The following is a 57,671-nucleotide window of genomic DNA, read 5'->3' as shown; positions in this document are numbered from 1 at the left end:
AAGTACAAATCGAACCCCTGTATAGCCAGGAGCAGTTTGACGTCGTAATGATGTAAATTCGTGCGCTCGTCGTCGGCGACGAAAGAAGGAGAAATTAGTGAGGCGACTGCCCGGAATACTTATCATCACGGGTGCCACTCTTGTCGTGATGGTAGCGCTGTTAGTCAGCGGCTTAAGACTGGTGCTGCCACAGCTCGATCACTTCCGGCCACAGCTGGTGGCCTGGGCGCAGTCTGCGGCCGGTGTTCCGTTAGAGATCGGCTCGATGACGGGGCGCTGGGAGTCCTTTGGCCCCACGCTAGAAATTGAAAAGCTTCGCACGTCCCTGCCGGAATCGGACTGGCAGGTTGACCGCATTACGCTGGCGTTGGATGTGTGGCAGTCGCTGTTGCACGGGCGCTGGCAGTTTCGCGATCTCACGTTTCACCAGTTAAAACTGGATATTAATAGCCAATTTACCGGGCAGCAGCAGGATAGCAAACTGATGGAGTCAGGAAAGGTCAGCGATCTTTTCCTGCGTCAGTTTGACCACTTTGACCTGCGTGATAGCCACGTTACCTTTCTTACCCCTTCCGGTTCCCGCGCGGAGCTGAGCATTCCGCAACTGACCTGGCTGAATTCCGAGAAGCGCCACCGAGCGGAAGGTTTGATTAGCTTGTCGAGTTTTAACGGCCAGCACGGTGTCGTGCAAATGAGTATGGATTTGCACGACGATCAGGGGCTACTCAGCAACGGCACGTTCTATCTGCAGGCTGACAATATCGATATGAAGCCTTGGCTCAGCCGCTGGATGAAAAACAATACCGGGCTGGAAAGCGCCGATTTTAGTCTGGCGGCGTGGCTCAACGTCCGTGATGGTGACATTCACAGTGGCGATGTGCTCCTTAATCAGGGTACGGCGAACTGGGGGGAAGGCAGCGATGCGCATCGTCTGAATGTGGATGATATAACGTTGCACGTCAGCCGTCAGGAAAATGGCTGGCAGGTGGATGTGCCTGAATTGAATCTGGCAACGGATGGTGTCGCCTGGCCGAAAGGTCGGCTCTCCGCGCTCTGGCTGCCAAAGAATGAACACATGTTAGGGCCAGATCGGCAGGAAGAGCTGCGCGTTCGAGCCAGCAACTTGGCATTGGCGCGAGTAAGCACGCTGCTTCCGCTGCTGTCCGGCACGACGCCAGAATTGAAAGCGCGCTGGGATGAACTGCAACCGACGGGCACCTTGAATACTGTTGCCGTCGATATCCCTCTGCAACAGCCGGAGCGAAGCCGCTTTCAGGCCGACTGGCAGGATGTGAGCTGGAAGCAGTGGAAATTGCTGCCGGGCGTCGATCATTTCTCCGGCTCTGCCCGCGGTAGTGCCGAACGCGGTCAGGTCAGCATCGCGTTAAAGCAGAGCACGCTGCCCTATGTCGATATGTTCCGTGCGCCGCTGGAAATCAAGCAGGCCAGCGGCACGATAGACTGGCGTAATGCTGCACAAGGCCTGTCGCTTTGGAGTCATGGGCTGGACGTGCAGGCGAAATCGCTATGGGCTAACGGTGATTTCCGCTATGAACAGCCCGCCAAGCAGGAACCGAAGCTGGATATTCTGGCTGGGATTCGACTGACCGACGCGGCTGATGCCTGGCGCTATTATCCCGAACTGTTTATGGGCACCGAGCTGGTGGACTATCTGAGCGGCGCGCTGAAGGGCGGTCGTGTTGATAACGCGACGCTGATCTTTGCTGGCAATCCGCAGCATTTCCCGTATACGCACAACGAAGGCCAGTTTGAAGTCTGGGTGCCGGTTAAAGAGGCCACCTTCGAATTTCAGCCGGGCTGGCCTGCGTTGACGCCGCTGGATATCAATCTGGACTTTGCTAACAACGGCCTGTGGATGTTTGCACCACAAACCTGGCTGGGCAAAGTGGAAGGCAAAAACATTAGTGCGGTCATTCCCGATTATGAAAAAGAGATGCTGTTCGTCGATGGCGAACTGGACGGTCCGGGGCCAGAGGTGGGGAACTACTTTCACCAGACGCCGCTGAAATCCTCGCTGGGCACGGCGCTGGACGAGCTGAAAATTGGCGGGCCGGTGAAAGGGACGCTGCATCTGGATATTCCGCTTGCCGGTGATGATGTCCGCGCCAGTGGCGACATTACGCTGAACAATAACAGCCTCTACATCAAGCCGCTGGATACCACGATTAAGAATCTCACCGGTAAGTTCCGCTATGAAAACGGTAACTTACGCAGTGAAACCCTTCAGGCGAATTGGCTGAATCAGCCGATGGCGGTCAATTTCACGACGGAAGAGCACGCGAAGGCTTTTCTGGTGAATGTTGGCTTGCAGGGCGACTGGCAGCCAGCGCTCTTGCCCGGTTTACCGGTATCGGCCAGCAAAGCCCTGTCCGGCACGGCAGGCTGGAAAAGTACGATTGCCGTCAACCTGCCGCATACTGGTAAAACAACTTATGATGTTGATGTACAGGCTGATTTAAATAAAGTAAGTAGTCACTTACCTAACCCGCTAAGTAAACCCGCTGGCGAGGGCCTGCCGCTGGAAGTGAAAGCCAGCGGTGACCTGAATGGTTTTGCCATGCAAGGGCGAGTGGGCAAAGATAACCGTTTCAATAGCCAATGGCTGCTGAAAGGCGACACCGTGACGCTGGCGCGGGCAAGCTGGCAGAACGGGGCTACGGCGGCGCCTGCATTGCCAGAAGATTCCGCTCTGGTGCTCGATCTCCCGCCGCTGGATGCTGAAAGCTGGCTGGGGCTTCTGCCTTCGCTGCGTGCTTCGACACCAGCCGAAGGGAAAAAGGCGCATAGTTCTCTTCGTTTTCCTGAAGCCGTGACGCTACGAACACCTGAGCTACAGTTGCTGGGGCAACAGTGGCACGATCTAGAAATCACGCGTAAAAATACGCTTTCTGGCAGTGAAGTGCAGGCAAAAGGGCGTGAAATTGACGGAATGGTTGAGATACCCAATCGCGGCACGTGGCGCAGCGACATCAATTATCTCTACTACAATCCTCAGTGGAAAGGGAATGAAGCGACCAACCCGGTGGCATTAGCAGAGAAAAAATCGCCGCTAAACGACCCGAGCATCAGCTTTGAGGACTGGCCGTCGCTGGCGGTTAACTGTCGCCAGTGCTGGATTCTCGGGCAGAATATGGGACGTATTCAGGGAACGCTGCTGCCAGAAAAGGAAAAATTAACGCTGGCAGACGGTATGATTGATACAGGCAAAGCTCGCCTGACGGTAAACGGTTCCTGGCAGGAAAACGCAGAAGGCGTGCGGACGGCGTTAAAAGGCCGTCTGACAGGTGATAGCCTGGAGCAGAATGCTAACTGGTTTGGCGTTGATTCACCGCTAAAAGCTGGTTCTTTCGATGTGGACTACGATCTGTACTGGCGCGGTACGCCTTGGGCACCGGATATTGCCAGCCTGAGCGGAATATTGCACACGCGCATCGGTAAGGGTGAGATTGCTGAAGTGGGGGCGGGTCAGGCTGGTCAATTGCTGCGTTTATTGAGCTTTGATGCGCTGATGCGTAAGCTGCGGTTCGATTTTAGTGATACGTTTGGCCGCGGATTTTACTTCGACTCGATTCGCAACACGGCATGGATTAAAGACGGCGTGTTGCATACTGATGATATGTTGGTCGACGGTTTGGAGGCCGATATCGCGATAAAAGGCGATCTCGATCTCGCTAAGCGACAGGTCAATATGGAAGCGGTTATCGCCCCAGAAATTTCCGCGACGGTGGGGGTGGCGACCGCATTTGCCGTTAACCCGGTTGTCGGGGCCGCGGTGTTTGCTGCCAGTAAAGTGCTGGCACCGCTATGGAACAAGATTTCGCTGATTCGCTACCAGATTTCCGGTAGCCTCGATCAGCCAAAGATTCAGGAAGTGCTGCGTGAGCCGAACAAGAAGAAAGGCGAATAATGCCGTTAGGGCAGCGCAGCGTACTCAGCCGATTATCTGATAAAGAGTGAAAAACTATGAGCCTTTCGTTTGTCAGTGAGCAGTTACTCACCGCCAAAAAATTGAATCTTGACGATCTCGCCGCTGTGCTGGGGTCGCTTAATGAGCGTCGACTGGACTATGCCGATCTCTATTTCCAGTCCAGCTACCATGAGTCCTGGGTACTGGAAGATCGCATCATTAAAGACGGTTCTTACAATATCGATCAGGGCGTGGGTATCCGTGCGATTGACGGTGAAAAGACTGGATTTGCTTATGCCGATCAGATCACGCTGAACGCATTGCACCAGAGCGCGCAGGCAGCACGCAGTATTGTGCGGGAACAGGGTACAGGCACGGCGCACACGTTGGGAGCGGTATCGCATCATGCGCTTTATCCAACGTTGAACCCGCTGGATAGCCTGACGCGTGAGGACAAAATTGCGCTGTTGCAGCGTGCTGACACGGTCGCGCGTGCCGCAGATGCGCGCGTGCAGGAAGTTTCAGCCAGCCTGACCGGCGTGTATGAGCTGGTGCTGGTGGCGGCGACGGACGGTACGCTGGCGGCAGATGTGCGGCCGTTAGTGCGTTTGTCGATCAGCGTGTTGGTTGAATCTGAGGGCAAACGTGAACGTGGTTCCAGCGGCGGCGGCCTGCGTGGCGGCTATGACTATTTCTGGGAAGTGGCTGACGGCGAAGCACGCGTCGATGCCTGGGCAAAAGAAGCCGTGCGTATGGCGCTGGTTAACCTGTCGGCTGTGGCCGCACCTGCGGGGCCAATGCCTGTGGTGCTGGGTGCTGGCTGGCCGGGCGTGTTGCTGCATGAAGCGGTAGGACACGGTCTGGAAGGCGATTTTAACCGTCGCGGTACGTCAGTGTTCAGCGGACAGATGGGGAAACTCGTTGCGTCAGAGCTGTGCACGGTGGTGGATGACGGCACGCTGACCGGACGTCGCGGTTCAGTTTCGATGGACGATGAAGGCGTTCCGGGGCAATACAATGTCCTGATCGAAAACGGGATTCTGAAAGGCTATATGCAGGACAAGATGAATGCTCGTCTGATGGGCGTTGCGCCAACGGGCAACGGTCGCCGCGAATCTTATGCGCACCTGCCGATGCCGCGTATGACGAACACCTACATGCTGGCCGGGAAATCCACGCCGGAAGAGATTATCTCCAGCGTTGAATACGGCCTGTATGCGCCAAACTTTGGCGGCGGTCAGGTCGATATCACCTCTGGCAAGTTCGTCTTCTCGACATCCGAAGCATACCTGATCGAAAAAGGCCGTATCACTACGCCAGTCAAAGGCGCAACGCTGATTGGTTCCGGCATTGAAGCGATGCAGCAGATCTCGATGGTCGGTAACGATCTGGCGCTGGATAACGGCGTCGGCGTGTGCGGAAAAGAAGGGCAAAGCCTGCCTGTCGGCGTGGGTCAGCCTACGCTGAAACTGGAAAGCCTAACCGTCGGCGGCACTGCGTAATTCGTGCTGATATCCCTAGATCCCTTTAAGACCGCGCTTTATTAGCGCGGTGAATCGTGGCAGTTTAGTCATTCAAAGGAAAAATTGTTTATAAGTGATTGAATTAAAGCTGTTTTATGTTGTTGATGGGTACGCTGCAAGTAAGTGATTGGGGTGAGCAAGGGCGGCCAACGCATAAGCAGCTTTAAGTATGAGAGGTATAGACGTTAATTAACTTGATCTTAGAGATTTTTAACGTAACTATAGTTACAAGTAAAATAACATCTTAAAAGGATTTTTATGGCAAATATAATTTACGCGACTGTTAATGGTAAAAAACAGGGGCTTATTTCTGCTGGATGTTCAACTTTTAGCTCTATTGGTAATAAGTATCAAAATGGCCATGAAGATCAAATAATGGTATTGGCTTTTGAACATGGAATAACAAGAGACCATAATGTTTCTCATGGGCCTATATCATTTGTCAAACCAATAGACAAGTCATCCCCACTATTTGGAATGACTATATCTGATAATGAATATCTAGACATTGATTTCTTTTTCTATAGAACCGCTTCTGGCGGTGGGCTGGAATTGTTTTATTCTGTGAAATTAATTGATGCCAATATAATTAGAGTGAATGTTGTATATCCTCATGCTATAAATCATTCCGACAATCAGCCAGAAGAAATTATTACATTTAGATATAAGTCTATTTCATGGTCACATGTTATAGCTGGAACATCTGGTTATAGCATATGGACTGAAATGGGTGTTTGATTTTGTTTTTATGGCAGGCGGATATTTAACGCCTGCCAGGTTATTTAGTTAAAACCAAAGACAGTTTCTGTATTTTACAATAAAAAACCAAATCCAAACAAATAAAAAAACCAACAGCATTATATTTATTGAAATTATTCTAAATTTGTTGAAGGCTCCATATATAACAACAGGTGTTATTAATGCTAATGTGGCAATAGCAACAGTCTCTCTGTAATCATCAACTACTATTGCTCTTAATACATCGCAAACATTTTTTATTTCATCTCCATCTATAAACCATTCTTCTTTAAATACCCCTCCCATCATGCAAGTAATAATAACAAAAAATGAATATATAACCATTATGATGTTAATTGTGGATTTAATAATATTATTATTATTCATTGTTCATCCCGATTATTTTATAAATTACATTCTTTCTTTTAATAATAGTCCTTCCGTAAGAAGAGTAATCCCTTGAGGGATCACCGTTGGGGGCTTTAATAGATGATATGAAATCATCTTTTTTCCTTTCTATCCCTCTATTGTATCTAGATGCGGCTATTATTAATTGCTCATCGCTTATGTTTAAAGTATCTTTTATGTTAGGGTTGTCAAAAATTATTAATGATTTAAGATGTTTGGCAACAATGTTAATGTTAAAGTCATCATCTAATAAGCAATTGGATAATTGAAGTTGTTGTGTTGTTGATAATTTAGATGGGTCAATCCCTAGTGTTTCTGCTGCTGCTCTTAATTGAATAGCTAAACTACCGACAGAAGTTCTATTCGATATGGTGTTTCCGCTATTATTGAAATAATCTCTAATCTGATAATATTGTAAAACCCCGTATGCTTTAAATCTTTCCGGTGTTCCTGCTACTTCAGAGACAGCAACTCCAGCCAATAGTAACACTGGTATTTTTTCACGATGAGCATGGCTAATTATCTTATCCTTATTATACTGAAGATATGCGGCTTTATATGCCCACAACCTAGGATTACCAGTGACATATCTTTCATCATCAGGAAGTAAATACCATAATCCAGCATCAATAAAATTCCATTTTGGGAATGTTGATGTTGAGTTTATATCGCAAAACATATTTTTCATTCAACTATCCTTGTTTATGTGTACAGGGAATATTTATTATGCCACGAAGTGATCGAAAAACAATCTTGATATACCCGTAGTCATTAAGGGCAAAGCTTGCCTGTTGGCGGCACTGCGTAATTCGTGCTGATATCCCTAGATCCCTTTAAGACCGCGCTTTATTAGCGCGGTTTTTTTTCCTCGCTATGATTCTGTCGATAGCCCTGATACGTCAGGGCGACGTTTTTGAAGTATTCCGTCATGTAGTTAATGCAGACTTGTACTTTTAGCGGCAGGTTGTCTTTGCGGGTGTAGAGCGCGTAGACCGGGCGCGGGTCGGAGTGGTAGCGGTTGAACAGGATCTCAATTTCGCCGCGATTGATTTCGTCCACGATCCACATGAGCGGCACGTACGCGATGCCCGCCCCAGCCTTGAGCCAGCGCACCAGCGTTTGCGGGTCGTTAGTGACAAAACGCCCTTGTGGTGTGACGCGGGTCGAAATGCCTTCCGGGGCGATCAGCTCGAATTCGCTGTCGGGCCGTACGCTGTATTCCAGCCAGGAAAAATTCACCATATCTGCCGGTTTATCCGGCGTGCCGTGCTGTGCCAGATAGCTTTTTGCGGCACAGACGACCATCGGCATCGAGCCTAATCGTTTCGAGAACAGGCTGGAATCCTGTAGTGCACCGACGCGGATAACGATATCCAGCCCGTCGGCAATCAGATCGGGAGCGGGAATCCCAGTGACCAGATTGACAGATAGACCGGGATATTCCTTCAGCATCGCCGCAGTCATGGTGGACAACACATTCTGCGCCATCGTGGAAGAACTGCCGATGCGCAGCGTGCCGATCGGCGTGTTGTTGAAAGCATAGAGCTGCTCATGGACCTCATGCGCTTCATGCAGCATGCGGCGACAGCCGTGGTAGTAAATTTTCCCCGCTTCCGTCAAACCAATGCTGCGCGTACTGCGATTAAGCAGCTTAATCTGTAGTTCATCTTCAAGCTTGGTGACGGTCTGGCTGACGGCGGATACGCTCATCTGCAATTGACGGGCAGCGGCGGTAAAAGAACCAAATTCCACCACGCGGGCAAACACCGACATACTCTTTAGTCTTTCCATTATTCACTCTGGCTTAAAAGTGATTTAGATCACACTATGTAGATAAGGTGATAATAAGCATCCATAATATAGCCTATCCGGTGGTTCTGGGCAGAATAGAGCCATTCAATGATTGTGTTTATTTACCCAATTAGAGTAATACGCTGATTTCCCATCGTTAGTCAGCCCCTGCTGACATCGCTATTCATCAGTTTAACGTTATCCCATCCGTTGGCTGCCCGCCTGCGGCATGAGGCTCTGTTGTCGGTGCTGAAAGGCCGCGCCAGACGACATAATTTACCACCCGGTAGCACACTTGCTCGCTACCGTTACCTATTAGAAAAAGGAAAAGAGGATGAGTTCACTCCCGGTTATGGTGCTGTTCGGGCTGTCATTTCCCCCGGTATTTTTTGTCTTGCTGGTATCGCTGACCCTATTTTTTGTCGTGAACCGCCTGCTGCAACCGACGGGTATCTATGACTTCGTCTGGCATCCTGCGCTGTTTAACAGCGCACTGTTCTGCTGTCTGTTTTATTTACTGTTCCGCTACGGTCTGTGAGGTGTCTGTGAAAGCTTTCTTTTTACCCTTGTTTAGACAGCAGGCCGTGCTGATCAAAAAACTGAGCCGCGTGGTCATCACGCTGGTGATTGTGCTGTGTGCGATTGTGGCAATCTTCCGTGTCTGGGCGTTCTATACCGAATCGCCCTGGACGCGTGATGCCAAATTTACGGCGGATGTCGTGGCGATCGCGCCAGATGTCAGCGGGTTATTGACCGATGTTCGCGTCACTGACAATCAGCTGGTAAACAAAGGTGATGTGCTGTTTGTCATCGACCAGCCGCGCTACCATCAGGCCGTGGCGCAGGCGGAAGCGGATGTTGCCTACTATCAGGCGCTGGTGACGGAAAAACGCCGGGAATCCGGTCGTCGGGCGCGGCTGGGCATCAGTGCGATGTCACAGGAAAATATCGATCAGTCCAGTAATGCATTGGAAACCGCCACGCACCAGCTTGCTAAAGCACAGGCGGTATTATCGCTGGCGAAACTGGAGCTGGAGCGCACCGTGGTACGCGCCCCTGCCGACGGCTGGGTCACTAACCTTCATGTGCAAAGCGGTGAGTTTATCGAACGCGGTAATACGGCGGTGGCGCTGGTGAAAAAGGATTCGTTTTACCTGCTGGCGTACATGGAAGAGACCAAACTTGAAGGCGTTCGCCGTGGCTATCGTGCGGAAATTACGCCGCTTGGTAGCGAAAAGATATTCTACGGCACGGTGGATAGCGTGGCGGCTGGGGTCAATAACAGCAGCAACAGTGCGAACACGAAAGGCTTGGCTAACGTGGACTCCAATCTGGAATGGGTGCGTTTGGCGCAGCGCGTGCCGGTAAAAATCCGTCTCGATCGACAAATGGGCGATCTCTATCCGGCTGGCACGACGGCGACCGTGGTGATTACCGGCGAGCAGGTCAACAACGACAAAAAACCGTCGCCACTCATTCGCCTGCTTTATCGCCTGCGTGAGTTTGGCTAAGTGAGGCGATGATGAAAACCCCGTCGTTGACAGTATCCAGATTCTATACCACACCGAAGTTTGCGCGTTTTCGCTTTGCCTTCAAGCTGAGCTTTGCGATTGTGCTATCCCTATTTCTGGGTTTCCACCTCCAGTTGGAAACGCCGCGCTGGTCTGTGCTGACGGCGGCGATTGTCGCCGCTGGCCCGGCGTTCGCTGCGGGCGGTGAACCGTTTTCTGGTGCGATCCGCCATCGTGGTATTCTGCGCATCATCGGTACGTTTATCGGCTGTATCGGTGCACTTATCATCATTATCGCCACCGTTCGCGCGCCCGTCGTGATGTTGATGCTGTGCTGTATTTGGGCAGGCCTCTGCACCTGGGTTTCCTCGCTGGTTAAAGTCGAAAATGCCTATATCTTCGGGCTGGCGGGTTATACCGCGCTGATTATTATTGTATCAACACAGGGAACGCCGTTGCTGACGCCGCAGTTTGCCGTGGAGCGCTGTAGCGAGATTGTGCTGGGCATCGTCTGTGCCATTCTGGCGGATTTACTGTTTTCGCCACGTTCGATCAAGCAGGATGTTGACCGCAGTATCGGTGAACTGCTGGTGGATCAGTATCGGCTACTGCAACTCAGCATGAGCGGGGCGGAGAAAGAAGCGATAGACGCGGCATGGCACGCGTTGGTGCGTAAAACGACCGCGCTAAACGGCATGCACAGCAGCCTGATGCTGGAGTCTTCACGCTGGCAGAACAGCAATCGCCGCTTAACATCGTTGCATACGCAATCGCTCACGATGATCACACAGGCGTGTGAAACCTATCTGATGTTGCAGGATGTCCCGAACCCAGTAAAAAGCAGCCTGAAATTGGTGTTGGAGCAGCCTGTTGAATCGCTCCGCGATGTGCATTGCCGTGTGAAAGCATTACGTCACTTGATTGCGGCGGATAGCCGCGATGTGCCTCCTACGTTGGTCAGTTGGGTTGGCGCGGCAACGCGCTATCTGCTGCTGGCGAAGGGCGTACAGACCAACGGACGCATTAATACGATAGAAGCTGATGTGCTGAACAGCGAGGTGGAAATTAAAGCGCCTTCGGCTGAAACTCATCATGCCATGATCAACGGTTTACGCACCGGAGTGGCGACGGCGCTGGGCTGCTTGTTCTGGCTAAGCACTGGCTGGACTTCCGGCAGTGTGTGTATGGTGATGATTGCGGTGGTGACGTCGCTTGCCATGCGTTTGCCGAATCCACAGATGATGGCGAAGGATTTTCTTTTTGGGACGATCTACGCGCTGCCGCTGGGCGCATTGATGTTCATGTTTATCATGCCGTCAACGCAGCAAAGCATGTTGCTGCTGTGTCTGAGTCTGGGGGCGATGGCTTTCTTCCTCGGGCTTGAGGTACAAAAGCGTCGGTTGGGCTCGCTGGGCGCATTAGCCAGTACGATCAATATCCTTGTGCTGGATAACCCGATGACGTTCAACATTAGCCAGTTCCTGGACAGCGCGATCGGCCAGATCATCGGCTGTTTTCTGGCGCTGATGGTGATCCTGCTGATCCGGGATAACACCAAGGCACATACGGGGAGAACGCTGTTGAATCGCTTTGTGTATGGTGCTGTTTCGGCACTGACGACCAACACCGCGCGGCGAAAAGAAAATCACCTGCCAGCGCTGTATCAACAACTGTTCCTGCTGCTGAGCCGCTTCCCTGACGACATTGCCAAATATCGCCTTGCGCTATGGCTGATCATCATGCACCAACGTTTGAGAACGCTGAATATTCCGCAAAACGCGGCGCTGTCTGCCTTTCATCGTCAGATTCGTGCAACCGCGGAGCAGGTGATTTCAGCTCGGCGCGATACTACGCGCAGCCGCTATTTCACGCAGCTGTTGGACGAGCTTGAACGTTATCAGCAGATGCTGACAGAACAGCAACTTCCCCCGAGCGTGACGGCGTCTGTAGGACGATTAACCGGGATTCTGCGTGATTATCAGCATGCGCTAAGCAGCTAACCTCAGTGGGCGAGACGGTGCGATAACACTAACGATTAATCCGAGAGTGCCGCAGGCCGCGCCCATCACTTCTATACTGAATTATCCATAGCTTCCCTCATAACGTCATGGAATATGACCCTTTTCAGGAGGTAACACGATGTCAGGACAAAATTTGCAGAATCATGAACTGTTTAAAACCGGCTACTTTGCTGCGGGGAAATGGCAGCAGAGCGGAGCCACCTTCGAGGTTGTGAATCCGGCGACGGGCGAGTCGATTGCCAGCGTGGCGAAAGCGGGAAAGAAAGAGACGCAGGCGGCGATTGACGCCGCCTATGCCGCCTTTCCTGCCTGGAAGCGTAAAACCGCGAAGGAACGGTCTGAAATTCTGTATCGCTGGTACGAACTGATTCTGGAAAATAAACGCTATCTGGCGGAGTTGATGACCGCCGAGCAGGGCAAGCCAGTACAGGAAGCCGAAGGTGAAGTCGTCTATGCGGCGAATTTTATTCAGTGGTTTGCTGAGCAGGGAAAACGGGCTAACGGTGAGATCATTCCGCCTGCGAAACCCGGATCGAAGATTTACGCCACGCGTGAACCCGTTGGGGTTGTTGTCGCTATTACACCGTGGAATTTCCCGCTGGCGATGCTGACGCGTAAGCTGGGGCCGGCGCTGGCTGCGGGATGTACTGGCGTCATCAAACCCGCGAACAATACGCCGCTGTCTGCGTTTGCGCTGCTGGCGTTGGCACAGCAGGCGGGTGTGCCGGATGGCGTACTCAACGGTGTGGCGGGCGACACGCAGGCGATTAGCGATACCGTCATGGCGAGCGATAAAGTGCGCAAAATTTCCTTCACTGGTTCGACAGAAGTAGGGAAAACGTTGGTGCGCAACGCCGCAGATACGATGAAGAAAGTGTCGATGGAGTTGGGTGGCAACGCACCTTATATCGTGTTTGATGATGCAGATATTCAGGCCGCGGTAAAAGGCGCGATTGCCAACCGCTTCCGCAATGCGGGTCAGGTTTGCGTCAGTGCCAACCGATTTTATATTCAGGATGGCGTCTACGATGAGTTCGTCTCTCTGCTTGCGGAAGAAGTGAAAAAGCTGAAGGTCGGCAACGGTATGGATGACGGCGTCGTGCTCGGTCCGCTGATTGACGATGCTGCCGTTGAGAAGGTGGAAAAGCACGTCAATGACGCGGTGGAAAAGGGAGGCAAGGCGCTTGTCGGTGGTAAACGGCACAAGCTGGGCCACAGCTTCTTTGAGCCGACGGTGATTGTTGATGCCAACGAAGCGATGCTGCTGGCGCAGGAAGAAACGTTTGGTCCGGTTGCTCCCTGTTTCCGTTTCAAAACGGAAGAAGAGGTGATTCAGCGCGCCAACAATACGCCATTTGGTCTGGCGGCTTACTTCTACAGCCAGAATTTGCAGCGTGTGTTCCGCGTGGCAGAAGCGTTGGAGAGTGGCATGATTGGCATTAACGAATGCGCGGTTTCAACCGAGTTAGCACCCTTCGGCGGTGTGAAAGAGTCAGGATTAGGCCGCGAAGGCTCTGTTTTGGGGCTGGACGAGTTTCTGGAAGTAAAAACCTGGCATTTGGGCGGATTGTAATCTGGGATGCTGTTGCGATCTTAATTAATCGTGAGCTCAACGAGCTACCGATAATACATGGGATGAGTGAGGCATCCTCCTCATCCCATGATCGCCGTTAGTCTGTGGTCTCAGCCAGTTCGCGCAGATACTGGAAGATCTGGCGGGCGGATTTCGGCGGCTTATTCGTCGCTTTCTCTTTCTGCGCATTACGCACCAGAGAGCGCAACTGCTGACGGTCAGCGTGGGGATATAGCGCCAGAATATCGGGGACCACATCGTCACCTTCTTCAATCAGACGGTCACGCAGCTGTTCCAGTTTGTGGAATAACGCCACCTGCTGATTATGGCGGTTGTTCAGCTTATCCAGTGCGGTTTGGATCGGCTCTGGATCGCGGGCGCGCAGCATTTTACCAATCAGCTGTAGCTGACGGCGGCGGCCTTCTTTCTTGATCCGCTGTGCCAGTTCCACCGCTGCACGCAGATCGTCGTCCAACGGGATCTTCTCCAGGGCGTTTTTACCCAGCTCGACCAGTTCTGCGCCGAGATCTTTCAGCGCTTCGGCATCGCGCTTTATTTCACTTTTGCTGACCCAGATAATTTCATCATCTTCGTCGTCTTCTTGGTTCTCTGGGACGTCATTCAGCCAGTCTTCGTACTTTTGCTTCATGGTTGGCTCCTAAAAAGTGTCCAGGAGCAATTCGTAACGCTACGCGTAGCGGCTCCGGGATGGTGAACAGCGTGCCCACCAGCAAAAAAGAGGCTGATACTAACAGGTTTGGGCTTTGTGCGAAATTGTCCGTAGATCCTGTTAGACTAGAAAGCATTATGCTACACCATTTTATGCTCGTCATACTTCACGTTACCTGTGTGTTGGCTGCGCGAAGTATATAGAGTATACGCCCCTTTTGTGCTCGTTGCGGGGATGATGATGGTGAGCTTTCTTCCACTCATTATGGCAGAACAATGACGATAACTACTCAGGTTGCAGAGCAGCGTAAAGCGCTGGAGCTCGCGGTTGCTCAGGCGCTGGAACTGGCGCGTGCCGGTTCTGATGCGGCAGAAGTCGCGGTGTCAAAAACGACGGGCATTAGCGTCAGTACCCGTTATGGTGAGGTTGAAAATGTTGAATTCAACAGCGATGGCGCGTTGGGCATCACGGTTTATCACCAACAGCGTAAAGGCAGCGCATCGTCTACCGATCTCAGCCCGGATGCGATAGCCCGTACGGTACAGGCCGCGCTGGATATTGCGCGTTATACCTCTGTCGATCCTTTTGCTGGTCCGGCGGATCGGGATCTTCTGGCGTTTGACGCGCCGGATCTGGATCTGTTCCATCCGACCGAGCTGGATGCGGATCGCGGCATTGAATTAGCCGCTCGCGCAGAGCAGGCGGCGTTACAGGCTGACAAGCGCATCACTAACACCGAAGGCGGCAGTTTTAACAGCCATTACGGCGTGAAGGTGTTCGGCAATAGCCACGGCCTGCTGAAAAGTTACTGCTCTAGCCGTCATTCCATGTCCAGCTGTGTGATTGCTGAAGTGAATGGCGATATGGAGCGAGATTATGCCTACACCGTTGGCCGTGCGCTGGATGATTTACTCAGCCCGGAATGGGTGGGCGAAGAGTGCGCACGCCGCACGTTATCCCGCTTGTCACCGCGTAAACTGCCCACCATGCAGGCACCGGTGATGTTTTCTGCGGAGGTGGCGACGGGCCTGTTTGGCCATTTGGTTGGCGCCATCAGCGGCGGCAACGTTTATCGTAAATCCACTTTCCTGCTGGATAAGCTGGGTCAGCAGATTCTGCCAGAGTGGCTGACGATTGAGGAGCAACCGCATTTGCTGAGAGGGCTGGCCTCTACGCCGTTCGACAGTGAAGGTGTGCGGACGCAGGCGCGTGAGATTGTGAAGGCTGGCGTGTTGCAGACCTGGCTCATGACAAGCTACTCCGCGCGTAAGCTGGGCATGCAGAGCACTGGCCATGCGGGGGGAATTCATAACTGGCGGATTGCCGGACAGGGTCTGGATTTCAACGGTATGTTGAAACAGATGGGCAAAGGCCTGCTGGTGACTGAACTGATGGGGCAAGGTGTGAGCGGTGTGACGGGGGATTATTCCCGTGGCGCATCCGGCTTCTGGGTCGAGAACGGCGAAATTCAATATCCGGTTAGCGAGATTACGATCGCGGGTAACCTGAAAGACATGCTGCGTAATATTGTGACGGCGGGGAATGATATCGAAACCCGAAGCAATATCCAGTGTGGTTCCGTTCTGCTGCCAGAGATGAAGATCGCAGGGGAATAAACCTGCTCTGTGTGAGTAACCGTCGCCGTCGGCAGTGTCCGACGGCTGTTACTCTATGCCTTGTTAGCACGTATCTTGTATCAGAATTGTACCTTGCTGGTTTAGCGGTGGTACTCGCCTGCGGCTTCTGGCTGATAGAGTAGTTCTAGTACTTCAATTCGCGTTTCTTCACCGTTTGGCAACTGCCAAGCGATAGAATTTCCCACATGCATTCCCAATAGTGCCGCACCCAGCGGAGCCATCACCGACAGCGGTTCTTTGCTGTCCTTCACTGCGGCTGGATAAACCAGCGTGCGGATGTGCTCTTCGTTGGTATTCAGATCGCGGAAACGCACCCGACTATTCATGGTGACGACATGTGAGGGAACCGATGCCGAAGGCAAAATTTCCGCCCGATCCAGCTCCTCATTCAACGCCTGTGCGATATCGCTGTCCGCAAAGGCGGGCTGCTCCAATAACATATCCAGACGTTCTGCATCCAATTCACTGATTGTCAGGTTAGGTTTCGTCATACTCCTCTCCAGTTGGTATTTTCAGATGATATAAAAATAACCCCCCGCGCCCAAAGGAGCAGGGGGTATAAGAAAATATTATGATTTATATAGGTAGATAGTAGGAGGTTCGGGGAGGAAAGTGAAGCGATCCTTGTCACGAAGGCTGGCAGATACCCGTCATACTTCAAGCTGCTTGTGCGTTGGTAATACTCGGCTCATCTCTGAGCCTCACCCTGAGGGGCCGCCGCAAGCGGCGTTCAAATTGGCTAAACCAATTTGTCCTTACTCACCCCAGTCACTTACTTGTGTAAGCTCCTAGGGATTCGCGCGATTGCCGCGTTACAAGGCCATAAATGGGCCTTGCCCCAAAGGGTCAACGCAGAGCGTTGTTCAAAACGCTAACGTTTTGTCACGCAACTCGAATTATTTAGGGTATAGCCTGCTAAGGAAATCGCTAGTATTCGTCGAACCCAGCTTCAAACAGCTCGATGACGGCGGCAAGCGCCTGCGCTTCATCTGGGCCAGTCGCTTCTACCTCGATGACACGCCCTTTGGCCGAGTCTAGCATCAGCATGGCAATCACGCTGCTGGCTTCGGCTTCGGTGCCGCTGTCGTTACGCAGTATCACTTCTGCATCAAAGCTCTGCACTAGCTCGAACAGCTTCATCGCTGGGCGAGCATGCATACCCAGCTCATTTTTGATTTCAACCGTTTGCCGGACTGCCATGGTTTACCTGACTATACTGGTTTGCTATTACGCGGGTTTACGTTTTTCCAGCGTACGGTGGCGTGACTGCACATTCTTACCGCGTGAGCGGAAGTAGTCTGCCAGTTGCTCGGCGACGTACACCGAACGGTGTTTACCGCCAGTACAGCCAATCGCGACAGTCAGATAGCTACGGTTATTGGTTTCCAGCATCGGTAGCCACAGTTCCAGATAGCTGCGAGTCTGATAAATGAAATTGTGAACTTCGGTGTGCCTGTCAAGGAAAGACGCAACGGGCTTATCCAGACCGGTCATCGGGCGCAGCTTCGGATCCCAGTGCGGGTTCGGCAGAAAGCGCACGTCAAAGACGTAATCTGCATCAATGGGAATACCATGCTTAAAGCCGAATGATTCGAACACCATCGTGAGTTCGCGTTCTCGCTTGCCGAGCAGCCGCGTACGCAGCATTTCGGCCAGTTCGTGCACTGACATCTCTGAGGTATCAATAATCAGGTCAGCACGTGAACGCAGTGGTTCCAGCAGGTCACTTTCTTCATCAATCGCGCTTTCCAGCGACAGATTTTTGCTGGACAGTGGGTGCAGACGACGGGTATCGCTGTAGCGACGGATCAGTGTATTGCGATCGGCATCCAGAAACAGCAGTTGAGGCGAGAAGCTGGGTGGCAGTTGCTCCATGGCATGTTCAAATATCTCCGGCGATTCTGGCATATTGCGCACATCAATGCTGACCGCTGCGGAAATATTACGTGCCGCAAGCGTATTAGCCAGTTCTGGCAGTAGAACCACTGGTAGATTATCTACGCAGTAGAACCCCATATCTTCCAATGCGCGCAGGGCGACAGATTTCCCTGAACCTGAGCGACCGCTGACAATCATCAGCACCATCTGACGACTCCCCTCTGGCAACGTGATGGCGAATTCTCATTGCCACTGTTTTTATAAAGTAATCTATAGCTAAAAAAATGACGGCTTAGCGCACGGATTGCAAGCATTCTCTGACTCTACCGCGAATTGCCCGTCATCGTGAATATGACGATTAACCGGCTTCCGTCATAATCTGGTACAGCTCTTCATCGCTTTGCGCCGCTCGCAGGCGTCGGCAAACTGTTTTATCCGCCAGCTGCTTAGCAACAAGCGACAGGGTGTGCAAATGGGTTTTACATTGTTCCGCCGGAACCAGCAAGGCAAAAAGCAGATCAACGGCCTGATTATCAATGGCATCAAAAGCGATCGGTTGCTCTAACTGGATGAAAACACCGATGGCGCCCAGCGCATTATCGCCTTCCAGCTTACCGTGAGGAATGGCAATGCCGCCGCCGATTCCCGTACTGCCCATGCGTTCCCGGGTGAGGATGGCATCAAAAATAATCTGTGAAGGAATGTTAAGCTGTCTGGCGGCCAGCTCACTGATAATTTCCAATGCCCGTTTCTTACTCTGGCAGTGGACGGTACTTCGGGTGCACTCAGGGCGTAATACGGTGCTGAGTTGCAATACGGGATCGTGGCTCATTTTATTTTCACTTAACGACGCTTTCACTTCTGGTGATCCTGCCCCATCTGTTGGATGGGGCAGGTTTGTTCCTTTGCCAAACAGCAAAGGAGAAAATTAGTGCTGCTTGAGTTTATCCTTATGCTTATTGAGCTGTCTCGCCAGCTTATCAATCAATAAATCTATCGCGGCGTACATATCTGCCGCTTCTGAAGTTGCATGCAGCTCCCCACCATTAACATGGAGTGTGGCCTCGGCAATTTGCTGAACTTTTTCCACTCTTAATACCACATTGACCTGATTAATCCGGTCAAAATACTGCTCTAATTTGGCAAATTTTCCATTAACAAAATCACGCAGTGGTTCAGTGATCTCAATGTGGTGTCCGGTAATATTGAGCTGCATAGCGTCTTCCTTCTCTGTTGAGATCAAATCAGTTGTTTACGCTGATTTGATGGTGGGATAGATAAAGACTCTCGGTATTTTGCGACGGTACGGCGCGCCACGATGATGCCCTGATCGGAGAGCAGTGCCGTCAGCTTGCTATCGCTTAATGGCTTCACGGGGTTTTCCGCGGCAATAAGCTTCTTCACCAGCGCGCGGATTGCCGTTGACGAGGCTTCTCCACCGCTATCGGTATTAACGTGGCTGGAGAAGAAATATTTTAGCTCAAAAATGCCGCGCGGACTGTGCAGGAACTTCTGTGTCGTCACGCGTGAAATGGTGGATTCATGCATATCCACCGCCTGCGCGATATCTGCCAGTACCATGGGCTTCATGAATTCTTCACCCCGATCGAAGAAATCCTGCTGTTGTTCGACGATGCAGCGGGTCACTTTCAGCAGTGTGTCATTTCGACTTTCCAGGCTTTTGATGAGCCAGCGCGCCTCTTGCAGGTTGCTACGGATAAATTGCCCGTCGCTGTCATTGCGTACACTGTTACCCAGTGCCGCATATTGCTGATTAATCTGCAAGCGGGGAACGCTGTCGGTGTTCAGTTCAACGGACCAAATTCCCTGAACTTTACGTACCAGCACATCAGGGATGACGTATTCGGATTCACCAGTGTTGATCGATTGCCCTGGACGGGGATCGAGCGATTGGATCAGCGCCAGTGCTTCTTTCAGCACCTCTTCTTTTAGGCGCGTGATGCGGATCAGGCTGCGGAAATCATGATTGGCTAACAGATCGAGATGATCGCTGACGATCAGGCGAGCTTCGGTCAGGCGTGGCGTGTCGTCGGCGAACTGAGAAAGCTGCACCAGCAGACAATCGCGCAGGTCGCGGGCGGCGACGCCAACGGGATCGAAGCGCTGCACGCGTTTGAGTACGGCTTCAACTTCTTCCAGCGTCACGTCGTCGTCACCGATGCTCTCAAGAATGTCTTGTAGCGGTACGGTCAGGTAACCGGTGTTGTCCACCGCATCGACGATAGAGGTAGCGATAGCCGCGTCGGTGTCGGAAAACGGCGTCAGCTCAACCTGCCACATCAGGTAATCCTGAAGCGTTTGCGTGGTTTCGCCTTGATAAATCGGCAGTTCTTCATCGCGATAGTCGGTGCCGGTGCCCGACGGCGTGCCTGCGGAGTAGATTTCATCCCAGGTGGCATCAAGCGGCAATTCTTCCGGCATATCCCTTTGTTCAAGGGCTTCACCGGTATCCAGTGAATCGCTGTCTGCCTTTTCAAATGACTCGATTTCGTCGTGCTGATCCGTTTGTTCGAGCAACGGATTACTTTCTAACGCCAGTTGAATCTCCTGTTGCAATTCAAGCGTGGACAGTTGCAACAGGCGGATCGCCTGTTGGAGCTGTGGAGTCATGGCCAGTTGCTGGCTAAGCCTGAGTTGCAAACCTTGCTTCATAAATCGCGCTAACGTCCCATAAGTACTGCAAAGATAAAATATTACCCTATCAGAGTCGGAAGCCTTCGCCCAGATACACGCGTTTTACCTGTTCATCGGCCAGAATATCGGTCGGTGAACCGTGGGCGATCAGGTTACCCTGACTCACGATGTAGGCTCGTTCACAGACATCAAGCGTTTCGCGGACGTTATGATCGGTAATCAACACGCCAAGCCCGCTGTCACGCAGATGCTCAATGATTTTTTTAATATCCAGTACGGAGATCGGGTCTACGCCCGCAAACGGTTCATCCAGCAGGATGAACTTCGGATTCGCTGCCAGCGCACGCGCAATCTCTACGCGGCGTCTTTCTCCACCGGACAGCGATTGTCCCAGACTATCGCGCAAATGAATAATATGGAATTCTTCCATTAGCTCATTGGCACGATCTTCCTGCTGTTCGGTCGTCAGATCTTTACGGATCTGTAACACCGCCATCAGATTGTCATAAACGCTTAAGCGGCGGAATATAGAGGCTTCCTGCGGGAGATAGCCGATGCCGCGCAGCGCACGTTCGTGCAAAGGAAGCAGGCTGATGTCATCGTCGTCAATGACGATGCGTCCTTCATCACGCGGAACGATGCCTACGACCATGTAGAACGTTGTCGTTTTGCCGGCACCGTTCGGCCCGAGCAGGCCGACAATTTCACCGGAATTAACGGTGAGGCTGACGTTTTCCACGACTTTACGGCCTTTGTATGCCTTGGCCAGATTTTCTGCGGTTAATGTTGCCATAACTTATTCAGTGACCCGTGGTTGCGGTTGTTGAGAACGAGAAGGTTGATTCTTGTTCTCTTTCTCCTGAAGCTGAGAGGGGACTAACACCGTCGTCACGCGTTTTCCTTTGTCGCTGGTGGCTTCCATCTGCTGCTGTTTCACCAGATAGGTGATGCGATCGCCTTTTACATTGCTGTCCTGCTGTTCCAGATAGGCATTGCCTGTCAGCACCAGAAAGTCTTTGGCCAGCTCGTAGCGGATTTTCTGTGCGTGACCTTTTACTGGCTTGCCGTTGTCCTGCATCTGGTAGAACGTCACGGGGTTGCCGTAACCTTCCACCACTTCACTGCCTTGCGTGCCCTGTGGACGCGTCACGACGACCTTGTCGGCTTTCACTTCAATCGTCCCTTGCTTCACGACAACATTACCAGTGAACGTCACCGTGTTGCCCTGCATGTCCAGAGATTGCTGTGCTGAATCTATGTGAATAGGTTGGTTGCTGTCGCCGGTAACGGCAAAGGCGGAAATGCTGACGGCGAACAGCGAGCTGGCGATCAGGGTGTTACGCATGAGATTATTGGTTTTGGATTTCATAAGAGGTTTTTACCTTTTCGATCAACTCGGCCGTTTTGTTACGCAGATTCCCACGCATTTTCATTCCGCTTGAGGTAAAGCTGGCACCATACAGGGTGACTTCATCATCGGAAGAGACGTCCTGTGTGACCAGATTCACCTGGGCATTATTCGTTGTGATGCGCTGAAGCTGTGCGTCTTTCGTCAGGCTATTCACCTCGACGTTGCCGTACAGATAGAGCATCTTGTCTTTTGTCAGCTTGGCGCGATCGGCGCGTACTGACCAGGTTGCCGTACCCTGTTCATTGAACAGCGTGGCAACGGGAGTCGTAAACCAGCTCAACTGCTCGTCGTTGAAATACTCCGCTTTTTCCGAAATCAGTCTGTAGCTCAGCTTACCGGCGGGGCTGTATACCTGCGTGTTGGTCTTTTCGCTGGTATAAACCGGCACGGCGGGGTCGTTTGCATCCGGTGCTGTTACCGTGTCCTCATCCGCAATATTCCAGCCGATGAGGATAAGCACCAACAGAGTCAGAAAAGCGGTGAGCCAACGCTTGGTTTTACTCATATTGACAACCCTTTGGCATGCTCCAGCTTGTCCTGCGAGAACAGAATCAAATCACACAGCTCACGTACTGCGCCACGGCCTCCCGCAATACGGGTGACATAATCTGCGCGCGGCAATAACAGCGGATGGGCATCAGCCACGGCAACGCTCAGCCCGACCTGTGCCATTACTGGCCAGTCGATCATATCGTCGCCGATATACGCGACCTGATTTGCCGTTACTGACAGTTTATCCAACAGATCGTTGAAGGCCAAAACCTTATCCGATTGCCCCTGATAAAGATGGTTAATGCCCAGTGTTTTACACCGATCTTCCAGCAATTTTGCTGAACGCCCAGTAATGATGGCAACCTCAATATCAGACGTCAGCAAGCAGCGAATACCATAGCCGTCGCGGACGTTAAAGGCTTTCAGCTCCTCGCCGTGGTTGCCCATGTAAATCAGACCATCGGACATCACGCCGTCAACGTCGCAGATTAACAGGCGAACCTCACGGGCTTTATCCAGTACCTGTTGATCGACAGGCCCATAGCAGGTATCGGTTTGCGCCCTGACTTCACTCATTCACTACCATCCTTTCTTTTTAAACCACGCCAGCCCGCAGCATATCGTGCATATGGACGATCCCGACCAAACGATCGTTTTCTGCCACCAGCACTGAGGTGATATGGCGCGACTGCATCAGGTTAAGTGCATCCACCGCCAGCGTTTGCGGTGCGACCCGGATGCCGCCCGCGGTCATCACATCAGCAATGCGCGCGCTGTTCAAGTCAATATTCATGTCGAAGATGCGGCGCAGGTCACCATCAGTAAAGATGCCCTGAATTTTCATATCCGCTTCGCAGATTACCGTCATACCCAGATTTTTGCGCGTAATTTCCACCAAGGCATCACGCAATGAGGCATCGTGTGGGACATGGGGAATCTCATCGCCTGAATGCATGATATCGCTGACGCGCAGTAAAAGTTTGCGGCCGAGTGCGCCACCGGGGTGAGAAAGGGCGAAATCTTCTGCGGTAAAGCCGCGTGCCTGTAACAAGGCTACGGCCAGCGCGTCTCCCATGACCAGCGTCGCGGTAGTGCTGGAGGTGGGCGCCAGGCCGAGCGGGCAGGCTTCCTGTGGGACATGAACACACAGATGAATATCCGCCGTTTTCCCCATCGTACTTTCCGGTGCGCTGGTCATGCAGATCAGGAACACTTTCTGGCGTTTCAGAACGGGAATTAGCGACAGAATTTCATGGGACTCGCCAGAGTTGGAAATAGCGATCACGATATCGTGCGGCGTCACCATGCCGAGGTCACCGTGGCTGGCTTCACCGGGATGAACAAAAAAAGCAGGCGTACCGGTGCTGGCGAAGGTCGCGGCAATCTTGCAGCCGATATGGCCAGATTTGCCCATCCCCATCACCACCACTTTGCCCTCGCAGTGAAATATCTTTTTGCAGGCGAGGGTAAAATTGTCATCAATGTACTGGTCTAATTGCGCAAGCCCATCGCGTTCGATACTCAGTACCTGCTTGCCCGCCTGCTGGAAATCGAAATCTGCTGGTAGTTCATGAGCCTTTTGTCGCGTGTGATCGGCTTGTGGTGCATGATCGGATAGTGCACGGTCAGACTGCTGTTTTAGGTGAGCATGTTGTTCAAACTGTGACATACCAATAGTCCTGATTATGATGAAAAACTGAGCGTCTTATGAAAAATAAAATAGGGCCGTCAGATAGGCGATGAATGCGCAGCATAATAATGCGCCTGCACCTTGTCCTATACGGCGTTTTTTGCTGAGGCACAGTGCGGTTAACAGCACACTTGCCGCCAGCATGACCCAATAGTCGCGCTGAAAAATCTGAGGATTCAGTGCGCCCGGTGAGAGCAACGCAGGTACGCCCAGAACAATCGCGATATTAAAAATGTTCGAGCCAATCAGGTTACCCAGCGCAATATCATCTTCTTTCTTCAGCGTCCCGACGATGGCAGTAGCAAGCTCAGGCAGGCTGGTGCCGATCGCCAATATAGTCAGCCCGATCGTCAACTCGCTGATATCGAAGTAGCGTGCAATGACAGTGGCATTATCCACCACCATACGGGCGGCCATGGGTAAAATAATCATGCCGAGAATCAACCACAGTACGGCGACCATTTGGTTACTGTCATCCTGCGGGAGTTCTGCTAGCTGTTCGCGAGTCAGGCTATCGCCGCCTTCCCGCTGCGCCTGTTGTGACATGCGAAGTATCAACACCAGACACAGAATGGCGGCAGAGAGCAGCATTATGCCGTCGGTGCGGCTCAGGTAGCTATCATGCAGTAAAACGCCACACAATAAAGTGACGGACAGCATGAGCGGCAATTCCCGGCGCAGAATGGCCGAATGTACTGTTAGCGGGCGAATGAGTGCCGCGCTGCCGAGAATGAGTAAAATATTGGTGATATTGGAACCCAGAACATTACCGACGGCCATGTCGTTCTGATCGTTTAGGGCAGCGGTAACCGAAACAATCAACTCCGGTAGCGAGGTGCCGAAGCCGACAATGGTGATGCCGATAACGAAAGGAGGTAAGCCAAGAGAACGCGCAAGCACGGCGGCGCCATAGACAAGACGATCGGCGCCGTAAACCAGTAATAGCAAACCAATGAACAAGAGTAGTGTTGCAAAAAGCATGCAGCGTCCTTTAATAGGATATATACCCGTCATACTTCAAGCTGCATGTGCGTTGGCTTCTCTCTCACCCCCCAGTTACTTACTGATGTAAGCTCCTGGGGATGAATGAGAAACATATTGTCTCTCACCAGAGGTCAGCCTTTGGCTGCTCAAATTCGTCTTTGACGAGTTTGTCGCTGCGTCGCCGCCTTCCTGCAACTCGAATTATTTAGTGTATAATCACCGGCCTGTTGTCGAATAAATCAGTATTTTTGGACGATTTTCGCACAAAAAGCGTTTTTCTGTGATGAGTGCTAATTCTGACGGTGCTTGGCGAAAAAGTAAAACCTGTCGCGATAAGTAAAACCCAGTAACGGTTTATGCCGCCATTTTGGACAAGAACTTACGGTAAGTTTTTGTAAAACTCGCACCTTGATGAAAGCCAGCCGTTAGGCTGGAGTGAAAAGACCTCTTTATGAGCGTACTGATGGGTAAGGAATGGAAATAATGAACCATGAGGCAACTAATCTGGTCGAGATCCGTGGTCTTAGCTTTCGGCGCGGAGAGCGAGAGATTTTTACAGACATCACGTTGAATGTGCCTAAAGGCAAGGTCACTGCGATCATGGGGCCTTCTGGTATCGGTAAAACCACATTGCTGCGCCTGATTGGCGGGCAGTTACCGCCGGACAGCGGTGAAATCTGGTTTGATGGCGAGAATATCCCGACGCTGTCGCGCAGTGAACTGTACGACGCGCGCAAGAAAATGAGCATGTTGTTTCAGTCCGGCGCGTTATTTACCGATTTGAACGTGTTTGATAATGTCGCCTGGCCGCTGCGTGAACATACCCGACTGCCAGAACCCCTGCTGCGTAGCATCGTCATGATGAAGCTGGAAGCCGTGGGGTTACGTGGAGCCGCCGAGCTGATGCCAGCGGAGCTTTCCGGCGGCATGGCGCGGCGTGCCGCGCTGGCGAGAGCCATCGCGCTCGACCCGCAGTTGATTATGTTTGATGAGCCTTTTGTCGGGCAGGACCCGATCACGTTGGGGACGCTGGTGAAGCTCATCGACGAGCTGAACCATGCGTTGGGCGTGACCTGCATTGTGGTTTCTCACGATGTGCCAGAGGTGATGAGCATCGCCGATTACGCCTATATCGTGGCCGAAAAGCAGGTGGTGGCTGAAGGAACGGCGGATGAACTGAGGGCGAACAATGACCCGCAGGTTCGTCAGTTCCTAGATGGTATTGTCGACGGGCCAGTGCCTTTCCGTTTTCCTGCGGGTGACTATAAAATGTCGCTGCTAGGTTCAGGGGGTTAACGCAGTCATGTTATTACGGACATTGGCGTCGTTGGGGCGTCAGGGAATCTCCACTAGTGCCTCGTTTGGGCGCGCCGGGCTGATGCTATTTAATACGCTGGTGGGTAAACCCGAATTCAGAAAACAGTGGCCGCTGTTAGTGAAACAGCTTTATAGCGTTGGCGTGCAGTCGCTGCTGATCATCATGGTTTCCGGTCTGTTCATCGGCATGGTGCTGGGGTTACAGGGTTATCTCATCCTGACGACTTACAGCGCCGAGGCCAGTCTGGGCATGATGGTGGCGCTGTCGCTGCTGCGTGAACTTGGTCCGGTGGTGACGGCACTGCTGTTCGCCGGGCGTGCGGGTTCCGCGCTGACGGCGGAAATTGGCCTGATGAAGGCAACAGAACAGCTCTCCAGCATGGAGATGATGGCGGTTGACCCGCTGCGCCGCGTTGTCGCACCGCGCTTCTGGGCGGGGTTAATCAGCATGCCGCTGCTGGCGGTGATTTTTGTCGCCGTAGGGATTTGGGGAGGCGCGTTGGTCGGTGTGGACTGGAAAGGCATCGACAGCGGGTTCTTCTGGTCTGCCATGCAGGGCGCGGTTGACTGGCGTCAGGATGTCTTGAACTGCGTGATTAAAAGTATCGTATTTGCGATTACCGTGACCTGGATTGCACTGTTTAACGGCTATGACGCGATCCCGACGTCTGAGGGGATCAGCCGTGCAACGACCCGAACCGTCGTGCACTCGTCGTTAGCAGTACTGGGATTGGATTTTGTGCTGACAGCACTGATGTTTGGGAACTGAGTCGATGCAAACAAAGAAAACTGAAGTCTGGGTTGGTGTGTTTATGTTGATCGCGCTGGCTGCCATCCTCTTTTTATGCCTGAAAGTAGCCGATCTCAAATCGATCGGTAGCGAGCCGACGTACCGCCTGTATGCGACGTTTGACAACATTGGCGGGTTAAAATCGCGTTCTCCGATCAGAATTGGCGGCGTGGTGGTTGGCCGCGTAGCGGATATTTCGCTGGACGAGAAAACGTACCTGCCGCGCGTGGCGATGGATATTCAGCAGCGCTACGATCATATTCCTGATACCAGCTCTCTGGCCATTCGTACCTCCGGTTTGCTGGGCGAACAGTATCTGGCGCTGAACATTGGGTTTGAAGATGAAGAAATGGGCACTGCGATCCTGAAAGACGGTGGTGTGATTCAGGACACCAAGTCAGCGATGGTGCTTGAAGACCTCATCGGCCAATTCCTATATAAGAGCGGTAGCAATAGCGAAGATAATGCCGGTCAATCGGGTACGGAGCCGGGTGCCAATCCTGCGGCAACGCCTGAGCACAACAACGAACCTGTTCCTTCACATCCATAATAAGAGGATATCTGCATGTTTAAACGTTTACTGATGGTGGCTTTACTGGTGGTCGCGCCATTAGCCAACGCGGCGGACCAAACGAATCCCTACAGTCTAATGAATGAAGCGGCGGAAAAAACGTTTAGCCGCTTGAAGAACGAACAGCCAAAGATCAAACAAAATCCTGACTATCTGCGTACGGTCGTACGCGAAGAGCTGCTGCCGTATGTTCAGGTGCGATACGCTGGTGCGTTGGTGCTGGGGCGTTACTATAAAGACGCGACACCAGCACAGCGTGATGCCTATTTCAAAGCGTTTGAAGCCTATTTGGAACAGGCCTACGGGCAGGCTTTGGCGATGTATAACGGGCAAACCTATCAGATTGTGTCGGGACAGCCGCTGGGCAATACTGATATCGTTTCCATTCGCGTGAACATCGTTGATAACGGCAGCCGCCCTCCGGTACGTTTGGACTTCCAATGGCGTAAGAACAGCAAAACCGGTAACTGGCAGGCGTTCGACATGATTGCCGAGGGTGTCAGTATGATCACCACTAAACAGAACGAGTGGGCGGCAGTACTGCGTCAGAAAGGCGTTGATGGCCTGACTCAACAGTTGGAATCCTCGGCGAAGCAGGCCATCACGTTGGATCAGAAAAAGTAATTTGGGTGTGAACATGGCGAATGCATTGAACTGGCAGGCACAGGACTCCACGCTGGCGTTAACGGGCGATCTGGATCGTGAAACTCTGTTACCGTTCTGGCAGCAGCGTGAATCGTTACTGGCGGATAAAACCACGCTGGATGTATCTGGATTAAGTCGCGTTGATTCTGCTGGGTTAGCATTGCTGATGCACGTTTATCAGCAGCCGTCTTCAGGCGGAGAGATAGCGATTGTCGGTGCCAGCGATCGGCTAAAAACGCTCATTGCGCTCTATAACCTGAATGAAATCATTCTTGTGTCTTAAACGGTAACGCGGGTTACCAGATTCGCCCCTTTAGGCCTTGTCTATACCTTAAATAATTCGAGTTGCAGGCAGGCGGCAACCGCGCGAATCCCCAGAAGCTTACTCAGGTAAGTGACTGGGGTGAGTGAGGGAAGCCAACGCGCATGCGGCTTGAAGTATGACGGGTATAAAGGGGCGCATTCTTTGTTTAAGATAGCGCCATATTCATCTAAGATACCCCCCTGTAAATCATCTCCCCCTGACATAGAAATCGAGAGCGATGGAAAATAACGAAATTAAAGACGTGCTGATGAACGCATTGGCACTGGAAGAAGCCCATGTTTCTGGTGATGGCAGCCATTTTCAAGTCATCGTAGTGGGCGGACTTTTTGCTGGAATGAGCCGAGTAAAAAAACAGCAGGCTGTTTATGCGCCGCTGATGGAGTACATCGCGGATAACCGTATTCATGCACTGTCGATCAAGGCCTATACGCCGGAAGAGTGGCAGCGCGACCGTAAACTGAACGGCTTCTAAGTCTCCCCGTGCGAGTGGGAATAAACTGCCAGTATCAGTGTGACGACATATTGAATTAAGACATCGAGATACAAAGACTATGGATAAATTTCGTGTTCAGGGCCCAACCCGTTTAGCGGGGGAAGTGACCATTTCCGGCGCCAAGAATGCTGCGTTGCCGATCCTGTTCGCTGCGTTGCTCGCAGAAGAACCGGTAGAAATTCAGAACGTACCGAAACTGCGCGATATTGATACCACCATGAAGCTGCTGGGTCAGTTGGGTGCGCGCGTTGAGCGTAACGGTTCCGTCCATGTGGATGCCAGCGATGTAAACGTGTTTTGTGCGCCGTACGATCTGGTGAAAACCATGCGCGCCTCTATTTGGGCTTTAGGGCCGCTGGTGGCGCGTTTTGGTCAAGGTCAGGTTTCGCTGCCCGGCGGCTGTGCGATTGGCGCGCGCCCGGTAGATTTGCACATTTACGGCCTTGAGCAGCTCGGTGCGCAGATCGTACTGGAAGAAGGCTATGTCAAAGCGACGGTTGATGGCCGCCTGAAAGGTGCGCACATCGTGATGGACAAAGTGAGCGTGGGTGCCACGGTGACCATCATGAGCGCGGCGACGCTGGCGGAAGGCACCACGATTATTGAGAACGCGGCACGTGAACCAGAGATTGTCGATACGGCAAACTTCCTGAATACGCTGGGTGCGAAAATCAGCGGTGCAGGCACGGATAAAATCACCATTGAAGGTGTTGCGCGTCTGGGCGGCGGTGTCTACCGCGTGGTGCCTGACCGTATTGAAACCGGGACATTCCTGGTCGCGGCTGCGGTATCTCGCGGTCAGATTATCTGCCGCAATACTCGTCCTGATACGTTGGATGCGGTATTGGCGAAGCTGCGCGAAGCGGGTGCGGAAATCGAAATCGGCGAAGACTGGATCAGTCTGGATATGCACGGTAAGCGTCCGAAAGCGGTTACCGTTCGTACGTCGCCGCATCCTGGATTCCCGACCGATATGCAGGCGCAGTTCAGCTTGCTGAACCTGGTCGCAGAAGGGACAGGCGTGATTACCGAAACCATCTTCGAAAACCGCTTCATGCATGTACCTGAGCTTATTCGTATGGGCGCACAGGCAGAAATTGAGAGCAATACGGTGATTTGCCACGGCGTTGATAAGCTGTCTGGTGCGCAGGTGATGGCGACCGACTTACGTGCATCAGCCAGTCTGGTATTAGCCGGTTGTATCGCAGAAGGTGTGACGATAGTGGATCGTATTTATCATATCGATCGTGGCTATGACCGCATCGAAGATAAGCTGCGTGCGTTAGGTGCGAATATCGAGCGCGTTAAAGAGCACGAGTAAGCGTTTCAGCGGTTTGTCTTTACCATCATGTTTGTCAGCCGGGTGGGTTCCCACCCGGTTTCTTGTTTACCTGCTGATATGTTTTATCAACTAGCCTTGAATGTCGCTATAGAGTGGGGAATTCCTGAATAGCCATTTGTAGCGTGATTTGCTTGTTAGCGCGCTCAATCGTGACCGGAATAACGGTTCCGGGACGTATTTCCGAAACTTGCTCCATGGTCTCTATAATCGAGCGTGCAGGCTTATTGTTCACGCTAACGATGACGTCTTCGATGCGAATACCTGCTTTATCCGCTGGGCCGCCGGGATCGATAGTTTGGACGAGAATGCCGGTTAATCGACCCTGTGCATCACGATTGTTAGTCAACGTGCTGTTCTCAATGTTTTCTAGCTGTACGCCGTTGATGCCAATATAGCCACGAACCACACGACCATCGCGAATCAGCTTGCCCATCACCTTAGTCGCTAGCGCCACGGGAATCGCGAAGCTAATACCTTCTGGCGTTTCGCCATTACTGCTTTTATCAAAAGAGAGCGTATTAATACCGACCAGCTCACCCAGCGTGTTGACCAGTGCACCGCCGGAGTTCCCGTGGTTAATCGACGCATCGGTTTGTAACAGATTTTGGCGTCCGACCTGGCTTCTTTGCTGGCCGTAAGTGCTGAGGCTGACGCGGCCAGTGGCGCTGATGACGCCCTGTGTAACGGTTTGTCCCAGATTATAGGGGTTACCGATCGCCATTACGACATCGCCGACGTGCGGTATACGATCTGGATTCATGGGAATGACGGGCAGGTTGATGCCATCAATTTGCAACACAGCCAGGTCGGTCAGGGTATCTGAACCGATCACGCGGGCTTCGTACAGCCTGCCGTCTGAGAGCTCGATCTGGATTTGCTGCACGTTATTAATCACATGCTTGTTGGTTAAAATATACCCTTTTTCATTCATGATGACGCCAGAACCCAGAGGATGAATGGCGACTTCACTGGGCTTTTCCGTGTTGGCAACCCGATTATAAATGTTAACCACAGCAGGCGTCGCACGGTTGACTCCCTGATGATAGCTTATGGGCGAGCTGTCAGTATTTCTGTCATTGCTTTTCAGAAATGACGTACTCGATCCAACAAAGGGGAGTACGGCCAGAATAATACCGGCAACGAGGGCACCAAATAGTGCTGAACGTAATAACTTAGCAAGCATGGCCGTGATTTACTGTGGAAAGAGGGAGATAAGGGGAGGATATCACGAGAAGTTCGGACACCGCATGGCTCGGTGTCCGATTTTTTAACATCAGTTATTTTCTGACCGGTTACTCTGTCGTAAAAGACGACAAGCGATTAACGTAGCAGCAGATAGATCGTTTCTTCGCCCCTGACGATATTCAGTGCCAGAACAGAAGGTTTTGCTTCCAGCAGTTTGCGCAGTTGCGTGATGTTTTCAATACGCTCGCGGTTTACGCCGATGATGATATCGCCTTTTTGCAGACCAACCTGCGCGGCAGGTGTGTCCTTAGCGACGTTATCAATTTGCACACCTTTGCTGCCGTCTTTCAATTGGCCATTGGTCAGAGAAGCACCCTGCAATGACGGCGAGAGCGTTTCGGCGCTAGTTGATGCCGATGAGCTGTTATCCAACACGACGGACACTTCCTGCGGTTTGCCATCACGCAGCAGACCGATTTTCACGGTCTTGCCCGGTGCGGTGGTGCCGACTTTGGCCCGCAGTTCTGCAAAGCTGCTGATCGGTTTACCATCCAGCGTTGTCAATACGTCGCCTGCCTTGATACCGGCTTTGGATGCGGCAGACTTCGGTAAGACTTCGCTGACGAAGGCACCGCGCTGTGCGTCAACATTGAAGGCTTTCGCCATCTCAGACGTCATCTCGCTGCCTTTAATACCCAGCAGTCCGCGTTTCACTTCGCCAAATTCAACCAACTGCTGCGCCAGATTCTGGGCCATGTTGCTGGGGATAGCGAAGCCGATACCGATGTTTCCGCCGCCCGGAGCCAGGATCGCCGTGTTGATACCGATCAGCTCACCGTTGAGGTTCACCAGTGCACCGCCGGAGTTACCGCGGTTGATGGAAGCATCGGTCTGGATGAAATTTTCTAACCCTTCAAGATTCAGGCCGCTACGTCCCAGCGCAGAGATAATGCCGGACGTTGCAGTCTGACCGAGACCGAATGGGTTACCCACGGCAACGGCGAAGTCACCGACGCGCAGTTGATCGGAATCGGCCATTTTTACAGAGACCAAATTCTTGGCGTCATTCAGCTGTAGCAGGGCGATATCGGTCTGCTCATCACGCCCAATCAATTTCGCCTCATATTCACGTCCATCATTAAGTTGAACGCGGATCTTGTCGGCGTTATTGATCACGTGATTGTTGGTGAGCACGTAACCTTTTGCAGCATCAATAATGACGCCAGAGCCCAATCCCTCAAACGGGCGAGAATTTTGTTTGTCCGTCGGGAAGTTAGGACCAAAGAAGAATTTGAATTCTTCCGGTACGCGCTGACGCTGTACCTGTGTACCTTCAACATGCACGCTGACGACGGCTGGCAAGACTTTCTCCAGCATCGGGGCCAGACTTGGCGTCTGTTGCCCTTGAACCACGGCAGGCAGCGCAGCATTTGCTACGGGAAGCGTGGACAGGGTCAAACCTATACTCATTGCCAATGCACTAAATAAGAATGATGTTTTTTTCATTGTTATGAACTCTCTCACGGCCTGCGGATGAATAAAACGATGATATATAAACTTAAAGAAACGGTGAAGAGTCAGACTGGCGATCAATGTGTAAAGTTCACTGCTGTTTCGTCAGCAGATTGTAACTATCGCTTTTATACAGTGAGTTACCTAGCGGTGATAGCCTGCGGCGCGAATCTTAATAAACGTAGAACAAGGGAAGGAAAGCGTGAGGCCAGAAAGCCCCACGTTATACCCGTCATACTTCAAGCTGGCTGCACTACTCAGCTCACTCGCGTGGACCTCGCCCTTTTGGGGCCGCTGCAAGCAGCGTTCAAACCTGCCTCCGGCAGAGTTGTCACTCACCCGAATCACTGACTTGGGTAAGCTCATCGGGATGGAATGAGAAACGTCCTGTCTCTCACCGAAGGCCAGCCGCTGGCTGGTCAAATTCGCTCCCGACAAATTTGTCCCTTTCTTGCCGCATTACAAGGCCATAAATGAGCCTTGCCCTAAAGGGTCAACGCAGAGCGTTGTTCAAAACGCTAACGTTTTGTCATGCAACTCGAATTATTTAGGATATAATTAGCTGATATTATTTGCGAATCGGGCGTTCGCCCCGTAGCAAACCGGACGCGCTATCGGAATAATCGCGCGGTGGCATGTTTACCGGTGCCTGATCGTTATCTGCTTCTGACTCGGTCAGACGGTATTTAAACGGATTATCCTGACCGGGAACGTGAGGTAACAGATTATTGGAGCTTTTCGCCATGTGCTGATAAAGCTGACGATAGTCATCTGCCATGTTATCCAACAGCTCCGCACTGCGGGCGAAGTGTCCGACCAATTCCTGACGATAGTCTTCCAGTTCAGTTTTGCTTTTCTCCAGCTCATTTTGCAATACCTGCTGTTGCCGCAGCTTACGGTTACCAAAGCGCATGGCTACAGCACCAATAATAATACCGACAACTAAACCTATCAGCGCATACTCCCAAGTCATAATAGCTCCTATTTTGACGTCGTTGTCCCGTAGGGTTTTTCACTTAATAATAGTCACTATAACCGTTAACCTTGCCTGAGTGGAATCCTGATGCTCGATGACTGAGAGGAATGTTGACCCACCGCAAACATCAAGGTTGTTAACTGCGACGATTACGGCTTAAATCGACGGCAACATACAGCAAAACACGACTAACTTTTTTCTCAGGGATTGCGATGGCTACTCCACAGACAACACCGCAGCAAACGACACCCTTGGCGCTTTACCAACAGGCACTTTCCGCTGGTGAGTATCAACCAGACGAGGTGCAGCGGAAAACCGTTGTGTGTCTGGAAGCGATACATCGGGCGCTATGCGAACGTGCTGCTGATGACGAGGCTGGGGCATCCGGCCGCGTGGGGAAATGGCGTAGCTGGCTGGGGCGGCGTAATAAACGTGAATCTGCGCCGGTTCAAGGGTTGTATATGTGGGGCGGCGTTGGACGTGGTAAAACCTGGCTGATGGATATGTTTTTCCACAGCCTGCCCGCCGAACGTAAGATGCGCCTGCATTTCCATCGCTTTATGCTGCGTGTACATGAAGAGCTGAACCAGTTTCAGGGGCAGGAAAATCCGCTGGAGAAAGTGGCCGACGGCTTCAAAGCTGAAACTGATGTGCTGTGCTTCGATGAGTTTTTTGTCTCTGATATTACTGATGCGATGCTGCTGGCTGAACTGTTGCGTGCGCTGTTTGCTCGCGGCATTGCGTTGGTGGCGACGTCGAATATTCCGCCGGATGATCTTTACCGTAATGGATTACAACGCGCGCGTTTCCTTCCTGCGATTGAGCTGATTAAGCAGCATTGTGAAGTACGGAATGTCGATGCAGGTATCGATTATCGTCTGCGCACGCTGACACAGGCACACCTTTATCTCTCGCCGCTGAATGAAGAGACGGATGCTGCGATGCAGCAGATGTTTACCCGTCTGACTGGGAAGCAGTGGCAGACGCCAGGGCCGGTGCTGGAGATCAATCACCGTCCGTTATCGACATTTGGCGTGAGCGACGGCGTATTGGCGGTCGATTTCCACACGCTGTGTACTGAAGCACGTAGCCAGAATGATTACATCGCACTGTCGCGCCTCTACCACACAATGCTGTTGCACAATGTGACGGTGATGGAAACGAAGGAAGAGAACACCGCCCGCCGTTTTCTGGCGCTGGTGGACGAGTGCTACGATCGCCGTATCAAATTGATTATTTCTGCGCAGGCATCGATGTTTGAAATCTATCAGGGAGAACACCTGAAATTTGAATATCAGCGTTGTTTATCCCGTTTGCAGGAAATGCAAAGCGAAGAGTACTTGCGTCAACCCCATTTGGCGTAACGCAGACGATGGCTTTTCGTCATTTTCGAGTGAAAAAGGGTCGATTTTTAAGAATGACTTCTCTATAATCTTGCGACCCCACGTTACAACAAAGTTTTTTTCCCAAAAACTTTATAGTGCCGGCAATGGCTATTCGAAGGGGTAGGTTTGCTGGACTTGATGGTCGTGTGAGCCTCAACTGTTTTCGAGCGTTCGGGTGTTCACCAACGTGTAACTAATTATTGGGTAAGCTTTTAATGAAAACTTTTACAGCTAAACCAGAGACCGTAAAACGTGACTGGTACGTTGTTGATGCGAACGGTAAAACTTTAGGCCGTCTCGCTACTGAACTGGCTCGTCGTCTGCGCGGCAAGCATAAAGCGGAATATACCCCGCACGTTGATACGGGTGATTACATCATCGTTCTGAACGCTGACAAAGTTGCTGTAACTGGCAACAAGCGTACTGACAAGATTTATTATCATCACACCGGTCACATCGGTGGTATTAAACAAGCGACCTTTGAAGAGATGATTGCCCGCCGTCCTGAGCGTGTGATTGAAATCGCGGTTAAAGGCATGCTGCCGAAGGGCCCGTTGGGTCGTGCTATGTTCCGTAAACTGAAAGTTTATGCGGGCACCGAGCACAATCACGCGGCACAGCAACCGCAAGTTCTGGACATTTAATCGGGATTATAGGCAATGGCTGAAAATCAATACTACGGCACTGGTCGCCGCAAAAGCTCCGCCGCTCGCGTGTTCATCAAACCGGGCAACGGTAACATCGTTATCAACCAGCGTAGTCTGGAACAGTACTTCGGTCGCGAAACTGCCCGCATGGTAGTTCGTCAGCCGCTTGAACTGGTCGACATGGTTGGTAAATTTGATCTGTACATCACTGTTAAAGGTGGTGGTATCTCTGGTCAGGCTGGTGCGATCCGTCACGGTATCACCCGTGCTCTGATGGAGTATGATGAGTCTCTGCGTGGCGAACTGCGTAAAGCAGGTTTTGTTACTCGTGATGCTCGTCAGGTTGAACGTAAGAAAGTCGGCCTGCGTAAAGCACGTCGTCGTCCTCAGTTCTCCAAGCGTTAATTTCTGGCTGTTTGCCACGAAATCAATGCGAAAAACCCGGTGCTGGTCACCGGGTTTTTTATGCCTAAAAATAAATTTCCTCGAAATATACGCTTTGCTTTCCGTATGTTAGCGATGAAGTTGCGCTTATATCCCCACAAAACGAACAAAATCTGATAAGCTGTTAGCCGATTTTATGCCCTTGTGCCAGCTGTAGTCGTTGTTTAAAACGACGTTTTTTCAGGTGATGTTTACACATTGGCGAGCAAAATTTCGAATAGCGGTTTGCAGATGACTCACTGCACGGTATTCGCCGTATTTTCTCGATAAACTTGGAGGTTTTCATGGCTGTCGCTGCCAACAAACGTTCGGTAATGACGCTGTTTTCTGGTCAATCCGACATTTTTAGCCATCAGGTCCGCATTGTACTGGCGGAAAAAGGTGTGAGTGTCGAGATTGAGCAGGTAGACATGGATAATCTGCCTCAGGATCTTATTGACCTCAATCCTTACGGTTCCGTACCAACTTTGGTCGATCGCGAACTGACGCTCTATGAATCACGTATCATCATGGAGTATCTGGATGAACGTTTTCCTCATCCGCCGTTAATGCCCGTCTACCCGGTTGCGCGCGGTAACAGCCGCCTGATGATGCATCGCATTGAGAGCGATTGGTATTCTTTGCTGAAAAAAATTACGCACGGCAGCACTCAGGAAGCAGATGCGGCGCGTAAGCAATTACGTGAAGAGCTGCTGGCCATTGCTCCGGTGTTCAATGAAGCGCCTTATTTCATGAGTGAAGAGTTCAGTCTGGTGGATTGCTATCTGGCTCCGCTGCTGTGGCGTTTGCCGCAGTTAGGCATTGAACTGAGTGGTTCGGGTGCAAAAGAACTGAAAGGCTACATGACTCGCGTCTTTGAGCGTGATGCGTTCCTAGCTTCCCTGACGGAAGTGGAACGTGAAATGCGTTTGCAAACCCGAGGTTAAACCGTATGGCGTTGTCTCAACTGTCTCCGCGTCGTCCGTATTTATTACGGGCTTTTTATGATTGGTTGTTGGATAACCAATTAACGCCTCATCTGGTGGTAGACATCACTCTGCCGGATGTTATGGTGCCGATGGAGTTCGCCCGTGACGGCCAGATCGTGCTGAATATCGCACCGCGTGCTGTTGGCGGCCTTGAGTTAGCTGATGACAGCGTTCGTTTCAATGCCCGTTTTGGCGGCGTGCCGCGCCAAGTTTATGTGCCGATGGCAGCCGTAATGGCGATCTATGCACGTGAGAACGGGGCTGGAACGATGTTTGAGTCCGAACCTGCTTACGAATCCGCAGGTGAATATGAAGATTTTCAGGAAGGTGCACCCTCTTCAGGGACGGTTGTGTCGATTGTCGATAGCTCACCTGATTCTGAAGCACCTGACGATGGCTCTGGTTCTGATGATGAACCACCGCAGCCGCCTAAAGGTGGCAGACCATCGCTACGGGTCGTGAAGTAATTTGTTTCCAAGGGCACCACTGCGGTGCCCTTTCTTATTTCGTATCGTTAGCCAAATATGCGGTTAACTGAACACCATTCCTCCATCAATCAATAACGACTGTCCTGTCATATAGTCGGAGTCATGGCTGGCTAGATAGGACACGCAGGCGGCGACATCTTCTGGTTCGGACAGACGGCCCAGCGTGATGCGTTTGGCGAATTCTTCCGTCGCATAGCCACGTGGTTTTCCTGCGGATTCAGAGATCTTCCGATCAATTTCATCCCACATTGGCGTTTTTACGATACCCGGACAGTAGCCATTGACCGTGATACCCAGCGGCGCTAAATCGCGTGCGGCAGTTTGTGTTAACCCACGAACCGCGAATTTACTTGAGCTGTAGACGGCGAGTTCGGGGTTGCCCACATGCCCAGCCTGCGAACAGGCGTTGATAATTTTGCCGCCGTGACCCAGGGATTTGAAGGCATCGAGCGCAGCCTGAATCCCCCAGATAACACCTTTGACGTTGATGTTATAAACGCGATCGACAACGTCTGGCGTGATGTCTTCAATCAGAGTTGAAGGGGCAATACCGGCGTTATTGACGATGACGTTAAAGTCACCAAAGCGCTCTTTGGTTGCGGCGACAGCAGCGAAAACGGCCTCACGATCCGCGACGTCAGCCTGTAGTGCGATGGCCTGCCCACCGGATTTTTCGATTTCCTGCGCCACACTGCGCGCGGTTTCTTGGTTATAGTCCACGATGGCGACGGCAAAACCGTCTGCCGCCAGTCTGAGAGCAATAGCGCGGCCAATACCTTGACCGGCTCCTGTTACAAGAGCCACTTCGACTGTCATATTTCCTCCTTAATGAAATCCAATCTCAATAAAGACAAATTAATGCCGGAGGTAAGTGTAGGTCTTTAACGTGATATTGCAGGGTTTATTACGAAAGGTTCTTTAGAACCCAGTGGAAAGATGAAGTTTTTATTAGATTGTCTGGTGTGATATTCCGCAGGGGGGAATATAGAGCTGATTACTATCGGCCGCTAACCGAAATTTCAGATCACGACGAAAAAAGAAAAGGGCAGCCAGCGCTGCCCTCAAGAGATGGGATGTGTTTCTACACTTCCAGATAGTTCATGATGCCGTCAGCGGCCTTACGACCTTCTGCGATAGCCGTAACCACCAGATCGGAACCGCGTACTGCATCGCCACCCGCAAAAATTTTCGGGTTGCTGGTCTGGAATGCGTTATCGCAACTTTCTGGTGCGACAATGCGACCTTGATCGTCCAGCTTGACGTCATGTTCTGCCAGCCACGCCATTTTGTGCGGACGGAAGCCAAACGCCATGATGACCGCATCGGCTTCCAGTACGTGCTCGGAACCTTCTACGATTTCAGGACGACGACGCCCGTTGGCATCCGGTGCGCCCAGTGCCGTACGCGCCATTTTCACGCCACACACTTTGCCCGCGCCATTGATCTCGACGCTTAACGGTTGCAGGTTGAATTTGAACTCGACGCCTTCTTCACGCGCGTTTTTCACTTCGCGCTTGGAGCCCGGCATGTTCTCTTCATCACGACGATAGGCACAGGTAACGTGCGTTGCGCCTTGACGAATCGAGGTACGCACGCAGTCCATCGCGGTGTCACCACCGCCCAGCACGACAACGCGTTTACCCTGCATGCTGATGTAAGGCTCGTCAACGGCGGCTTCAAAGCCCATCAGCTGCTTGGTGTTGGCAATCAGGAACGGCAGAGCATCGTAGACGCCCTGAGCATCTTCATTGTCCAATCCGCCACGCATAGACTGATAGGTGCCGACGCCGAGGAATACCGCATCGTACTCGTCCAGCAGCGCTTTCATCTGCACGTCTTTGCCGACTTCGATATTCAGACGGAATTCGATGCCCATCTCGGTGAAGATCTCACGACGTTTCACCATCACTTCTTTTTCCAGCTTGAAAGAAGGGATACCGAAGGTCAGCAGGCCACCGATCTCAGGATGACGATCGAAGACGACAGCTTGTACGCCACTGCGTGCCAGCACGTCGGCACACGCCAGTCCTGCCGGGCCCGCACCAATGATGGCGACGCGTTTGCCAGTCGGTTTGACGTTGGCAACGCTTGGCTTCCAGCCCATCTCTATCGCTTTATCATTGATATAGCGTTCGATGTTGCCGATGGTGACCGCGCCGAATTCATCATTCAGCGTACAAGACCCTTCACACAGACGGTCTTGCGGGCATACACGACCGCAGACTTCCGGCAGGCTGTTGGTCTGGTGCGATAACTCAGCCGCTTCGATAATGCGGCCTTCGTTCGCCAGCTTCAGCCAGTTCGGGATGTAGTTATGTACCGGACATTTCCACTCACAGTAAGGGTTGCCGCACGCCAGGCAGCGATCTGCCTGCGCTTTGGACTGGCTTTCTGAGAACGGCTCGTAGATCTCAACAAATTCAATTTTACGAATCTTCAGCGGTTTCTTGGGCGGATCAACGCGCTGTAAGTCGATAAACTGGTAAACATTCTGACTCATGATGACCTCTTACTGCGCCTGAACCCGCAGCTCGGCTGCGGAACGACTACGGTGACCCAACAATGCCTTCACATCACTTGACTTCGGTTTCACCAGAGCAAATTTCGGTGCCCAGGTCGGCCAGTTAGCGAGGATCTCTTCTCCGCGGTGTGAACCGGTATTCTGCACGTGCTCGGTGATCAGGCCACGAAGATGTTCTTCATGAATAGCCAGTTCTTCGACATCCAGCACTTCCACCAGTTCCGGGTTAACGCGTTTGCGGAATTCACCGTCTTCATCCAGCACGTAGGCGAATCCACCGGTCATCCCTGCGCCAAAGTTCACGCCAGTGCGACCCAGCACGCAGACGATACCGCCCGTCATGTATTCACAGCCGTTATCACCGATGCCTTCTACCACGGTGATACAGCCGGAGTTACGTACGGCGAAACGTTCACCAGCACGGCCTGCGGCAAACAGCTTACCGCCGGTAGCGCCGTAGAGGCAGGTGTTACCGATGATGCTGGCTTCGTGGCTGCGGAAGGCTGAACCCACCGGAGGACGTACGGAGATGCTGCCGCCCGCCATGCCTTTGCCCACGTAGTCGTTGGCATCGCCGGTTAATTTCAGCTCCAGTCCGCCTGCGTTCCAGACACCAAAGCTCTGTCCTGCGGTACCGGAGAAGTAAGCTCTAATCGGATCGCCAGCCAGCCCTTGATCGCCATGTTTCTCTGCAATTGCGCCAGACAGCGTCGCGCCGACGGAGCGATCGGTGTTACGGATATCGAAGTAGAGCGCTTTGCCCTGTTTCGAATCAAGGTGCGGCTGTGCTTGTGCCAGCAGCTCTTTGTTCAGCAAGCCTTTATCGAACGACAGATTGCTTTCAGTGCAGTACAGCGCTTTGCCTGGTTGAGGCTGTGCCGCGTGCAGCAACGGTGACAGATCCAGCTTGTTCTGTTTCGCAGTGAAACCGTCCAGTTCGACCAGCAAGTCGGTACGACCAATCAGGTCCACCAGACGGCTGACGCCCAGTTCTGCCATCAGCACGCGAGTTTCATGCGCGATGAAGTGGAAGTAGTTGGTTACACGTTCAGGCAGGCCGTGGTAGTGATCGCGGCGCAGCTTCTCATCCTGCGTTGCAACGCCCGTTGCACAGTTATTCAGGTGACAGATACGCAGGTATTTACAGCCCAGCGCAACCATCGGTCCGGTGCCGAAGCCGAAGCTTTCTGCACCCAGAATCGCCGCTTTGACGATATCCAGACCGGTTTTCAAGCCACCGTCCACCTGAAGGCGGATTTTGTGGCGCAGACCGTTGGATACCAGAGCCTGTTGCGTTTCAACCAGGCCCAGTTCCCACGGGCAACCTGCGTATTTCACGGAGGACAGCGGGCTGGCACCCGTACCACCGTCGTAACCGGCGATGGTGATCAAATCGGCGTACGCTTTGGCAACGCCCGTAGCGATAGTACCAACGCCCGGTTCGGACACCAGTTTTACCGAAATCATCGCTTTCGGGTTGACTTGTTTCAGATCGAAAATCAGCTGTGCCAGATCTTCGATAGAGTAAATGTCGTGGTGCGGCGGTGGTGAAATCAGCGTCACGCCAGGTACGGAATAACGCAGACGGGCAATGTACGGCGTGACTTTATCACCCGGTAACTGACCCCCTTCGCCCGGCTTCGCGCCCTGTGCCACTTTAATCTGAATCACATCGGCGTTAACCAGATAGGCTGGTGTCACACCAAAGCGGCCAGAGGCAACCTGCTTGATACGGGACACTTTATTGGTGCCGTAACGCGCTGGATCTTCGCCGCCTTCACCGGAGTTAGAGAAACCGCCCAGTCCGTTCATCGCCTCAGCCAGCGATTCATGGGCTTCGGGGCTGAGTGCACCGATGGACATGGCTGCGGTATCGAAGCGTTTGAACATTTCAGAGGCCGGTTCAACGTTGTCGATCGCGATAGCCGCGCCTTCTTGCGGTTTCAGTGCCAGCAGGTCGCGTAAGGTCGCAGCTGGGCGCTCGTTAACCAGTTTGGCGTATTGCTCGTAATCGCTGTACTCACCGGATTTCACTGCGGTTTGCAGCGTAGTGACAACATCCGGGTTGTAGGCATGGTATTCACCGCCGTGAACAAATTTCAACAGGCCGCCCTGTTCCAACGTTTTACGTTTCAACCAGGCACGCTTGGACAGGTTCAGCAGATCCTGTTCGAAGTCGCTGTAGTTTGCCCCGCCGATGCGGCTGACGACGCCCAGGAAGCATTGCGTCGAGACATCTTTATGCAGGCCCACGGCTTCAAACAGCTTGGAACAGCGATAAGACGCAATCGTCGAGATGCCCATTTTGGACATAATCTTGTACAGGCCTTTATTGATGCCGTTACGGTAGTTCAGCATCACGGCACGATAAGGTTTGTCGATGGTGTGGTTATCGACCATCCGCGCCAACGTTTCGTAGGCGAGGTAAGGATAGATAGCCGTTGCACCAAAGCCTAACAGCACGGCAAAGTGGTGCGGATCGCGCGCACTGGCGGTTTCAACAATGATGTTGGCATCACAGCGCAGGCTCTTTTCGACCAGACGGCGCTGAACCGCGCCCACGGCCATCGGCGCAGGGACTGGCAAGCGTGATTCGCTAATGCCACGGTCAGACAGCACCAGCAGAACGGCACCGTCTCTGACTTTGCTTTCTGCTTCGTCACACAGTTTCTCGATGGTCTGTTGCAGCGTTTGCTGTGACTGATCAAACGTCAGATCCAGCGTGACGGCACGATAGTGCAGCTCATCTTGTGAGGTCAGCTGTGTGAAGTCGGAGTAAAGCAGGATCGGCGATTTAAAGCTCAGGCGGTGAGCCTGGCCTTCCGCTTCACAGAAGACGTTCATTTCACGGCCAATGCTGGTCGCCAGAGACATCACATGCGCTTCGCGCAGCGGATCGATCGGCGGGTTGGTCACCTGCGCGAACTGCTGACGGAAGTAGTCATAAATAATGCGTGGACGGCTGGACAGCACGGCGAACGGCGTGTCGTCACCCATCGAACCGGTGGCTTCCTGACCGTTTTCACCCAGCACGCGAATGATCTGATCCAGCTCTTCGCTGCTGTAGCCGTACTGTTTTTGGTAGGTTTCCAGTAGCTCATCGTTGAATTCACGACTGCCGACCTGATCGTCTGGCAACTCTTCAAACGGTACCAGACGCTTAACGTTTTTCTCCATCCACTCTTTGTAAGGGTGGCGGCTTTTCAGATCGTCATCGGTTTCGGCAGAGTGCAGGATGCGGCCGCTGCGGGTGTCGATCACCATCAGTTCGCCAGGGCCAACGCGGCCTTTCTCAACCACTTCGTCCGGTTGATAATCCCAGATACCGACTTCAGAGGCGCAGGTGATCAGCTTGTCTTTGGTGATGACGTAGCGCGCAGGGCGCAGGCCGTTACGATCCAGGTTACAGGCAGCATAGCGCCCATCGGACATGACGATACCCGCTGGGCCATCCCACGGTTCCATATGCATGGAGTTAAAGTCGAAGAACGAACGCAGTTCAGGATCCATATCTGGGTTGTTCTGCCAAGCTGGTGGAACCAGCAGGCGCATCGCACGGATGATATCCATGCCGCCGCTCAGGAACAGTTCCAGCATGTTATCCAGCGAGCTGGAATCGGAGCCAGTTTCGTTGACGAACGGTGCGGCGTCCTGCAAATCCGGGATCAGCGGGGTTTTGAATTTATAAGCACGCGCACGTGCCCATTGGCGGTTACCCGCGATGGTGTTGATCTCGCCGTTGTGCGCCAGATAGCGGAACGGCTGAGCCAGCGGCCAGCGTGGAACCGTGTTGGTTGAGAAGCGCTGGTGGAACAGGCAAATTGCCGACTCCAGACGTAGATCGGCCAGATCGAGATAGAAGCGTGGTAGATCCGCCGGCATGCACAGACCTTTATAGATCGTGACCAGATTGGAGAAGCTACAAACGTAGAACTCTTTGTCTTCGATACGTTTTTCGATACGGCGACGCGCCATGAACAGGCGACGTTCCATATCACGTTGACGCCAGCCAGCCGGGGCGTTAACGAAAATTTGCTCAATACGCGGCATGGATGACAGGGCAATTTCCCCTAGTACATCCGGGTTGGTCGGAACTTCACGCCAGCCCAGTACGGACAGCGTTTCGTTCTGTAACTCTTCTTCTACAATCCGACGTGTGGCGCGAGCCAGCTCTTCGTCTTGATTGAGAAACATCATGCCAACGGCGTAGTTTTTGGCTAAACGCCAGCCGTGCTCTTCCGCCACCAGACGAAAGAAACGATCGGGCTTCTGAAGTAATAAACCGCAGCCGTCGCCAGTCTTGCCGTCAGCAAGGATTGCGCCACGGTGCTGCATGCGTGCGAGTGCGTGAATGGCAGTACGCACTACTTTATGGCTCGGCTCACCTTCTATATGGGCGATTAATCCGAAACCACAGTTATCTCTCTCTTGGGATGCATCGTACAACATGTTAGTGAACCTCCCCAGGCTCTGTGTGACTCTCACAACCTACTGCGAGAAAGCACCGTGGCGTTGAGCGGCTAGTATTACGCTCTCTTCTTCGGCCTCTCGTGACGGTCTCACAAGTGGTAAATGACTTGTTTTTAGAGGGAGTCTTCATTTACTGCATAAATATGACGAGTCGTGTGCCCGTCAGGAAAGCTTCCAGCGGATCCCCAAATTAGCGAGAAAGCCTGTTCAGGTCAAATACCAGTGTAAAATGTGCTGATAAGCGATAATTTTTAATTATATCTATGAAAGATAATGATTTTTTTAGAAAAACTATCTCGGTAAATGAATATGGAGTTTAATTGAAGTGTGAGCTGTATCACTATACAAAAGCGTGAGAACCCTTCTCCGTGCTATGTTCTTTCTGCGTCACAGCATATTGTGCTGTATATGGCTACTTTTAGATTTTATGAAACTATTTTTAAGTGTTGCTTCATCTTTTCATTAAGCGAGCATACGGGATAAGAAAAATTAATTAGCACCGATGTGAGTTTATTTTCACTAAAAGCGAATAAAAATTCATTTCATTGGGATGTGTGTGATTGATCGCGGTCATCGCGAAGGGAGCGAGAGAAAGGTAGTCTGCTGTTCCTCAAGGGAGCAGGTTAGAATATGCAATTGCAAAAATTAATCAATATGTTTGGCGGAAATCTTCAACGTCGCTATGGCGAGAAGGTTCACAAGCTGACGCTGCACGGCGGATTTAATTGCCCAAACCGTGACGGGACGCTGGGGCGAGGCGGCTGCACGTTCTGCAATGTGGCCTCGTTTGCCGATGAGCAGATGCAGCAACGCAGCATTGCACAGCAGTTGGAAGCGCAGGCGGGAAAGGTGAACCGAGCCAAACGCTATCTGGCGTATTTTCAGGCGTATACCAGCACCTATGCCGAGGTTCAGGTTCTGGAAAGCATGTATCAAGAAGCGCTGAAGCAGGCCGAAATGGTGGGGCTTTGTGTGGGCACTCGCCCCGACTGCGTGCCCGATGCGGTGCTGGATTTGCTGTCCCGCTATCACGAACAGGGTTACGAGGTCTGGCTGGAACTGGGGCTGCAAAGCGCATGTGACAAAACGCTGCACCGAATTAATCGCGGCCATGACTTCGCCTGCTATCAGGAAACCACCCGCCGTGCGCGTGAGCGCGGGCTGAAAGTGTGTAGCCATCTGATTGTGGGTTTACCAGGAGAAGACGCACGGCGCTGTTTATCGACGCTGGAGCAGGTTATCGAGACCGGCGTGGAAGGCATCAAGCTTCATCCTCTCCATATCGTTGAAGGCAGCACGATGGCGAAGGCCTGGCGAGCCGGAAGGCTGCCTGAGCTGGCGCTGGATCGCTACGTGGAGACGGCGGGAGAGATGATTCGCCATACGCCGCCGGATGTGATTTATCACCGCATTTCTGCCAGCGCCCGCCGTCCGACCCTGCTGGCCCCGCTCTGGTGTGAAAACCGCTGGACGGGAATGGTCGAGCTGGATCGCTATCTGCAAACGCATGGCGTACAGGGTTCCGCGCTCGGCACACCCTACCGCTACGCTAGTATGTAATGCGTCAAAAGACACGAGCAGTAGAGGTTGATATTTCGTGTTGTGAATCTACGGGGTAGCGCCGTATAAGCCGCTATTTTACGTTATGATGCGCGGGTTGGTGACTAAGGGAAATCGCTATGAAGCAAATTCGTCTGTTAGCTCAGTACTATGTTGATTTGATGGTAAAATTGGGGCTTGTCCGTTTTTCACTGCTGCTGGCCTCGGTATTGGTGCTGCTGGCGATGGTGGTGCAAATGGCGGTCACCCTGTTGCTCAGTGGGGAAGTCGAAAACATCGACGTCGTCCGTTCCATTTTCTTCGGGCTGTTGATTACGCCCTGGGCCGTTTATTTTCTCTCCGTGGTAGTGGAACAGCTTGAAGAGTCGCGCCAGCGGCTGTCGAAGCTGGTGGCAAAACTGGAGGAAATGCGTCATCGGGATCTGGAGCTGAATGTGCAGCTTCAGGAAAACATCGCGCAGCTCAATCAGGAAATCGCCGATCGTATCAAAGCGGAAGACGCCCGCGTGCTGGTGATGAGCCGACTGAAAGACGAGATGTCCCGCCGTGAACAGGCGCAGATTGAGCTAGAGCAACAGTCGGCGTTACTGCGCTCGTTCCTCGATGCCTCGCCGGATCTGGTTTACTACCGTAACGAAGAAAAAGAGTTCTCCGGCTGCAACCGCGCGATGGAGCTGCTGGTGGGCAAAAGCCAGAAGCAGCTCATTGGCCTGACGCCGCAAGATGTTTACGCCCCCGATATTGCCGAGAAAGTGATGGAGACGGATGAAAAAGTGTTCCGCCACAACGTTTCTCTGACGTATGAACAATGGCTGGTTTATCCCGATGGCCGTAAAGCCTGTTTTGAGCTGCGCAAAGTGCCGTTTTATGACCGAATGGGCAAACGTCACGGGCTGATGGGATTTGGACGCGATATAACGGAGCGTAAGCGTTACCAGGACGCGTTAGAGAACGCCAGCAGGGAGAAGACCACTTTTATCTCAACAATCAGCCACGAGCTTCGTACGCCGCTTAATGGCATTGTCGGGTTAAGTCGCATCCTGCTGGATACGCAACTTGACCCTGAGCAGCAAAAATACCTGAAAACCATCCACGTCAGCGCGATTACACTGGGCAATATTTTTAACGACGTGATTGAGATGGACAAACAGGAGCGCCGTAAGGTGCAACTGGACAACCAGCCGATCGATTTCATCGGTTTCCTGGTGGATCTGGAGAACCTCGGCGGCCTGCTGGCGGAACCGAAAGGCCTGAAGCTGATTATGGACCAGCACCAGCCTCTGCCGCAGAAGGTGATTACCGATGGAACGCGCCTGCGGCAGATTCTGTGGAACCTGTTGAGTAACGCGGTGAAATTCACGCCGAAAGGTGAGAACGGCAAAAAAGGCGAAATTGTGGTGCGCGTCTGGCATGAAAAGGGCGATCGTCTGCGCTTTGAAGTGGAAGATTCTGGTATGGGCATCCCGGCAGATGAATTGGAAAAAATCTTCGCCATGTATTATCAGGTCAAAGACCAGCACGGAGGGAAGCCAGCAACAGGTACGGGAATCGGTTTGGCTGTCTCGAAACGTCTGGCACAGAACATGGGCGGCGATATCCACGTTGCCAGCACACAAGGTAAGGGCTCCTGCTTCACGCTGACGGTTATTGCGCCGAGCGCCGATGAAGCGGGAAGCGGTATGGAAGACGATGATGATTTACCGCTACCAGCGTTGCACGTTCTGTTGGTAGAGGATATTGAACTGAACGTGGTCGTCGCGCGTTCAGTGCTGGAAAAACTGGGTAACAGCGTGGACGTCGCGATGACTGGGCAGGACGCGCTGGACATGTTCGATCCCGATGAGTTCGATCTGGTGTTGCTCGATATCCAATTGCCGGATATGACTGGGTTGGACGTGGCGCGTCAGCTACGCTCGCGCTATGGCAACCGTAGCCTACCGCCGCTGGTGGCGCTGACGGCGAACGTGCTGAAGGATAAACGCGAATATCTGGATGCGGGTATGGATGACGTGCTGAGCAAACCGTTGTCGGTGCCTGCGCTGACGGCCGTCATCAAACAATTCTGGGATACCCACACGGTGTGGACGGAAGAACCGATGGTTGAAGAAGGTGATGAAATGGCAAATGTAGAAGACGATCTGCTGGATATCCCGATGCTGGAACAGTATCTGGATTTGGTGGGGCCGAAATTGATCCACCAGAATCTGGATATGTTTGAACAGATGATGCCGGGCTATCTGGCGATTCTGGATTCCAACATGACGGCACGTGACCAGAAAGGCATTACGGAAGAAGGGCACAAAATTAAAGGGGCAGCGGGCTCCGTCGGGTTACGGCATCTGCAACAAGTTGCCCAGCAGATTCAGACTTCATCGCTACCAGCATGGTGGGATAATGTACAGGAGTGGGTCGATGAGCTTAAGCACGACTGGCGCCATGATGTTCAAGTATTACGTGATTGGGTAGTAAAAGCAGAGGAAGAACCCTGATACGGTCTGTTGCGCTGATTGTCCGTCTTGGCCACAAGGATGTGGTGAGTAAAACGGTTAGAAAAAATTTTTCGCATCACACGATATCATACAAAAAATGCAGAGAGACGTCAGATTAAGTGGTGGTTACGATTGAAGAGGGACGGGAATGCGGGAGAGCTTTGCACGTTTTCATATGGCAGAAAAAAATGACCCCGACCGAAGTCGGGGTGCGCGAATTATGCGCCAACACCAGGGAAAACATGCACCTGCATTTAGATCTCAGGGTTTGTAAACTCGCAAGTGCGGATATTCGTGTCTTAACTTACAGCCTAACTACTGTACATCTTTATCAAGCAACAAAATAGCAAATGTAGAAATCTTTGTTACAAGAATCATTAAAATGTGTGATGTAGATTAGTGTTTGTCAATTAAAAAATCAATTAGTTGATGTAATGAAATGAGGGAAAAGATGATGAAACGAGTCGGCATTGTCCTTAGTGGCTGTGGTGTTTATGACGGTTCCGAGATTCATGAAGCCGTATTGACGTTACTTGCGCTGGATCGCGCGGGCGCACAAGCGGTTTGCTTTGCGCCAGATAAGCCGCAATTACAGGTGGTTAACCACCTGACGGGTGACGTAACTGATGAGAATCGCAACGTTTTAGCAGAATCAGCACGGATCGCCAGAGGAAAAATCCAGCCGCTTTCTACCGCGAATGCACAAGACTTAGATGCACTGATTGTGCCGGGTGGTTTTGGCACTGCGAAAAATTTAAGTGACTTCGCAACGCAAGGAACGGCGTGTCAGATTGATGAAACACTGCAATTGCTCACACAGGAAATTTATAAGCAAAATAAACCAATTGGTTTTATTTGCATCGCACCTGCGCTGCTGCCGACGATTTTGGGTGTACCTGTTCGCGTAACCATTGGTAACGATATTGATACCGCTGAGGCCGTTGAGGAGATGGGCGGTATCCACGTTGTTTGTCCGGTTGATGATATCGTGGTTGATGAGGAACATAAAATCGTGACGACACCCGCCTATATGCTGGCTAACTCCATCAGCGAAGCGGCAAAAGGCATTGATAAACTCGTTGCCCGCGTATTGGATCTCACCGAATGAGGTGGAACCAAGGGCGCGGAGGCTTACTCACGTGGCTGAAGCGCCTGATTGTTCGGAGTGTGCTGGTTGTCATTGGTGCGTGGTTGGCAGGCATTGTGTTGTTTTCCTTCCTGCCCGTACCGTTCTCAGCGGTGATGGTCGACAGGCAGATCAGCGCATGGTTGAAGGGTGAATTCTCCTACGTTGCCCATTCGGACTGGGTTGCAATGGAGGCGATTGCACCGGAAATGGCGCTAGCGGTGATGGCGGCGGAAGACCAAAAATTCCCTCAGCACTGGGGCTTCGATCTTGATGCGATTGGCCAGGCACTGAAGCACAACGAGCGCAATACGCAGCGGATTCGCGGTGCGTCTACGCTGTCGCAGCAGATGGTGAAAAATCTGTTTCTGTGGGATGGACGTAGCTGGGTGCGCAAGGGGCTTGAGGCGGGTATTACCACCGGGGTTGAGCTGGTCTGGACGAAACGGCGGATTCTTACTGTGTATCTGAATATCGCTGAATTTGGCCCCGGGATTTTTGGCGTGGAAGCGGCCGCCAGACGTTATTTCAGCAAGCCTGCCAGCAGGCTGACAGCAAGTGAATCAGCCCTACTGGCGGCGGTGCTGCCAAACCCCATTCGCTTTCGTGCGAATGCGCCCTCTGGCTATGTTATTCAACGCCAGCAGTGGATTTTGCGCCAGATGAGGCAGATGGGCGGTGAAGCATTTTTGCGAGATAACAATCTGAATTAATTCGCTTTGTTCGTTATAGCCTATCCCATTAGGGCTATTTCATTTGCCATTTTGAACCTGGGCAGTGCTCGAAATCCTCACGTACTACGTGTACGCTGCGGTTTACTCGCTATGCTCGCCCGATGGGCCGGACTAGCGTCCGTTCAACATGCGCTGCATGTTGTCTGCGCGCTGTCCGTGTCCAAACTGGCTGCACCAATAACGCCTACTGGGACAGGCTTACTATACCGAGAAATTTTCGCGTTAACGGTCGTGTTTTCGACATCAGGAGAAAGTATGCGGTTACGTTATTGGTCAGGTTTACTGGTTGCATTGTGTTGTGTGGCTTCTGTTGCCCGTGCGGACACGGAGTCTAAAACGTCATCCCCCGATAATCCCTACGCCTTCTTGCAGCAGCCTCAGTTATCCTCGGTGAAACAGCAGCTACAGCAGAAAACGGAAAAGCCGCAGACGAGAATGGCGTACGAGCAGCTTATTTCGGAAGCCGATCGCGCACTGAAAATGGGTAACCCTAGCGTGATGGAAAAGAAATCCACGCCACCCAGTGGTTCAAAGCATGATTATTTGAGCCTCAGCGCCTACTGGTGGCCCGATCCCGACAAAGCTGATGGTTTTCCTTGGATTCGTCGTGATGGGCAGGTAAACCCTGCCAGCAAGGATGAGGAGACCGATGGGGTTAGGCTGGCAAAATTCACCGCTCAAACGCAGGCGTTGACGCTGGCGTGGTACTTCTCTGGCAAACAGGCTTATTCCGATAAGGCCATGTCGATGATCCGTACCTGGTTTATTGACCCCGCTACGCGCATGAACCCTAATCTCGACTTTGCGCAGGGTGTGCCGGGCATCGCGCCGGGCAGAGGCTCGGGCGTGCTGGACGGGCGCTATTTTTCCACCCGCATCGTCGACTCGCTGATTATGCTGCGTCACGCTCCGGGCTGGACGGCGCAGGATGAACAGCAGATGCAGACATGGATGAGCGATTATCTGCACTGGCTGCAAACCAGCAAACTGGGGAAAAAAGAGGCAACGGCCCAGAACAACCACGGTAGCTGGTATACCGTACAGGTTGCGGGGATCGCCTGGTATCTGGGGAAAATCGACGTGGTGAAATCCATGGCGCAATTGCAGCGAGAGAAATTGGATCACCAACTGCAACCAGATGGTGCCCAGCCTGAAGAACTGGCGCGTACCCGTTCCTTCCATTACAGCTACTTCAACCTTCAGGCGATAACAGATATGGCTATGCTGGCTTCCTGGGTCGGGGAGAATATCTGGCAGTACCAAACGCCAACGGGAAGCAGTGTGATAAAGGCGCTGGATTTTATGGCACCGTATCTGGATGAAAATAAAGCGTGGCCGCGCAAAACGATGGACAGGCAAAGCAGCCGTCTTATCCCGCTGTTATTGCAGGCAGAACGTGGCTTGAAAACGCCACGTTACCAGGCGCAAATCAAGCAGGCGGGTTTTGCGGAATTGCTTACCGGTGAGGCTGGCGCGCGTGATAAAGAACCGAGCCACATCAGCGTTGAAACCCGCCGTGCACTCTGGTTGCTTAACCCCGCTATGCCATAATTTTCTTGGGCCCCGATCTCATCGGGCAAAGATACGTGTCCCTGAACTGGGATAAAAAGCGCAGAGATAAAAAAACCGCTGATGGAGTCATCAGCGGTTTTTGTTTTTTAAAGAAAAAATCGCGTTATTGCAGGTAGGTGAAGGCCGTCGTGACGTGTTTCACGCTGCCAACTTTACTGGCGATTTCTGCGGCGGAGGTGCCTTCACGCTGTGTCACCAGACCCAACAGGAAGACTTCACCGTTTTCCGTTGTGACTTTGACGTTAGAGGATTTAACCGTGTCGCTTGCCAGGATCTGTGAGCGCACTTTGGTGGTGATCCAGGTATCCATGGAGGCGGTTCCCATTGAAACCGGCGTGCCTTGGCGGATCTCGTTGTAGACTTCGGCTGCCCCGTCCACGCCGAGGGCGATTTGCTTAGCCCGGCTTGCCATTTCTGTGCTCGGTGCCTGTCCTGTTAACAATACTTTCCCCTGATAAGCCGTTGCAATGATACGGGCCTCTTTTTTCAACTGCTCGTCTTTGCTGATTGCATTCGTCACGCGGACTTCCAGTGTGCCATCGTCAACCTGCGTGCCTACGGTACGCGGGTCAGTGGCCGTTTTGGTTGCCACAGCACTGCCAACAGCAACAACCCCGACACAGCCTTGTAGCAGCAGGGCGATAGACAGCACGGCAAATGCAGAACTTATCCTCATGTAGTGCTCCTTCAATCGTTCTGGTGTGGAAAAAGTGTGTTATCAATTAAATCGCACAGGCAATTTACTGTCAGCATGTGCATTTCCTGAATACGAGCACTGCGGTGTGACGGGATGCGAATCTCCACATCCTGCGGCCCGAGCAGCCCAGCCAGTTCTCCACCATCGTAGCCGGTCAGGGCGACAATCGTCATGTCGCGGGTAACGGCAGACTCTACGGCTTTAACAATATCGCGACTGTTGCCACGGGTTGAAATTGCCAGTAGTACGTCGCCAGCCTGACCTAACGCTCTGACTTGTTTGGCATAGACCTCTTCATGCAAACGGTCATTGGCTATCGCAGTTAAGACCACATTATCCGCATTAAGTGCGATAGCCGGTAAGCTTGGGCGCTCTGCTTCAAAGCGGTTAATCATGCTGGCGGCAAAATGCTGCGAATTGGCTGCTGATGTTCCGTTACCACAGCACAGAATTTTGTTGCCGTTTAGCAGAGACTGCACCATCGCAATCGCGCCGCGGGAAATGGCGTCTGGCAAGGCTTCTGCCGCTGCAATCTGCGTTTGAATACTCTCGGTAAAACAAACTTTTATTCTATCCAGCACGTTGAATTAACCTACGTAAATTGAAGTCCATCAAGGATAAGATATCCCAGAGTGGTATATCCGTCATACTTCGAGTTGCATGTACGTTGGCTACGTTTAGTCACCCGAATCACTTACCTGAGTAAGCTCATCGGGATTCCTTCTCTTGCCGCCTGCCTGAAACTCGAATTATTTAGGGTATAAAAATGTTAGCCCTGTGCGGCAAAGGCGTTAGGGAGCCAGTCGAACTGTTCGCCTGTAATTGCCAGCACGTCAAAACGGCAATCCACTGTGTCAAAGCTGGCACCTCGCTGTGCCAACCACACGGCGGCGGCATGCAACAACCGCTGCTGTTTGCGTCGGGTGACGCTGGCTGCGGCATCACCAAAATGGGCGTTGCGTCGATAGCGAACCTCGACAAATACCCAAATATGGCGATCTCGCATGATCAAATCCAGTTCACCGCCGCGCAGCGTAACATTCGCGGCGGTGAAGGTCAGGCCCGCACGTTCAAGATAACGCCGGGCCTGTTGTTCGTAAACTGCGCCAGCCGCTCGCTGATTCAGAGAACGGGTACCAGTTGGCCCTGACGATATTGCTGCCAGGTTAACTGCCGATTGATGGTGCAATCCGGCCCTGCGCTTAACATCCCCGTTGCGCCAGGAATCTGGTGACCCGGAATCTGGCGCATTTCACCAAAGTGGCTGGCGAGAGTCCAGGCATCCATCCCCATGGCATACAGACGGACTAACGAGTAATCGTTTTTAAACTGGCTGCTGACCTGCTGCATCAGCGCTGGGTTAGCGCCGGCTAACAGCGGGATATCGCTGAACTGCAACCCTTCCATTTCGAGGCGGAAGTCTGGCCCTAATCCAGCCTGGAAGCTACGTGAGCTGGCGTAGAGCGCCGGACGTGCACGTGACGTGGTGCGCATGTCGATCATTGGCTTAATCAGCGCCAGCTCATCTGGCGTTGCGATGATATAGACCGCATCAATGTTGCCACTGACGGACGAAGTGGACGTAGGCTGAACCTGAGAGGGAATGGTTAAGCCGCCGATGGTGGTGCCCGATGGTGCCTGCTGCTGCGACACGTTAACAGGCTGACCGCTCAGGCTTAAGCCCGCGCCACTATTGATGGCCTGTTTTAACTCCGCCGTGTTGCCAAAGCGCTGTTGCAGTGAGCTGGTACCGCTCTGCTGGTTCCAGGCCTGAGCGAAGGCGTTAATGATACGGTCGCCCAGAGCACCGCGAGGGGCTAAGACCAGCGGCTGTTGTTTACCCTGCTGATGGATAAATTTTGCCGCGTCTCGGGCTTCATCTTCTGGAGAGAGGGCGAAATAGCAGATGTTAGGGCTATTTTCGACGTGTTCCGGCTGGTTCAACGCCAAAATATTCAGCGGTGACTGGCTGTTCGCCAACTGATCCACTTCATTTTTCAGCAGCGGGCCGATGACCAGCGATGCGCCATCCTGCTGGGCCTGAGTGAGAATATTCGCCAGCGGTTGTGAAGACGTGTCATACACTTTGACCGGGAGCGAACTGGACAGCCCTGCGCTGGTCGCCTGTGCTTCCGGTGCAGGCGTCGGGGAGGCTACCGCCTGATCGCTGTACGGTGCGGGCGATTGGGTACTCTGACCCTCTGGCGATGGGGTGGCCTGTTCGGTTTGCGTGGCATCCGCTGAAGGTGCTACAGGGGCAGAGACGGCTACAGTGGCTATCTGACCGTTCTTTGCCGCGTTAAAGCCTTGCTGGATAGCATTGGCGAAAACCTGCGCCTGACCATTGAGTGGCAACAGCAATGCGATGCTGTTCACCGATGACTGCTGGTAGTTAATGACCTGATTCAACTGCGTAGGCAGCGTTTTTGCAGCAGGATGGTGCGGATAGCGGGTTTGCCAATCCTGAATCGCGCTCTTTAACTGATCGGGAGAAGTCCGGTTATCCTGATAGTTATTAAGCAGATCGACCCAGCCTTGCAGCACATTTTCATTCGCATTAATCAGCAGCGAGCTCGACTCCTGTGGCGGCATTTGCGTCAATGCCAGCCAGGTCTGATCGAGATTCATCTGATGCTCGTCGCCTTTCAGCAGCGGCTCTTGGGCGATATAGGCCCGCAGCAGCTCAATGGAAGGATGCCCTTGTGCTGTTTTGATTTGCGTTTGGTAGTAACGCTGTTTCTGCTGATCGGAAAGTGCGCCCACATCAAGCTGGCTCAGCGCCGCTTTGGCCGCATCCATATTGTTTTGGGCGACGGACAGTTCCGCACTGAGTAACTGCTGTTCTTGTTTTTGCGCCGCACTCAATTTTTCTGGCAGTGCGTTGAACTGCTGGCTTGCCTGAGGGGCTTTCCCTTCCTGTAGCAGGGAACGAATAGCAAGTAATTGCCAGTCAGCCTTGTTATTATCGCTACTTTGCTGCATCTGCTGCAGATAATAATCGGATGATGCGTCAGCTTTGCCCTGAACCTCGGGTGGCGGGCTCTGCGGTGCATGGCTTGGACAGCCAGCGAGAAACAGTGCCGCTAGCAAAACAGGGATAACACGCCCTGCCTGGGTACGGACGAAATGAAAGGGAAGCATACTGTATCCAGTGATTTTTTTTAAAGATGCTCAATATTAAATCGGCAACCCGGATGAAACAATGAATCAAGACCAACAAGCAGACATTTCTGCATCTACCCTCTACATTGTCCCCACGCCAATCGGCAATCTGGGCGACATCACGCAGCGTGCGCTGGCGGTATTGGCGAGCGTTGATCTGATCGCCGCAGAGGATACCCGCCATACCGGTCTGCTGTTACAACATTTTGCGATTAATGCGCGACTGTTCGCATTACACGATCACAACGAACAACAAAAAGCGGATGTGTTGCTGGCTAAATTGCAGTCAGGACAAAGCATCGCGCTGGTTTCCGATGCGGGCACGCCGCTGATTAACGACCCCGGCTACCATTTGGTTCGACGCTGCCGCGAAGCAGGCGTCCGCGTGGTGCCACTGCCGGGCGCGTGCGCGGCGATCACGGCGCTGTCCGCGTCTGGTCTGGCGTCTGACCGTTTTTGCTATGAAGGTTTTCTGCCCGCTAAAACCAAAGGGCGTAAGGATAAGCTGCGTGAGCTCGGGGAAGAAACCCGCACGCTGATTTTCTACGAATCCACACATCGTCTTTTGGACAGCCTTCAGGATATCAGCGAAGTGCTGGGAGCCGAGCGCTACGTAGTGTTAGCGCGCGAAATCACCAAAACCTGGGAATCTATCCACGGCGCGCCTGTGGGCGAACTGTTGGCCTGGGTGAAAGAAGATGAGAACCGCCGCAAAGGGGAAATGGTGCTGATTGTAGAAGGGCATCAGATTGATGACAGCGCGCTGTCAGCAGAAGCGTTGCGCACGCTGGCACTATTGCGTGCTGAGCTGCCGCTGAAGAAAGCGGCTGCGCTGGCGGCTGAAATTCACGGCGTGAAGAAAAACGCGCTTTACCGCTACGGGCTGGAGCAAGAAGGCGATAGCGGTGAATCGGGGGATGACAAGTAGGGTAATTTGCCCTATCATCCGCGCCGGAGTTGACCAGACAGTCGCCGCTTCACTGCCGTCCCTTTCGGGGGAGACAGGTGGAGGGGAGGAAAGTCCGGGCTCCATAGGGCAGGGTGCCAGGTAACGCCTGGGAGGCGCAAGCCTACGACTAGTGCAACAGAGAGCAAACCGCCGATGGCCCACGCAAGTGGGATCAGGTAAGGGTGAAAGGGTGCGGTAAGAGCGCACCGCGCGACTGGCAACAGTTCGTGGCACGGTAAACTCCACCCGGAGCAAGGCCAAATAGGGGTTCACATGGTACGGCCCGTACTGAACCCGGGTAGGCTGCTTGAGCCAGTGAGTGATTGCTGGCCTAGATGAATGACTGTCCACGACAGAACCCGGCTTAACGGTCAACTCCCTTCATCATAAAAC

Annotated in this window: 53 protein-coding genes and 1 other RNA gene (1 of these 54 running past the window's edge); 28 read left to right on the top strand and 26 right to left on the bottom strand. The window is 52.5% G+C overall.

Features of this window, described 5'->3' with window-relative positions; all coding sequences use genetic code 11:
* From rng to K7X24_RS17110, 4 genes are all read left to right on the top strand, one after another.
* Window positions 1-56, top strand: the final stretch of a protein-coding gene (rng, locus tag K7X24_RS17125) for a ribonuclease G (RefSeq protein ID WP_039482359.1). It extends 1,414 nt beyond the left edge of the window; only the last 56 of its 1,470 coding nucleotides appear in the window; its start codon lies beyond the left edge, outside the window; the stop codon is at window positions 54-56.
* A gap of 41 nt (window positions 57-97) precedes the next feature.
* The gene (yhdP, locus tag K7X24_RS17120) at window positions 98-3,928 is read left to right on the top strand and encodes an AsmA2 domain-containing protein YhdP (protein WP_224556116.1); all 3,831 of its coding nucleotides are present in this window, start codon (window positions 98-100) and stop codon (window positions 3,926-3,928) included.
* 56 nt (window positions 3,929-3,984) lie between these two features.
* Entirely contained in the window at window positions 3,985-5,430 is a 1,446-nt protein-coding gene (gene tldD, locus K7X24_RS17115; RefSeq protein ID WP_224556113.1) for a metalloprotease TldD, read from the top strand.
* Window positions 5,431-5,709: 279 nt separating this feature from the next.
* The gene (locus K7X24_RS17110) at window positions 5,710-6,189 is read left to right on the top strand and encodes an Hcp family type VI secretion system effector (RefSeq protein WP_224556110.1); all 480 of its coding nucleotides are present in this window, start codon (window positions 5,710-5,712) and stop codon (window positions 6,187-6,189) included.
* Between the two features lie 48 nt (window positions 6,190-6,237).
* Here the strand turns inward: K7X24_RS17110 and K7X24_RS17105 are convergent, their stop codons facing one another.
* From K7X24_RS17105 to aaeR, 3 genes are all read right to left on the bottom strand, one after another.
* Window positions 6,238-6,576, bottom strand: coding sequence for a DUF2645 family protein (locus K7X24_RS17105; RefSeq protein WP_224556107.1), 339 nt, complete (start codon window positions 6,574-6,576; stop codon window positions 6,238-6,240).
* Complete coding sequence (locus K7X24_RS17100; RefSeq protein WP_010296614.1) at window positions 6,569-7,285, bottom strand: hypothetical protein; 717 nt, start codon at window positions 7,283-7,285, stop codon at window positions 6,569-6,571. Before K7X24_RS17100 ends, K7X24_RS17105 begins: the two co-directional genes overlap by 8 nt.
* A gap of 161 nt (window positions 7,286-7,446) precedes the next feature.
* The gene (aaeR, locus tag K7X24_RS17095) at window positions 7,447-8,388 is read right to left on the bottom strand and encodes an HTH-type transcriptional activator AaeR (protein ID WP_039470325.1); all 942 of its coding nucleotides are present in this window, start codon (window positions 8,386-8,388) and stop codon (window positions 7,447-7,449) included.
* A 334-nt stretch (window positions 8,389-8,722) separates the two neighbouring features.
* Here aaeR and aaeX point away from each other — a divergent pair, with 334 nt between their 5' ends.
* The 4 genes from aaeX to K7X24_RS17075 all read left to right on the top strand — a co-directional run bounded on the left by aaeX (window position 8,723) and on the right by K7X24_RS17075 (window position 13,493).
* The gene (aaeX, locus tag K7X24_RS17090) at window positions 8,723-8,926 is read left to right on the top strand and encodes a p-hydroxybenzoic acid efflux pump operon protein AaeX (RefSeq protein WP_005975424.1); all 204 of its coding nucleotides are present in this window, start codon (window positions 8,723-8,725) and stop codon (window positions 8,924-8,926) included.
* A gap of 7 nt (window positions 8,927-8,933) precedes the next feature.
* Window positions 8,934-9,899 carry a p-hydroxybenzoic acid efflux pump subunit AaeA gene (aaeA, locus tag K7X24_RS17085; protein WP_039507749.1) on the top strand — a complete coding sequence of 322 codons (966 nt, stop codon included), beginning with the start codon at window positions 8,934-8,936 and terminating at the stop codon, window positions 9,897-9,899.
* An 11-nt stretch (window positions 9,900-9,910) separates the two neighbouring features.
* Window positions 9,911-11,899: a p-hydroxybenzoic acid efflux pump subunit AaeB gene (aaeB, locus tag K7X24_RS17080; RefSeq protein WP_224556149.1), complete on the top strand. Its 1,989-nt coding sequence runs from the start codon at window positions 9,911-9,913 to the stop codon at window positions 11,897-11,899.
* A 139-nt stretch (window positions 11,900-12,038) separates the two neighbouring features.
* Window positions 12,039-13,493 carry an NAD-dependent succinate-semialdehyde dehydrogenase gene (locus K7X24_RS17075; protein WP_130637216.1) on the top strand — a complete coding sequence of 485 codons (1,455 nt, stop codon included), beginning with the start codon at window positions 12,039-12,041 and terminating at the stop codon, window positions 13,491-13,493.
* 97 nt (window positions 13,494-13,590) lie between these two features.
* Here the strand turns inward: K7X24_RS17075 and yjgA are convergent, their stop codons facing one another.
* Window positions 13,591-14,142 carry a ribosome biogenesis factor YjgA gene (gene yjgA, locus K7X24_RS17070; RefSeq protein WP_040031830.1) on the bottom strand — a complete coding sequence of 184 codons (552 nt, stop codon included), beginning with the start codon at window positions 14,140-14,142 and terminating at the stop codon, window positions 13,591-13,593.
* A 296-nt stretch (window positions 14,143-14,438) separates the two neighbouring features.
* Here yjgA and pmbA point away from each other — a divergent pair, with 296 nt between their 5' ends.
* Window positions 14,439-15,779: a metalloprotease PmbA gene (gene pmbA / locus K7X24_RS17065; protein ID WP_224556105.1), complete on the top strand. Its 1,341-nt coding sequence runs from the start codon at window positions 14,439-14,441 to the stop codon at window positions 15,777-15,779.
* A 101-nt stretch (window positions 15,780-15,880) separates the two neighbouring features.
* Here the strand turns inward: pmbA and rnk are convergent, their stop codons facing one another.
* The 12 genes from rnk to K7X24_RS17005 all read right to left on the bottom strand — a co-directional run bounded on the left by rnk (window position 15,881) and on the right by K7X24_RS17005 (window position 24,907).
* On the bottom strand, window positions 15,881-16,291 hold the full coding sequence (rnk, locus tag K7X24_RS17060; protein ID WP_224556103.1) for a nucleoside diphosphate kinase regulator: 411 nt from the start codon (window positions 16,289-16,291) through the stop codon (window positions 15,881-15,883).
* A 436-nt stretch (window positions 16,292-16,727) separates the two neighbouring features.
* Window positions 16,728-17,000: a PTS phosphocarrier protein NPr gene (gene npr, locus K7X24_RS17055; RefSeq protein ID WP_224556102.1), complete on the bottom strand. Its 273-nt coding sequence runs from the start codon at window positions 16,998-17,000 to the stop codon at window positions 16,728-16,730.
* Window positions 17,001-17,027: 27 nt separating this feature from the next.
* Complete coding sequence (gene rapZ / locus K7X24_RS17050) at window positions 17,028-17,885, bottom strand: RNase adapter RapZ (RefSeq protein ID WP_039354588.1); 858 nt, start codon at window positions 17,883-17,885, stop codon at window positions 17,028-17,030.
* 151 nt (window positions 17,886-18,036) lie between these two features.
* On the bottom strand, window positions 18,037-18,510 hold the full coding sequence (gene ptsN / locus K7X24_RS17045) for a PTS IIA-like nitrogen regulatory protein PtsN (RefSeq protein ID WP_224556146.1): 474 nt from the start codon (window positions 18,508-18,510) through the stop codon (window positions 18,037-18,039).
* Between the two features lie 96 nt (window positions 18,511-18,606).
* A complete protein-coding gene (gene hpf, locus K7X24_RS17040) occupies window positions 18,607-18,894 on the bottom strand; it encodes a ribosome hibernation promoting factor (protein ID WP_005975449.1) in 288 nt (95 codons plus the stop codon).
* Between the two features lie 23 nt (window positions 18,895-18,917).
* Window positions 18,918-20,351, bottom strand: a complete 1,434-nt coding sequence (gene rpoN / locus K7X24_RS17035; RefSeq protein ID WP_224556098.1) for an RNA polymerase factor sigma-54 — start codon at window positions 20,349-20,351, stop codon at window positions 18,918-18,920.
* Between the two features lie 49 nt (window positions 20,352-20,400).
* Window positions 20,401-21,126, bottom strand: a complete 726-nt coding sequence (lptB, locus tag K7X24_RS17030) for an LPS export ABC transporter ATP-binding protein (RefSeq protein ID WP_010296638.1) — start codon at window positions 21,124-21,126, stop codon at window positions 20,401-20,403.
* 3 nt (window positions 21,127-21,129) lie between these two features.
* Window positions 21,130-21,702 carry a lipopolysaccharide ABC transporter substrate-binding protein LptA gene (gene lptA, locus K7X24_RS17025; protein WP_224556089.1) on the bottom strand — a complete coding sequence of 191 codons (573 nt, stop codon included), beginning with the start codon at window positions 21,700-21,702 and terminating at the stop codon, window positions 21,130-21,132.
* Entirely contained in the window at window positions 21,683-22,249 is a 567-nt protein-coding gene (gene lptC, locus K7X24_RS17020; protein WP_224556084.1) for an LPS export ABC transporter periplasmic protein LptC, read from the bottom strand. Before lptC ends, lptA begins: the two co-directional genes overlap by 20 nt.
* Window positions 22,246-22,812, bottom strand: coding sequence for a 3-deoxy-manno-octulosonate-8-phosphatase KdsC (kdsC, locus tag K7X24_RS17015; RefSeq protein WP_010296644.1), 567 nt, complete (start codon window positions 22,810-22,812; stop codon window positions 22,246-22,248). Before kdsC ends, lptC begins: the two co-directional genes overlap by 4 nt.
* Window positions 22,813-22,831: 19 nt before the next feature.
* Entirely contained in the window at window positions 22,832-23,905 is a 1,074-nt protein-coding gene (kdsD, locus tag K7X24_RS17010; protein WP_224556082.1) for an arabinose-5-phosphate isomerase KdsD, read from the bottom strand.
* 36 nt (window positions 23,906-23,941) lie between these two features.
* A complete protein-coding gene (locus tag K7X24_RS17005) occupies window positions 23,942-24,907 on the bottom strand; it encodes a calcium/sodium antiporter (RefSeq protein WP_224556080.1) in 966 nt (321 codons plus the stop codon).
* A gap of 486 nt (window positions 24,908-25,393) precedes the next feature.
* On the opposite strand from K7X24_RS17005, the gene mlaF reads away from it, so the two are divergent.
* From mlaF to murA, 7 genes are all read left to right on the top strand, one after another.
* Complete coding sequence (gene mlaF, locus K7X24_RS17000) at window positions 25,394-26,206, top strand: phospholipid ABC transporter ATP-binding protein MlaF (RefSeq protein WP_224556075.1); 813 nt, start codon at window positions 25,394-25,396, stop codon at window positions 26,204-26,206.
* 7 nt (window positions 26,207-26,213) lie between these two features.
* Window positions 26,214-26,996 (top strand): lipid asymmetry maintenance ABC transporter permease subunit MlaE, encoded by a 783-nt coding sequence (mlaE, locus tag K7X24_RS16995; RefSeq protein WP_224556074.1) that lies wholly within the window; start codon window positions 26,214-26,216, stop codon window positions 26,994-26,996.
* Between the two features lie 4 nt (window positions 26,997-27,000).
* Window positions 27,001-27,567 (top strand): outer membrane lipid asymmetry maintenance protein MlaD, encoded by a 567-nt coding sequence (gene mlaD, locus K7X24_RS16990; protein WP_103861654.1) that lies wholly within the window; start codon window positions 27,001-27,003, stop codon window positions 27,565-27,567.
* A 15-nt stretch (window positions 27,568-27,582) separates the two neighbouring features.
* A complete protein-coding gene (mlaC, locus tag K7X24_RS16985) occupies window positions 27,583-28,212 on the top strand; it encodes a phospholipid-binding protein MlaC (RefSeq protein ID WP_224556073.1) in 630 nt (209 codons plus the stop codon).
* 13 nt (window positions 28,213-28,225) lie between these two features.
* Entirely contained in the window at window positions 28,226-28,516 is a 291-nt protein-coding gene (gene mlaB, locus K7X24_RS16980) for a lipid asymmetry maintenance protein MlaB (RefSeq protein WP_224556072.1), read from the top strand.
* A gap of 259 nt (window positions 28,517-28,775) precedes the next feature.
* A complete protein-coding gene (ibaG, locus tag K7X24_RS16975) occupies window positions 28,776-29,030 on the top strand; it encodes a BolA family iron metabolism protein IbaG (RefSeq protein WP_010280170.1) in 255 nt (84 codons plus the stop codon).
* 79 nt (window positions 29,031-29,109) lie between these two features.
* Window positions 29,110-30,372, top strand: coding sequence for a UDP-N-acetylglucosamine 1-carboxyvinyltransferase (gene murA, locus K7X24_RS16970; RefSeq protein ID WP_039354621.1), 1,263 nt, complete (start codon window positions 29,110-29,112; stop codon window positions 30,370-30,372).
* Window positions 30,373-30,478: 106 nt separating this feature from the next.
* Here murA and degS read toward each other — a convergent pair whose 3' ends face one another.
* The 3 genes from degS to zapG all read right to left on the bottom strand — a co-directional run bounded on the left by degS (window position 30,479) and on the right by zapG (window position 34,063).
* Window positions 30,479-31,576: an outer membrane-stress sensor serine endopeptidase DegS gene (gene degS / locus K7X24_RS16965; protein WP_224556071.1), complete on the bottom strand. Its 1,098-nt coding sequence runs from the start codon at window positions 31,574-31,576 to the stop codon at window positions 30,479-30,481.
* A gap of 137 nt (window positions 31,577-31,713) precedes the next feature.
* Window positions 31,714-33,084, bottom strand: coding sequence for a serine endoprotease DegQ (gene degQ / locus K7X24_RS16960; RefSeq protein ID WP_224556070.1), 1,371 nt, complete (start codon window positions 33,082-33,084; stop codon window positions 31,714-31,716).
* A 574-nt stretch (window positions 33,085-33,658) separates the two neighbouring features.
* Window positions 33,659-34,063, bottom strand: coding sequence for a Z-ring associated protein ZapG (zapG, locus tag K7X24_RS16955; RefSeq protein WP_224556069.1), 405 nt, complete (start codon window positions 34,061-34,063; stop codon window positions 33,659-33,661).
* A gap of 215 nt (window positions 34,064-34,278) precedes the next feature.
* Between zapG and zapE the strand changes: the two genes are divergently transcribed.
* From zapE to sspB, 5 genes are all read left to right on the top strand, one after another.
* Window positions 34,279-35,430: a cell division protein ZapE gene (gene zapE / locus K7X24_RS16950; RefSeq protein ID WP_224556067.1), complete on the top strand. Its 1,152-nt coding sequence runs from the start codon at window positions 34,279-34,281 to the stop codon at window positions 35,428-35,430.
* A 236-nt stretch (window positions 35,431-35,666) separates the two neighbouring features.
* On the top strand, window positions 35,667-36,095 hold the full coding sequence (gene rplM / locus K7X24_RS16945; RefSeq protein ID WP_005975488.1) for a 50S ribosomal protein L13: 429 nt from the start codon (window positions 35,667-35,669) through the stop codon (window positions 36,093-36,095).
* Window positions 36,096-36,110: 15 nt separating this feature from the next.
* On the top strand, window positions 36,111-36,503 hold the full coding sequence (gene rpsI, locus K7X24_RS16940) for a 30S ribosomal protein S9 (protein WP_005975490.1): 393 nt from the start codon (window positions 36,111-36,113) through the stop codon (window positions 36,501-36,503).
* A gap of 323 nt (window positions 36,504-36,826) precedes the next feature.
* Window positions 36,827-37,468, top strand: coding sequence for a stringent starvation protein SspA (sspA, locus tag K7X24_RS16935; RefSeq protein WP_224556066.1), 642 nt, complete (start codon window positions 36,827-36,829; stop codon window positions 37,466-37,468).
* A 5-nt stretch (window positions 37,469-37,473) separates the two neighbouring features.
* Window positions 37,474-37,977, top strand: coding sequence for a ClpXP protease specificity-enhancing factor (gene sspB, locus K7X24_RS16930; RefSeq protein WP_224556061.1), 504 nt, complete (start codon window positions 37,474-37,476; stop codon window positions 37,975-37,977).
* A gap of 63 nt (window positions 37,978-38,040) precedes the next feature.
* On the opposite strand, the gene K7X24_RS16925 is transcribed toward sspB, so the two are convergent.
* The 3 genes from K7X24_RS16925 to gltB form a co-directional block, all read right to left on the bottom strand.
* A complete protein-coding gene (locus K7X24_RS16925) occupies window positions 38,041-38,814 on the bottom strand; it encodes a (S)-acetoin forming diacetyl reductase (protein ID WP_224556059.1) in 774 nt (257 codons plus the stop codon).
* A gap of 265 nt (window positions 38,815-39,079) precedes the next feature.
* Entirely contained in the window at window positions 39,080-40,498 is a 1,419-nt protein-coding gene (locus K7X24_RS16920) for a glutamate synthase small subunit (RefSeq protein ID WP_103861643.1), read from the bottom strand.
* 9 nt (window positions 40,499-40,507) lie between these two features.
* On the bottom strand, window positions 40,508-44,968 hold the full coding sequence (gene gltB / locus K7X24_RS16915) for a glutamate synthase large subunit (RefSeq protein WP_224556057.1): 4,461 nt from the start codon (window positions 44,966-44,968) through the stop codon (window positions 40,508-40,510).
* A 651-nt stretch (window positions 44,969-45,619) separates the two neighbouring features.
* Between gltB and K7X24_RS16910 the strand changes: the two genes are divergently transcribed.
* From K7X24_RS16910 to K7X24_RS16890, 5 genes are all read left to right on the top strand, one after another.
* Window positions 45,620-46,549 carry a TIGR01212 family radical SAM protein gene (locus K7X24_RS16910; protein ID WP_224556048.1) on the top strand — a complete coding sequence of 310 codons (930 nt, stop codon included), beginning with the start codon at window positions 45,620-45,622 and terminating at the stop codon, window positions 46,547-46,549.
* Window positions 46,550-46,668: 119 nt separating this feature from the next.
* Window positions 46,669-49,038: an aerobic respiration two-component sensor histidine kinase ArcB gene (arcB, locus tag K7X24_RS16905; RefSeq protein WP_224556040.1), complete on the top strand. Its 2,370-nt coding sequence runs from the start codon at window positions 46,669-46,671 to the stop codon at window positions 49,036-49,038.
* A 454-nt stretch (window positions 49,039-49,492) separates the two neighbouring features.
* Entirely contained in the window at window positions 49,493-50,146 is a 654-nt protein-coding gene (elbB, locus tag K7X24_RS16900) for an isoprenoid biosynthesis glyoxalase ElbB (protein ID WP_224556144.1), read from the top strand.
* Window positions 50,143-50,877 (top strand): monofunctional biosynthetic peptidoglycan transglycosylase, encoded by a 735-nt coding sequence (gene mtgA, locus K7X24_RS16895; protein ID WP_224556039.1) that lies wholly within the window; start codon window positions 50,143-50,145, stop codon window positions 50,875-50,877. The genes elbB and mtgA overlap by 4 nt, the downstream gene beginning before the upstream one ends.
* A 276-nt stretch (window positions 50,878-51,153) precedes the next feature.
* A complete protein-coding gene (locus K7X24_RS16890) occupies window positions 51,154-52,449 on the top strand; it encodes an alginate lyase family protein (protein WP_224556038.1) in 1,296 nt (431 codons plus the stop codon).
* Between the two features lie 124 nt (window positions 52,450-52,573).
* On the opposite strand, the gene dolP is transcribed toward K7X24_RS16890, so the two are convergent.
* The 4 genes from dolP to K7X24_RS16870 form a co-directional block, all read right to left on the bottom strand.
* On the bottom strand, window positions 52,574-53,146 hold the full coding sequence (gene dolP / locus K7X24_RS16885) for a division/outer membrane stress-associated lipid-binding lipoprotein (protein ID WP_103861636.1): 573 nt from the start codon (window positions 53,144-53,146) through the stop codon (window positions 52,574-52,576).
* Between the two features lie 11 nt (window positions 53,147-53,157).
* Window positions 53,158-53,748, bottom strand: a complete 591-nt coding sequence (diaA, locus tag K7X24_RS16880; RefSeq protein ID WP_005975525.1) for a DnaA initiator-associating protein DiaA — start codon at window positions 53,746-53,748, stop codon at window positions 53,158-53,160.
* Between the two features lie 188 nt (window positions 53,749-53,936).
* Entirely contained in the window at window positions 53,937-54,293 is a 357-nt protein-coding gene (locus K7X24_RS16875; protein WP_039279491.1) for a YraN family protein, read from the bottom strand.
* Window positions 54,290-56,308 carry a penicillin-binding protein activator gene (locus tag K7X24_RS16870; RefSeq protein WP_224556037.1) on the bottom strand — a complete coding sequence of 673 codons (2,019 nt, stop codon included), beginning with the start codon at window positions 56,306-56,308 and terminating at the stop codon, window positions 54,290-54,292. Before K7X24_RS16870 ends, K7X24_RS16875 begins: the two co-directional genes overlap by 4 nt.
* A 61-nt stretch (window positions 56,309-56,369) precedes the next feature.
* On the opposite strand from K7X24_RS16870, the gene rsmI reads away from it, so the two are divergent.
* Both rsmI and rnpB read left to right on the top strand, forming a co-directional pair.
* Complete coding sequence (gene rsmI, locus K7X24_RS16865) at window positions 56,370-57,257, top strand: 16S rRNA (cytidine(1402)-2'-O)-methyltransferase (protein ID WP_039493033.1); 888 nt, start codon at window positions 56,370-56,372, stop codon at window positions 57,255-57,257.
* Window positions 57,258-57,282: 25 nt separating this feature from the next.
* Window positions 57,283-57,661, top strand: an RNA gene (gene rnpB, locus K7X24_RS16860) — RNase P RNA component class A.
* The last annotated feature ends 10 nt before the right edge of the window (window positions 57,662-57,671 follow it).

The sequence above is a fragment of the Pectobacterium versatile genome (assembly GCF_020166435.1).
GTDB lineage: Bacteria > Pseudomonadota > Gammaproteobacteria > Enterobacterales > Enterobacteriaceae > Pectobacterium > Pectobacterium versatile.
Note: the sequence above shows the minus strand (reverse complement) of the source record. Positions and strands in the feature narration are given on the sequence as shown.

Excerpts from the sequence above, each read along its gene's own strand:
- tldD (WP_224556113.1), top strand. The coding sequence starts at position 3,985 with ATGAGCCTTTCGTTTGTCAGTGAGCAGTTACTCACCGCCAAAAAATTG.
- K7X24_RS17110 (WP_224556110.1), top strand. The coding sequence starts at position 5,710 with ATGGCAAATATAATTTACGCGACTGTTAATGGTAAAAAACAGGGGCTT.
- K7X24_RS17105 (WP_224556107.1), bottom strand. The coding sequence starts at position 6,576 with ATGAATAATAATAATATTATTAAATCCACAATTAACATCATAATGGTT.
- K7X24_RS17100 (WP_010296614.1), bottom strand. The coding sequence starts at position 7,285 with ATGAAAAATATGTTTTGCGATATAAACTCAACATCAACATTCCCAAAA.
- aaeR (WP_039470325.1), bottom strand. The coding sequence starts at position 8,388 with ATGGAAAGACTAAAGAGTATGTCGGTGTTTGCCCGCGTGGTGGAATTT.
- aaeX (WP_005975424.1), top strand. The coding sequence starts at position 8,723 with ATGAGTTCACTCCCGGTTATGGTGCTGTTCGGGCTGTCATTTCCCCCG.
- aaeB (WP_224556149.1), top strand. The coding sequence starts at position 9,911 with ATGAAAACCCCGTCGTTGACAGTATCCAGATTCTATACCACACCGAAG.
- K7X24_RS17075 (WP_130637216.1), top strand. The coding sequence starts at position 12,039 with ATGTCAGGACAAAATTTGCAGAATCATGAACTGTTTAAAACCGGCTAC.
- yjgA (WP_040031830.1), bottom strand. The coding sequence starts at position 14,142 with ATGAAGCAAAAGTACGAAGACTGGCTGAATGACGTCCCAGAGAACCAA.
- pmbA (WP_224556105.1), top strand. The coding sequence starts at position 14,439 with ATGACGATAACTACTCAGGTTGCAGAGCAGCGTAAAGCGCTGGAGCTC.
- rnk (WP_224556103.1), bottom strand. The coding sequence starts at position 16,291 with ATGACGAAACCTAACCTGACAATCAGTGAATTGGATGCAGAACGTCTG.
- npr (WP_224556102.1), bottom strand. The coding sequence starts at position 17,000 with ATGGCAGTCCGGCAAACGGTTGAAATCAAAAATGAGCTGGGTATGCAT.
- rapZ (WP_039354588.1), bottom strand. The coding sequence starts at position 17,885 with ATGGTGCTGATGATTGTCAGCGGTCGCTCAGGTTCAGGGAAATCTGTC.
- ptsN (WP_224556146.1), bottom strand. The coding sequence starts at position 18,510 with ATGAGCCACGATCCCGTATTGCAACTCAGCACCGTATTACGCCCTGAG.
- hpf (WP_005975449.1), bottom strand. The coding sequence starts at position 18,894 with ATGCAGCTCAATATTACCGGACACCACATTGAGATCACTGAACCACTG.
- rpoN (WP_224556098.1), bottom strand. The coding sequence starts at position 20,351 with ATGAAGCAAGGTTTGCAACTCAGGCTTAGCCAGCAACTGGCCATGACT.
- lptB (WP_010296638.1), bottom strand. The coding sequence starts at position 21,126 with ATGGCAACATTAACCGCAGAAAATCTGGCCAAGGCATACAAAGGCCGT.
- lptA (WP_224556089.1), bottom strand. The coding sequence starts at position 21,702 with ATGAAATCCAAAACCAATAATCTCATGCGTAACACCCTGATCGCCAGC.
- lptC (WP_224556084.1), bottom strand. The coding sequence starts at position 22,249 with ATGAGTAAAACCAAGCGTTGGCTCACCGCTTTTCTGACTCTGTTGGTG.
- kdsC (WP_010296644.1), bottom strand. The coding sequence starts at position 22,812 with ATGAGTGAAGTCAGGGCGCAAACCGATACCTGCTATGGGCCTGTCGAT.
- kdsD (WP_224556082.1), bottom strand. The coding sequence starts at position 23,905 with ATGTCACAGTTTGAACAACATGCTCACCTAAAACAGCAGTCTGACCGT.
- K7X24_RS17005 (WP_224556080.1), bottom strand. The coding sequence starts at position 24,907 with ATGCTTTTTGCAACACTACTCTTGTTCATTGGTTTGCTATTACTGGTT.
- mlaF (WP_224556075.1), top strand. The coding sequence starts at position 25,394 with ATGAACCATGAGGCAACTAATCTGGTCGAGATCCGTGGTCTTAGCTTT.
- mlaE (WP_224556074.1), top strand. The coding sequence starts at position 26,214 with ATGTTATTACGGACATTGGCGTCGTTGGGGCGTCAGGGAATCTCCACT.
- mlaD (WP_103861654.1), top strand. The coding sequence starts at position 27,001 with ATGCAAACAAAGAAAACTGAAGTCTGGGTTGGTGTGTTTATGTTGATC.
- mlaC (WP_224556073.1), top strand. The coding sequence starts at position 27,583 with ATGTTTAAACGTTTACTGATGGTGGCTTTACTGGTGGTCGCGCCATTA.
- mlaB (WP_224556072.1), top strand. The coding sequence starts at position 28,226 with ATGGCGAATGCATTGAACTGGCAGGCACAGGACTCCACGCTGGCGTTA.
- ibaG (WP_010280170.1), top strand. The coding sequence starts at position 28,776 with ATGGAAAATAACGAAATTAAAGACGTGCTGATGAACGCATTGGCACTG.
- murA (WP_039354621.1), top strand. The coding sequence starts at position 29,110 with ATGGATAAATTTCGTGTTCAGGGCCCAACCCGTTTAGCGGGGGAAGTG.
- degS (WP_224556071.1), bottom strand. The coding sequence starts at position 31,576 with ATGCTTGCTAAGTTATTACGTTCAGCACTATTTGGTGCCCTCGTTGCC.
- degQ (WP_224556070.1), bottom strand. The coding sequence starts at position 33,084 with ATGAAAAAAACATCATTCTTATTTAGTGCATTGGCAATGAGTATAGGT.
- zapG (WP_224556069.1), bottom strand. The coding sequence starts at position 34,063 with ATGACTTGGGAGTATGCGCTGATAGGTTTAGTTGTCGGTATTATTATT.
- zapE (WP_224556067.1), top strand. The coding sequence starts at position 34,279 with ATGGCTACTCCACAGACAACACCGCAGCAAACGACACCCTTGGCGCTT.
- rplM (WP_005975488.1), top strand. The coding sequence starts at position 35,667 with ATGAAAACTTTTACAGCTAAACCAGAGACCGTAAAACGTGACTGGTAC.
- rpsI (WP_005975490.1), top strand. The coding sequence starts at position 36,111 with ATGGCTGAAAATCAATACTACGGCACTGGTCGCCGCAAAAGCTCCGCC.
- sspA (WP_224556066.1), top strand. The coding sequence starts at position 36,827 with ATGGCTGTCGCTGCCAACAAACGTTCGGTAATGACGCTGTTTTCTGGT.
- sspB (WP_224556061.1), top strand. The coding sequence starts at position 37,474 with ATGGCGTTGTCTCAACTGTCTCCGCGTCGTCCGTATTTATTACGGGCT.
- K7X24_RS16925 (WP_224556059.1), bottom strand. The coding sequence starts at position 38,814 with ATGACAGTCGAAGTGGCTCTTGTAACAGGAGCCGGTCAAGGTATTGGC.
- K7X24_RS16920 (WP_103861643.1), bottom strand. The coding sequence starts at position 40,498 with ATGAGTCAGAATGTTTACCAGTTTATCGACTTACAGCGCGTTGATCCG.
- gltB (WP_224556057.1), bottom strand. The coding sequence starts at position 44,968 with ATGTTGTACGATGCATCCCAAGAGAGAGATAACTGTGGTTTCGGATTA.
- K7X24_RS16910 (WP_224556048.1), top strand. The coding sequence starts at position 45,620 with ATGCAATTGCAAAAATTAATCAATATGTTTGGCGGAAATCTTCAACGT.
- arcB (WP_224556040.1), top strand. The coding sequence starts at position 46,669 with ATGAAGCAAATTCGTCTGTTAGCTCAGTACTATGTTGATTTGATGGTA.
- elbB (WP_224556144.1), top strand. The coding sequence starts at position 49,493 with ATGAAACGAGTCGGCATTGTCCTTAGTGGCTGTGGTGTTTATGACGGT.
- mtgA (WP_224556039.1), top strand. The coding sequence starts at position 50,143 with ATGAGGTGGAACCAAGGGCGCGGAGGCTTACTCACGTGGCTGAAGCGC.
- K7X24_RS16890 (WP_224556038.1), top strand. The coding sequence starts at position 51,154 with ATGCGGTTACGTTATTGGTCAGGTTTACTGGTTGCATTGTGTTGTGTG.
- dolP (WP_103861636.1), bottom strand. The coding sequence starts at position 53,146 with ATGAGGATAAGTTCTGCATTTGCCGTGCTGTCTATCGCCCTGCTGCTA.
- K7X24_RS16870 (WP_224556037.1), bottom strand. The coding sequence starts at position 56,308 with ATGCTTCCCTTTCATTTCGTCCGTACCCAGGCAGGGCGTGTTATCCCT.
- rsmI (WP_039493033.1), top strand. The coding sequence starts at position 56,370 with ATGAATCAAGACCAACAAGCAGACATTTCTGCATCTACCCTCTACATT.